The 57,671-nt window shown below is 46.7% G+C and carries 49 protein-coding genes (2 of these 49 only partly in view); 36 read left to right on the top strand and 13 right to left on the bottom strand.

All coding sequences use genetic code 11. The annotated features are described in order from the left end of the window. From N774_RS0109540 to N774_RS0109495, 10 genes are all read left to right on the top strand, one after another. Window positions 1-343 carry the final stretch of an energy-coupling factor transporter ATPase gene (locus N774_RS0109540; RefSeq protein ID WP_024861023.1) on the top strand. 509 nt of this gene lie to the left of the window's left edge, so only the last 343 of its 852 coding nucleotides appear in the window; the start codon falls outside the window, past its left edge; the stop codon is at window positions 341-343. 26 nt (window positions 344-369) lie between these two features. After that, the gene (locus N774_RS0109535) at window positions 370-1,233 is read left to right on the top strand and encodes an energy-coupling factor transporter ATPase (RefSeq protein WP_024861022.1); all 864 of its coding nucleotides are present in this window, start codon (window positions 370-372) and stop codon (window positions 1,231-1,233) included. Then, window positions 1,234-2,037: an energy-coupling factor transporter transmembrane component T family protein gene (locus N774_RS0109530; protein ID WP_024861021.1), complete on the top strand. Its 804-nt coding sequence runs from the start codon at window positions 1,234-1,236 to the stop codon at window positions 2,035-2,037. It begins immediately after the preceding gene. A gap of 23 nt (window positions 2,038-2,060) precedes the next feature. After that, on the top strand, window positions 2,061-4,967 hold the full coding sequence (locus N774_RS0109525; protein ID WP_024861020.1) for a YfhO family protein: 2,907 nt from the start codon (window positions 2,061-2,063) through the stop codon (window positions 4,965-4,967). After that, window positions 4,927-5,688, top strand: a complete 762-nt coding sequence (gene truA, locus N774_RS0109520; protein ID WP_024861019.1) for a tRNA pseudouridine(38-40) synthase TruA — start codon at window positions 4,927-4,929, stop codon at window positions 5,686-5,688. Before N774_RS0109525 ends, truA begins: the two co-directional genes overlap by 41 nt. Before the next feature lie 39 nt (window positions 5,689-5,727). After that, a complete protein-coding gene (locus N774_RS0109515) occupies window positions 5,728-6,891 on the top strand; it encodes a DUF5711 family protein (protein WP_242836669.1) in 1,164 nt (387 codons plus the stop codon). A gap of 66 nt (window positions 6,892-6,957) precedes the next feature. Beyond that, window positions 6,958-7,854: a hypothetical protein gene (locus N774_RS0109510; RefSeq protein WP_024861017.1), complete on the top strand. Its 897-nt coding sequence runs from the start codon at window positions 6,958-6,960 to the stop codon at window positions 7,852-7,854. Between the two features lie 64 nt (window positions 7,855-7,918). Next, complete coding sequence (locus N774_RS0109505; RefSeq protein WP_196231546.1) at window positions 7,919-10,288, top strand: ATP-dependent Clp protease ATP-binding subunit; 2,370 nt, start codon at window positions 7,919-7,921, stop codon at window positions 10,286-10,288. Next, window positions 10,278-10,985: a cohesin domain-containing protein gene (locus tag N774_RS0109500; RefSeq protein WP_024861015.1), complete on the top strand. Its 708-nt coding sequence runs from the start codon at window positions 10,278-10,280 to the stop codon at window positions 10,983-10,985. Before N774_RS0109505 ends, N774_RS0109500 begins: the two co-directional genes overlap by 11 nt. A 60-nt stretch (window positions 10,986-11,045) precedes the next feature. After that, window positions 11,046-12,173 (top strand): DUF4317 domain-containing protein, encoded by a 1,128-nt coding sequence (locus tag N774_RS0109495; RefSeq protein WP_024861014.1) that lies wholly within the window; start codon window positions 11,046-11,048, stop codon window positions 12,171-12,173. 168 nt (window positions 12,174-12,341) lie between these two features. Here N774_RS0109495 and N774_RS0109490 read toward each other — a convergent pair whose 3' ends face one another. Together N774_RS0109490 and N774_RS0109485 are read right to left on the bottom strand one after the other, a co-directional pair. After that, window positions 12,342-12,755: a bis(5'-nucleosyl)-tetraphosphatase gene (locus tag N774_RS0109490; RefSeq protein ID WP_024861013.1), complete on the bottom strand. Its 414-nt coding sequence runs from the start codon at window positions 12,753-12,755 to the stop codon at window positions 12,342-12,344. Between the two features lie 209 nt (window positions 12,756-12,964). Continuing rightward, window positions 12,965-13,531, bottom strand: coding sequence for a hypothetical protein (locus N774_RS0109485; RefSeq protein WP_024861012.1), 567 nt, complete (start codon window positions 13,529-13,531; stop codon window positions 12,965-12,967). A gap of 150 nt (window positions 13,532-13,681) precedes the next feature. On the opposite strand from N774_RS0109485, the gene N774_RS0109480 reads away from it, so the two are divergent. Together N774_RS0109480 and spoIVA are read left to right on the top strand one after the other, a co-directional pair. After that, window positions 13,682-15,226, top strand: a complete 1,545-nt coding sequence (locus N774_RS0109480) for a DUF3794 and LysM peptidoglycan-binding domain-containing protein (protein ID WP_024861011.1) — start codon at window positions 13,682-13,684, stop codon at window positions 15,224-15,226. Between the two features lie 103 nt (window positions 15,227-15,329). Then, window positions 15,330-16,805, top strand: a complete 1,476-nt coding sequence (gene spoIVA, locus N774_RS0109475; protein WP_024861010.1) for a stage IV sporulation protein A — start codon at window positions 15,330-15,332, stop codon at window positions 16,803-16,805. A 236-nt stretch (window positions 16,806-17,041) separates the two neighbouring features. On the opposite strand, the gene N774_RS0109470 is transcribed toward spoIVA, so the two are convergent. After that, on the bottom strand, window positions 17,042-17,293 hold the full coding sequence (locus N774_RS0109470) for a hypothetical protein (protein ID WP_024861009.1): 252 nt from the start codon (window positions 17,291-17,293) through the stop codon (window positions 17,042-17,044). Window positions 17,294-17,431: 138 nt separating this feature from the next. Between N774_RS0109470 and N774_RS0109465 the strand changes: the two genes are divergently transcribed. Further along, entirely contained in the window at window positions 17,432-17,659 is a 228-nt protein-coding gene (locus tag N774_RS0109465) for a helix-turn-helix domain-containing protein (RefSeq protein WP_024861008.1), read from the top strand. 263 nt (window positions 17,660-17,922) lie between these two features. Here N774_RS0109465 and N774_RS0109460 read toward each other — a convergent pair whose 3' ends face one another. Then, window positions 17,923-21,825, bottom strand: a complete 3,903-nt coding sequence (locus tag N774_RS0109460; protein ID WP_024861007.1) for an endo-1,4-beta-xylanase — start codon at window positions 21,823-21,825, stop codon at window positions 17,923-17,925. A 510-nt stretch (window positions 21,826-22,335) separates the two neighbouring features. On the opposite strand from N774_RS0109460, the gene yicI reads away from it, so the two are divergent. Then, the gene (yicI, locus tag N774_RS0109455; protein ID WP_024861006.1) at window positions 22,336-24,645 is read left to right on the top strand and encodes an alpha-xylosidase; all 2,310 of its coding nucleotides are present in this window, start codon (window positions 22,336-22,338) and stop codon (window positions 24,643-24,645) included. A 284-nt stretch (window positions 24,646-24,929) separates the two neighbouring features. Beyond that, window positions 24,930-25,916 (top strand): CPBP family intramembrane glutamic endopeptidase, encoded by a 987-nt coding sequence (locus N774_RS0109450; protein WP_024861005.1) that lies wholly within the window; start codon window positions 24,930-24,932, stop codon window positions 25,914-25,916. A gap of 60 nt (window positions 25,917-25,976) precedes the next feature. On the opposite strand, the gene N774_RS0109445 is transcribed toward N774_RS0109450, so the two are convergent. Then, the gene (locus tag N774_RS0109445; protein WP_024861004.1) at window positions 25,977-26,954 is read right to left on the bottom strand and encodes a CPBP family intramembrane glutamic endopeptidase; all 978 of its coding nucleotides are present in this window, start codon (window positions 26,952-26,954) and stop codon (window positions 25,977-25,979) included. Between the two features lie 187 nt (window positions 26,955-27,141). Between N774_RS0109445 and N774_RS0109440 the strand changes: the two genes are divergently transcribed. The 6 genes from N774_RS0109440 to N774_RS18270 all read left to right on the top strand — a co-directional run bounded on the left by N774_RS0109440 (window position 27,142) and on the right by N774_RS18270 (window position 37,329). After that, complete coding sequence (locus tag N774_RS0109440; protein WP_024861003.1) at window positions 27,142-28,869, top strand: ABC transporter ATP-binding protein; 1,728 nt, start codon at window positions 27,142-27,144, stop codon at window positions 28,867-28,869. Then, entirely contained in the window at window positions 28,869-30,761 is a 1,893-nt protein-coding gene (locus N774_RS0109435; RefSeq protein WP_024861002.1) for an ABC transporter ATP-binding protein, read from the top strand. Before N774_RS0109440 ends, N774_RS0109435 begins: the two co-directional genes overlap by 1 nt. Before the next feature lie 22 nt (window positions 30,762-30,783). After that, a complete protein-coding gene (locus tag N774_RS0109430; RefSeq protein WP_024861001.1) occupies window positions 30,784-31,524 on the top strand; it encodes a hypothetical protein in 741 nt (246 codons plus the stop codon). A gap of 409 nt (window positions 31,525-31,933) precedes the next feature. Beyond that, complete coding sequence (locus tag N774_RS0109425; protein WP_024861000.1) at window positions 31,934-32,389, top strand: YbjN domain-containing protein; 456 nt, start codon at window positions 31,934-31,936, stop codon at window positions 32,387-32,389. 194 nt (window positions 32,390-32,583) lie between these two features. Continuing rightward, the gene (locus N774_RS18275) at window positions 32,584-34,287 is read left to right on the top strand and encodes a CAP domain-containing protein (protein ID WP_024860999.1); all 1,704 of its coding nucleotides are present in this window, start codon (window positions 32,584-32,586) and stop codon (window positions 34,285-34,287) included. Window positions 34,288-34,908: 621 nt separating this feature from the next. Beyond that, the gene (locus N774_RS18270; protein ID WP_024860998.1) at window positions 34,909-37,329 is read left to right on the top strand and encodes a glycoside hydrolase family 11 protein; all 2,421 of its coding nucleotides are present in this window, start codon (window positions 34,909-34,911) and stop codon (window positions 37,327-37,329) included. A 50-nt stretch (window positions 37,330-37,379) separates the two neighbouring features. On the opposite strand, the gene N774_RS0109410 is transcribed toward N774_RS18270, so the two are convergent. Continuing rightward, window positions 37,380-38,579: a DUF4349 domain-containing protein gene (locus tag N774_RS0109410; RefSeq protein WP_024860997.1), complete on the bottom strand. Its 1,200-nt coding sequence runs from the start codon at window positions 38,577-38,579 to the stop codon at window positions 37,380-37,382. 384 nt (window positions 38,580-38,963) lie between these two features. Here N774_RS0109410 and N774_RS0109405 point away from each other — a divergent pair, with 384 nt between their 5' ends. Next, complete coding sequence (locus N774_RS0109405) at window positions 38,964-40,397, top strand: polysaccharide biosynthesis C-terminal domain-containing protein (protein WP_024860996.1); 1,434 nt, start codon at window positions 38,964-38,966, stop codon at window positions 40,395-40,397. A 36-nt stretch (window positions 40,398-40,433) separates the two neighbouring features. Here N774_RS0109405 and N774_RS0109400 read toward each other — a convergent pair whose 3' ends face one another. The 3 genes from N774_RS0109400 to N774_RS19970 all read right to left on the bottom strand — a co-directional run bounded on the left by N774_RS0109400 (window position 40,434) and on the right by N774_RS19970 (window position 41,980). Further along, the gene (locus tag N774_RS0109400) at window positions 40,434-40,835 is read right to left on the bottom strand and encodes a helix-turn-helix domain-containing protein (RefSeq protein ID WP_024860995.1); all 402 of its coding nucleotides are present in this window, start codon (window positions 40,833-40,835) and stop codon (window positions 40,434-40,436) included. Further along, window positions 40,822-41,757, bottom strand: a complete 936-nt coding sequence (locus tag N774_RS0109395; RefSeq protein ID WP_024860994.1) for a CPBP family intramembrane glutamic endopeptidase — start codon at window positions 41,755-41,757, stop codon at window positions 40,822-40,824. Before N774_RS0109395 ends, N774_RS0109400 begins: the two co-directional genes overlap by 14 nt. A 100-nt stretch (window positions 41,758-41,857) precedes the next feature. Continuing rightward, window positions 41,858-41,980, bottom strand: coding sequence for a hypothetical protein (locus N774_RS19970; protein WP_278245158.1), 123 nt, complete (start codon window positions 41,978-41,980; stop codon window positions 41,858-41,860). 465 nt (window positions 41,981-42,445) lie between these two features. On the opposite strand from N774_RS19970, the gene N774_RS19815 reads away from it, so the two are divergent. Then, window positions 42,446-45,010, top strand: a complete 2,565-nt coding sequence (locus tag N774_RS19815; RefSeq protein WP_024860993.1) for a dockerin type I repeat-containing protein — start codon at window positions 42,446-42,448, stop codon at window positions 45,008-45,010. Window positions 45,011-45,664: 654 nt separating this feature from the next. On the opposite strand, the gene N774_RS0109380 is transcribed toward N774_RS19815, so the two are convergent. Together N774_RS0109380 and N774_RS0109375 are read right to left on the bottom strand one after the other, a co-directional pair. Further along, on the bottom strand, window positions 45,665-46,474 hold the full coding sequence (locus N774_RS0109380) for an MBL fold metallo-hydrolase (RefSeq protein WP_024860992.1): 810 nt from the start codon (window positions 46,472-46,474) through the stop codon (window positions 45,665-45,667). Next, entirely contained in the window at window positions 46,474-47,190 is a 717-nt protein-coding gene (locus N774_RS0109375; RefSeq protein WP_024860991.1) for a DUF134 domain-containing protein, read from the bottom strand. The genes N774_RS0109380 and N774_RS0109375 overlap by 1 nt, the downstream gene beginning before the upstream one ends. Window positions 47,191-47,319: 129 nt before the next feature. On the opposite strand from N774_RS0109375, the gene N774_RS0109370 reads away from it, so the two are divergent. The 7 genes from N774_RS0109370 (at window position 47,320) to N774_RS0109340 (ending at window position 51,354) form a co-directional block, all read left to right on the top strand. Beyond that, entirely contained in the window at window positions 47,320-47,883 is a 564-nt protein-coding gene (locus N774_RS0109370; RefSeq protein WP_024860990.1) for a chromate transporter, read from the top strand. Beyond that, complete coding sequence (locus N774_RS0109365) at window positions 47,870-48,436, top strand: chromate transporter (RefSeq protein WP_024860989.1); 567 nt, start codon at window positions 47,870-47,872, stop codon at window positions 48,434-48,436. Before N774_RS0109370 ends, N774_RS0109365 begins: the two co-directional genes overlap by 14 nt. A 77-nt stretch (window positions 48,437-48,513) precedes the next feature. Further along, window positions 48,514-48,822: an ArsR/SmtB family transcription factor gene (locus N774_RS0109360; RefSeq protein ID WP_024860988.1), complete on the top strand. Its 309-nt coding sequence runs from the start codon at window positions 48,514-48,516 to the stop codon at window positions 48,820-48,822. A gap of 74 nt (window positions 48,823-48,896) precedes the next feature. After that, window positions 48,897-49,343 (top strand): C-GCAxxG-C-C family protein, encoded by a 447-nt coding sequence (locus N774_RS0109355; RefSeq protein WP_024860987.1) that lies wholly within the window; start codon window positions 48,897-48,899, stop codon window positions 49,341-49,343. A gap of 32 nt (window positions 49,344-49,375) precedes the next feature. Then, entirely contained in the window at window positions 49,376-50,338 is a 963-nt protein-coding gene (locus N774_RS0109350; protein ID WP_051463433.1) for a permease, read from the top strand. 12 nt (window positions 50,339-50,350) lie between these two features. Then, on the top strand, window positions 50,351-50,701 hold the full coding sequence (locus tag N774_RS0109345) for a thioredoxin family protein (protein WP_024860985.1): 351 nt from the start codon (window positions 50,351-50,353) through the stop codon (window positions 50,699-50,701). 425 nt (window positions 50,702-51,126) lie between these two features. Continuing rightward, a complete protein-coding gene (locus tag N774_RS0109340; protein ID WP_024860984.1) occupies window positions 51,127-51,354 on the top strand; it encodes a hypothetical protein in 228 nt (75 codons plus the stop codon). Between the two features lie 20 nt (window positions 51,355-51,374). On the opposite strand, the gene N774_RS0109335 is transcribed toward N774_RS0109340, so the two are convergent. Beyond that, entirely contained in the window at window positions 51,375-52,139 is a 765-nt protein-coding gene (locus tag N774_RS0109335; RefSeq protein ID WP_024860983.1) for a DUF1848 domain-containing protein, read from the bottom strand. Between the two features lie 334 nt (window positions 52,140-52,473). Here N774_RS0109335 and N774_RS0109330 point away from each other — a divergent pair, with 334 nt between their 5' ends. From N774_RS0109330 to N774_RS0109310, 5 genes are read left to right on the top strand one after another with little or no spacing between them, the layout of a single operon-like run. Continuing rightward, a complete protein-coding gene (locus tag N774_RS0109330) occupies window positions 52,474-52,758 on the top strand; it encodes a DUF960 domain-containing protein (RefSeq protein WP_024860982.1) in 285 nt (94 codons plus the stop codon). A 55-nt stretch (window positions 52,759-52,813) separates the two neighbouring features. After that, entirely contained in the window at window positions 52,814-53,923 is a 1,110-nt protein-coding gene (locus N774_RS0109325; RefSeq protein WP_024860981.1) for an amidoligase family protein, read from the top strand. Window position 53,924: 1 nt separating this feature from the next. Continuing rightward, entirely contained in the window at window positions 53,925-54,077 is a 153-nt protein-coding gene (locus N774_RS19185; protein ID WP_155250384.1) for a hypothetical protein, read from the top strand. 1 nt (window position 54,078) lies between these two features. Beyond that, window positions 54,079-55,056, top strand: coding sequence for a class II glutamine amidotransferase (locus tag N774_RS0109315; RefSeq protein WP_024860980.1), 978 nt, complete (start codon window positions 54,079-54,081; stop codon window positions 55,054-55,056). After that, window positions 55,056-55,622: a recombinase family protein gene (locus N774_RS0109310; protein ID WP_024860979.1), complete on the top strand. Its 567-nt coding sequence runs from the start codon at window positions 55,056-55,058 to the stop codon at window positions 55,620-55,622. Before N774_RS0109315 ends, N774_RS0109310 begins: the two co-directional genes overlap by 1 nt. Window positions 55,623-55,841: 219 nt before the next feature. Here the strand turns inward: N774_RS0109310 and N774_RS0109305 are convergent, their stop codons facing one another. Continuing rightward, entirely contained in the window at window positions 55,842-56,780 is a 939-nt protein-coding gene (locus N774_RS0109305) for a hypothetical protein (protein WP_207640552.1), read from the bottom strand. A gap of 237 nt (window positions 56,781-57,017) precedes the next feature. On the opposite strand from N774_RS0109305, the gene N774_RS0109300 reads away from it, so the two are divergent. After that, window positions 57,018-57,671, top strand: partial view of a hypothetical protein gene (locus N774_RS0109300; RefSeq protein ID WP_024860977.1) — the 5' end (the start) only. The gene runs 2,274 nt beyond the window's last position; 654 of the gene's 2,928 nt are visible here — the first part of the coding sequence; the start codon lies at window positions 57,018-57,020; the stop codon falls past the right edge of the window.

Below are 57,671 nucleotides of genomic sequence, written 5' to 3'. Positions count from 1 at the left end.
CGAGCCCACTGCCATGCTTGACCCGCAGGGACGAAAGGAAGTCCTTGCCACCATACACCGCATGAACCGTGAGCAGGGCATAACCATTGTCCTCATAACCCATTATATGGACGAGGCTGCGGACTGCGACCGAGTTGTGGTCATGGACAAGGGACAGGTAGTTCTCGACAACGTCCCCGAGAAGGTATTCTCACAGGTGGAGAAGCTGAAGTCTATCGGTCTTGACGTGCCACAGGTCACAGAGCTGGTATGGGAGCTCCGCAAGGCAGGCTGCGACATATCTCCAGAGATAATCTCGGAAAAGGACTGCGTTGCGGCAATAGAGAAGCTGTTCGCTAACTGAGGACAGCAAAGAAAAGGAGAATAGAATTGGCGATCCTTGAAACACAGGAGCTTACATACACCTACAGCGTGGGAACCCCCTTTGAAAAGACCGCTGTAGACCATGTGAGCCTTAAAATAGAAGAGGGCGAAATGGTAGGCGTAATGGGTCACACAGGCTCGGGAAAATCCACGCTCATACAGCATTTCAACGGACTTCTCAAGCCCACCTCGGGCAAGGTGCTCCTTGACGGCAGGGACATATGGGCTGACAAGGACAAGATACGTGACGTCCGCTTCAAGGTGGGACTTGTTTTCCAGTATCCCGAGTATCAGATATTCGAGGAGACCGTCTACAAGGACATTGCCTTCGGCCCTAAGAATATGGGACTTGACGAGGCGGAGATAAAGCGCCGCGTATATGAGACATCCCATGATATCGGGCTTAAAGAGGAGCTTCTGGAGCGTTCACCCTTTGAGCTTTCGGGCGGTCAGAAGCGCCGTGTGGCTATCGCAGGTGTAATGGCTATGGAGCCGAGAGTGCTCATTCTCGACGAGCCTACCGCAGGTCTTGACCCTGCGGGCAGAGATAAGATACTCGACCACATCAAGCGCTATCATGAGCGCACTAAAAATACCATACTCATCGTTTCCCACAGCATGGAGGACATCGCAACCTTTGCGGACAAGATACTTGTCATGAGCAAGGCAAAGCTCTTCTGCTACGACGAAACGGTGAATGTGTTCGCAAGAGCCGACGAGATATCAGATATCGGTCTCGACGTACCACAGATAACCAAGGTCTTCGGAGAGCTCAGACGCAGAGGTCTGGACTTCGGCAAAGAGGTCTACACCGTGGGCTATGCCCGCGACCTGCTTCTGAAACATCTGAAGGAAAGGGAGGTACGCTGAATGCTGAGAGATATCACGATCGGACAGTACTTCCCCGGGGAGAGCATTATCCACAGGCTTGACCCCAGATTCAAGATAGTTATAACCCTGCTCTACATCATCATGCTCTTTTCAGGCGGCAATTACCTCTGCCTTATAGCAGGAGCCGTGTATACCTTCGGAGCCATGCTCCTTTCACGTATACCCTTGAAGATGTTCTGGAAGAGCGTAAAGCCCCTGCTTCCGTTCCTTGTAATAACAGCGGTGCTGAATCTGCTGCTCATGAGTACGGGAGAGGTGCTGTGGCAGTGGAAATTCCTTAAAATAACCGACAGCGGACTGAATACCAGCGTATTCATGGTCATAAGGATAGTTCTCCTTATTATGGGAAGCTCCCTGCTGACCTATACAACGTCCCCTATAACGCTTACTGACGCTATCGAGCGGCTGCTCTCGCCGCTGAGAAAGATAAAATTCCCCGTACATGAGCTGGCTATGATGATGTCCATCGCGCTCAGATTCATACCCACCCTCATCGAGGAAACGGACAAGATAATGTCCGCTCAGAAAGCCCGAGGAGCTGAAATAGACACAGGAAGCTTCACAACGAGAGCAAAGAACCTCATCTCCATACTTGTGCCCCTGTTCATATCCGCATTCAGACGTGCGGACGAGCTGGCAACAGCAATGGAGTGCCGCTGTTATCACGGCGGAGAGGGAAGAACAAGACTGAGACAGCTTAGATCTGCTCCGAGAGACTATATCGCACTTGCCGTAACTATCCTGTTCCTTGCGGGAGTGATAGTGCTCGGCAAGGTATTTTGACGCGGAGCTGAAAGAGGATAGAGATGAACAAAGAAGAAAAGCGAGCCGCAGCCCGATTGCGATGGGAGCGGTTCAAGAAAGGAAAATTCTACGGGATATTATATGACAAGGGTCTGCTATATTTCTTTTTGTCTTTCCTGATACCATTCTGTATATTCTGGTATGCTCTGGGCAGCTACGGCGTACACCCTTTCGGGGACAGACAGATACTTGTTGTAGACCTTTGGCATCAGTATTATCCCTTTTTCCGTGTAGTGCGCGAAAAGCTGGTAAACGGCGGTTCGTTCCTGTATTCATGGGAAAACGGACTGGGTACCAATTTTCTTTCCCTTATATCCTATTACGCAGCAAGTCCGCTGAACTGGCTGTCGGTATTCTTTGACGACGACCATGTACGCGACGCACTGACGTTTATACTTTCCGCAAAGATAGGCTTTGCAGGAGCTTTTTTCAGCACATTCCTGAGATACACCTACAAGCGCAGGGATTTTTCCATATGCATGTTCTCGGTGATGTACGCCCTTTGCAGCTATACTCTGGGCTATTACTGGAACGTCATGTGGTTCGACACGGTAGCGCTGTTCCCGCTGGTAATGCTGGGCATAGTGGCACTGTGCCGCGAGGGAAAGTGGAAGCTCTACACCTTAGCCCTCATGCTTTCGCTGGTGGCTAATTACTATATAGGTTATTTCACCTGTATTTTCTCTGTATTTATGTTTGCTGCGGCGAGCATAATAGAGTGCAGGGGCATAAAGGACTGGTTCAGGAAGCTTTTCCTGATGGTACGCTCATCGGTTATAGGAGTAGGTCTCGGCGGCTTCATGCTGCTGCCTGCATATTTCGGACTAAAGCTTACCTACAGTGTCAACAACACCATGCCCCATGAAATATCCTTTTACGAGGACTGGAGAAAGATATTCGCACATCTGCTCTCCTATGACGCTCCCACAAAGGTGGACGGACTTCCAAACTTTGCCTGCGGAATGTTAGCGGTGCTCCTCTTCGGAGTATTCCTGTTCTCATTCGGCATAAAGATAAGGGAAAAGATAGCGTCGCTGCTCATGCTGGCGCTCATAGCCGTTAGCTGTAATATGAATATCCTGAACTTTATCTGGCACGGCTTCCACTTCACGAACCAGATACCCTACAGATTCGCCTTTATATTCAGCTTTGTACTGGCAGCAGCAGGCTTCAGGGCTTTCGATATTATCCTGTCAAGGGGAATAAAGATATATCAGCTTGTGCTGATGGTCATAGCTCCCGTGACGGTATTCGTGCTGAATTACTACGCGGCAGGGAAGAAATTCGAGTTCGAGGGCGCGCTGAAAAGCTCCATAATTATCACGGGAGCATTCTGGCTCATATTCATCGCGGCGAAGATATTCCCGTTCAAGACACAGAAAATGCGCAATGCGCTCATGACCCTTGCCCTTTCGGCAGCAGTGTTCAGCGAGTTCATAGCCAATGCGCAAATGGGCGTCAAGACTGTCGATACCACAGGCTACAGCGATTACCCCACCTGCTATGAAGAGATAGAGGAGCTTCTTGACTGTACGAGAAAGACCGACAAGACCCTGTTCTACCGCACCGAGGTGAGCCAGACCTACACGCTCAACGACAGTGCCCTTTACGGATACTACGGTCTGTCCCAGTTCTCATCGGCTGCAAATGTTTCCGTTACCACTATGTGCAAGCGTCTGGGACTTTATGCCTCAGAAGCAGGAAACAGGTACTACTACAGAACATCTACTCCCGTTGTGAATTCACTTCTGGGAATAAAATACCTCATCAAAAAGGACGGCATGCTCAACTCAGAGGAGTGGGTAATGGAGAATATCCAGACCTCCGACGGCTCAAATCTCTATGAGAACCGCTATCCGCTGGGGCTGGGATATATGGTGGACGAGAATATCCTCAGAATGGAGGATAACGGCGGTGCCAATCCCTTTGAGTATCAGAATGAACTTATCCGACGGGCTTCGGGCGTTGAGGATAAGCTGTTCGTGCCTCAGCCCGTTGCACTTGTTGAGTACGATGGACTTGAGATAACCAAAAACGGCTATGGAAATTATACCTTCCAGAACGATTCCGACCAGCCTACAGGCAGCGTCACATACACCTATGACTGTATCGACGGCGGCTACCTCTACGGCTATGCAAACGGCACAGGCGGCACCTGCGACTCTCTTGAGATAAAGTGCGGCGACGTGCCTATAGATTCGGGCAAGCTCATTGAGAGCTACCCCATAGTTTTCCCCATGGGAAACGGTCAGGCAGGAGAGAGCTCTACGGTCAGGCTTACTTCAAACGAGAAGCATAAGTCGGGCAACTTCAAGATAATGGTATACGCTCTGAACAAGGATACCTTTGAAAAAGCTTACTGTGCTCTTGCTGATGAGCAGCTGCAGATAAGGAGCTTTAAGGATACCGATATAATCGGTTCTGTTGACGCCAAAAAGGACGGGATAATGTTCCTGTCCATACCCCATGAAAAGGGATGGAGCGTATATATCGACGGCGAGAAGGCAGAGACCTTCAAGCTTTTGCAGGCTATGACGGGCGTAAGAGTGTCCGCAGGCAGGCACAATATCGAATTGAAGTATACTCCCGAGGGCTTCCCTTTGGGTGTTGCTATATCCTTTGCAAGCCTTGTGCTGTTCGTGCTATGTGTCATTTTTGAACGCAGACGCAGGATACGCCGTCAGGCGCTGGCAGCGGAAGCTGCGGCGGCTCAGGCAGCAGCACAGCAGGAGGAAAATCCCTACAGACAGGGAGCTGCCATATATGACCAGCTTGGAGTCCCGAGACCCGAGGACCATATCGGACGGGTGGAGGATTCCGAGGTAGTGCTGTATGACGGCATCAAATCTGCTGAAAAGGAGGCGGATAATGCGCAATCTGAAAGTGATGATAGCCTACAGAGGCACTAAGTACCACGGTTTTCAGCGGCAGAGCAATGCCATGACCGTGCAGGAGATGCTTGAAAGCAAGGTCTCAAAGGTGCTAAACGAGCCTGTGACCATTACAGGCTGCTCACGGACGGATACGGGAGTCCACGCCAATATGTTCTGCTTTAATGTAAAGACCGAAAGCAAAATAAACTGCCTCGGCTTTTGCAGGGGCGTAAACGGCGAGCTTCCCGATGATATATCTATACTCAGCTGTGAGGACGCACCTCTTGATTTCCATGCACGTTTCGACTGTAAGGGAAAGGAGTATGTCTATAAAATACACTGCAGCGAGTCGAAGAATCCCTTTGCGGCAGATCTTATGCTGCATTACAGGAGAAAATTCGATATTGAGGCTGCAAGACGGGCTTCCCGGTATTTCGTTGGGACCCATGATTTTTCATCGTTTTGTGCCGACTGCACAAATGTTTCCACTACTGTAAGAACGATTTATTCTTTCAGAATAGAAAATAGTGGAGATTCTGTGATAATGCTTGTAAAAGGCAACGGTTTTTTGTATAATATGATTAGGATAATGGCGGGGACTCTTCTGGACGTCAGCGAAAAGCGCATAGCTCCCGATGATATACCTGCTATCCTTGCAGCAAAAGACCGCCTTCAGGCAGGAAGAACGGCAATGGCTCACGGACTGTACCTGAACCGTGTGTTCTACAGTGAGGAGGAGCTGCTGAAAGATATATAAAATACGGAACAAGGATAAGGAGGTGCCAGCGTGCCTAAAATGTACGACGCCGACGACATCGTCGATCAGAAAAATCGAAAGAGGCGGCGGAAAAGGCTTAGACGTTTATTGACAATACTGCTGGTAGCAGCTCTTGGAACGGGTCTTTATTTTACCCGCGATAAGTGGTATAATAAGTTAAGGGGAATAGGTGAACAGTACAGGACTATCGTAAACACAGGTCAGCTGGCTGAGGGAAATTTTCCCATTGAGGTCAGCGGCGGTGCCGATTACCAGCTTGTCTCATCAGGCAAGAAGATGATCGTGCTCAGCGATACTTACACTTACTTTTATGATACTGACGGAAATCTTCTGAAGCGCCGTCAGCATACATACACCAATACGGTACTTCGTGCAGCAGGCGGAAAAGCTCTGCTCTACGAAAACGGCGGAAATGAATTCAGCGTAGAGAATGAGGAACAGATCCTCTATGAGAAGAATTTCGCCGATAAGCAGATCCTTTTTGCGAGGATCAGCGAGGAAGGCTTTACAGCGGTAGTCACTACATCCGAAAACTACAGCTGTGAGCTGGAGGTATATGATAAAAGGGGAAATGGCATATACAAAAGACAGTGTATCGAAAAGGTCAGCGACGTGAGCTTCATCAACGGAAGCAAGGGTTGCGTGCTGAGCTATATCTCAGCTGAAAACGGTCAGCTCGTTACAAATGTTCAGGAAATAAACCTCAGTGAAAAAGGTGAGAAATGGACGTCTCCCGGACTCAATACTCTCGGACTTGAGGTGTGCGGTTTCGGAAACGGAGCTTTCGTGCTCGGTACAGACGCCTGCGGATACGTTGACAGCAGCGGTCAGATAAGCTCGTATTACTCATACGACGGCGAGCTTGTTGCAGGTGCCAGCGAGAACGGCAACTCGGCTGTCATCGTAAATAACGACGACAGAAGAAAATATATTATGGCAATATTCACAGGCTGCGATTCTGAGCCTCTCATCGTTGAGCTCAGCGAGCCGTCGGTAGACGTTGCCATATATGAGGACCTTGCCTATGTAATGTGTCAGGGCAATATCAAAGCCTTTGACTTTAACGGCGGGCTCCGTTCCATTGCTGAGGTAAGCGATTCCTACACAGGCTTTGTACGAAATCAGGAGCATATTTTCCTGAAGGGCTATAATAAAATAGACCGTATAGACTATGAAAGCTGACCTTGCACTTTGAATTTTTAAATCTCGAAGGGAGGCAGCGCCATCCTCTTGACAGGCGCAATTAGTATGGGTGTACAATTCTGGTGGTTTTACGATGTTATCGCAGCAGCTGTGATACTCGTGTGTGTGTTCCTTGCAGTTCGTAAAAGGCTTATGAAAGCTGCAATTACATTGACAGGATTAGTTCTGGCGGCGATAATCGCCTTTTCGGCAAGCGGTCCTGTTGCAAACCTTTTTTACGGACAATCGGTAAGGAGCAGTAATATCAAAAAATTCGATCTTTCCCTTGAATCGGCGGATTTTATAGAAGATCTTGCAAACTATATCGATACTCTCGGCTATAATGTCAGAATACAGAACGATTCGCTGAAAGCTGCTTTTAAAGATGAAAAAGATCCCGAGGGCAGCATATATAAGTATCTGAATAATATCAACAACAGAGAAGTAGATGAAGAAAACATTTTCATAAATAAGCTCCATGAGGGATATGCAACTGTTATCAGTAATTATATTGCCAAGAAAACAAATGAATACGTTGCGGAGAGCGCAGCGGAGGTCATAAGAAAGCATCCCGAAAAGGCATATGAGTTTGCCGAGCTGCTTGCTGATGAAGATACCAAGCGCCCCGCATCTCAGTATATAACCGAAAACTTCACTAAAAAGCCGTACGTTACACAGATCAGGCTCATAGTATTCCTGATCGTGTTCGTGGTATGTGCTCTGATCGCTATTGCTATAGGCGTTTCGTCCGAGAAAAATTCTACCCCGATCGAGGGCTTTGTAGCAAATTCTATAAGCGGTATACTTGGTATCGCTATGGGCGTTATTTTTATAATTGCAATTGCAGCAATGATACGCCTGTATGTAATAATGGGAAGCAACAAGATGTTGTTCTTCAACCACGAAGCCATAGAAAGCACTTATGTATTCAAGTATTTCTATGACCTTGTGTCAGGGTTCTGATAAGCCCTGAGCTGCCTGCCATGGGGCAGGCGATCACTGAATAACTTACAGGAGGAACTGCCTGATGATAATGTGCAGTAAATGCAAAAAAAGACCTGCGGTGGTTTTCATAACCTCTGTGCAGGGAAACGAGAAGAAAAACGAGGGTCTGTGCCTTTCATGTGCGAGAGCGCAGAATATCCCTCAGATAAAGGAATACATGGATAAGCTGGGTATAACCGACGAGGAGCTGGATCAGCTCTCCGACCAGATGATGGGAATGCTGGACGGCGACAGCTTTGAAATGGGAGGCTCGGGCGTACTTCCTGATTTCATCACAAATATGTTCGGGGGAAATGAGGGCGAAGGAGAAAGCTCCGATGCTGATGACAGCAAGGGCGGATTTGATCCGAGAAGCCTGTTCGGAGGTATTCGCGGAAGCTCCGACGATGATAAGCCATCGGAAAACAAGGAGAAAAAAAGCGGCGGCTTCGGCAGCAGGAATAAGGAAAAAAGGCAGAAGGAGCCTAAGTTCCTCGGAAGCTACTGCACCAATCTATCACAGAAAGCTGCTGAGGGAAAGCTTGACGCTATCATCGGCAGAGATGACGAGATAGCAAGAGTTATACAGATACTTTCAAGACGTACCAAAAACAACCCCTGTCTCATCGGTGAACCCGGTGTCGGTAAGACAGCTATCGCAGAGGGTATAGCTCTGCGCATAAACGAGGGCGATGTGCCCTTCAACCTTGCGGATAAGAAGATATACCTCCTCGATCTTACAGCTCTCGTTGCGGGAACTCAGTTCCGCGGACAGTTTGAGAGCCGTGTAAAGGGACTTGTTGACGAGGTAAAGAAAGAGGGCAATATCATACTCTTTATCGACGAGGTGCATAACCTTGTAGGCGCAGGAGACTCAGAGGGCTCCATGAACGCCGCAAATATCCTGAAGCCTGCCCTTTCAAGAGGCGAGGTGCAGGTAATAGGTGCTACAACCTTCGGTGAATACCGCAAGTACATCGAAAAGGACTCCGCTCTGGAGCGCCGTTTCCAGCCTGTTACCGTAAACGAGCCTACTATCGAGGACACAGTTAACGTTCTTGTGGGCATCAAGAAGTACTATGAAGAATTCCACAGAGTACACATCTCAGACTATCTGGTAAGAGTCTGTGCTGTTCTTTCAGAGAGATATATCACTGACAGATTCCTGCCCGATAAGGCTATCGACCTGCTGGACGAGAGCTGCGCATACGCTTCCATACGCTCTGCCGAGATAGCCGAGTATGAGAAACTCAAAAAGGAGATAAAGATACTGGAGGATATGGAAAGCTCCATATCCGAGGAGGAAGAGATAGACTACAAGGCACTTGCAGAGGTCAAGGGCAAGCTCATACACACCCGTGAGAGCGCGGCTGCGGCAAAGGAAAAGGCTGAGAACGTAAACGTTGTGGAGTCTGACGTTACCAAGGTCATCGAGCGCTGGACGGGTATCCCCGCAAGCAAGATCGCAGAGAACGAGTTCATGAAGATAGCAAGGCTGGAGGACTCCCTCAAGAAGCGCATTATCGGTCAGGACGAGGCTGTAGGCGTGCTCACAAGAGCTATCAAGCGCACAAGAGTACAGCTGAGCAAGCGCCGCAGACCTGCTTCGTTCATATTCGTGGGTCCTACAGGCGTGGGCAAGACAGAGCTTGTAAAGGTTCTTGCCGAGGAGCTCTTTGATTCTCCCGACCCGCTTATCAGACTTGATATGACAGAGTATATGGAGAAGCACTCCGTTGCCCGTATGATAGGCTCTCCTCCCGGCTATGTAGGCTATGAGGAGGCAGGACAGCTCACCGAAAAGGTGCGCCGCAAGCCTTACTCTGTAATACTCTTCGACGAGATCGAAAAGGCTCACCCCGACGTTATGAATATACTCATGCAGATACTGGACGAGGGCAAGGTGGACGACGCCCACGGCAGAACTGTAAACTTTGCAAATACCATAATCTGTATGACCTCAAATGCAGGCTCTACAGACAAGAGCATTGGTGTGGGCTTCAACCGCACAGCCAATGAGGTCACAAGGGATAAGGCTATGAAGGGACTGAGAGATTTCCTGCGTCCCGAATTCATAAGCCGTATCGACGAGATAGTAGTGTTCAAGGATCTCACCAAGGAGGACTACGCTAAGATAGCTGCCCTCAACCTTGACGAGATGAATGAGCCCCTTGCCGAAAAGAATATCACCCTCGGCTATACAGACGATGCGCTGAAGCTCATTGCGGAGAAATCTTTCGGAAAGCCCTACGGCGCAAGAGATATCCGCCGTGTTATCCGTCAGGAAATTGAGGATAAGGTGGCTGACATCATTATAGAAAAGGCTTCTGAGATAGGAAAGATAGAAATATCTGCCAAGGACGGCGAGCTGGTCGTTAAGGGCAGAAAGGAGAAAGCAAAAGATGAAGCATAAGTTTACTGCGGCTTTTATGGCTGCTGCTATGACTGCCGCAGGTCTTACGGGCTGTATGGAAAAAAAGCAGCCCACTTCTTCAAATAAGAGCACAGAGACTGCCGTGACAACTTCGGCTTCTTCTGAGAGCAGTGACCTTCCTAACGGAGAGTTCTTATCCGAGAGCATGGAGCTCATAAAGCTGAAATATGCGGACGTTCCCGACCTTGAAAGCGGTCCTGAGCTGAAAATAAGCGATACAAGCGCTAAGCCTGGCGAGACAGCAAAGGTCACGGTTTCCGTAAAGGGAGCTAAGGGTAAGTGGAGCATGTGCGGGATCCATGTTACCTATCCTGATGTGCTTGAATGTCAGCTGGAAAACGAAGAAAACTATACTGCCAAGTATGAGCCTGGAAATGCTGTTGCAGGCAATTCGGGCTTTGTGGCTATGGACTGGCGCGAGAATCTTGACGAGGAGCTTGTGAGGGAGCATCAGCTGTCATTCTTCTTCACCACCATGTTCATGGACAAGCAGGGCGGCGACGGAGATATAGCAACATTCTTCCTGAAGGTTCCCGACGACGCTCAGGTCGGCACGGTATACAATTTAGGCTTCTATTATAAGGAGTCCGATATGTTCCGCGACCTTGAGGGCGACCTTGCTTTCGAGAAATACGCATTTACACATATGACAAGCGGAACTATCACAGTCAGATAATAATAAAAAGCTGCGGCATTTATGCGGCAGCTTTATTTTACACGGGAAAGGAAATACACAATGAATAAAAAAGAAACGGCAGAAATAAAGAAGAATTTTTCCGATAAGAGCGGCTTTTTCATTATGGAGCGCGTACTCACGGCGTTTATAGACGCGGAGAAGAACCTCCGCTACCACAATGTGAGCTCATGTCTCACCATGCCCGTTGAGGAGCACGACGTATACGATGAGACCCTGAAAAAGGTCCTCAATACCAACGTGGGCAAGGCTTTTGTGGAGTACGAGTTCCCCAATGAGGCTTACGACGAGGGGCAGCCTCAGAATATCCTCTATACACTGCTCACCTCGGAGCTGAAAGACGATGTGGCTTGCGAGGACTTCCTCAACCATATCGCAAACAATATAGCCTACACAGGTCCTTTCGCTGTTATAACAGCCTACTGTACATACACTATCCGCAAAAAGGACAAGAACGACGAGTTCGCAGAGGGCGAGGACGAGATGTACCGCTATATCCTCACGGCTATCTGTCCGGTGAATACAAGCAAGGACGGCTTTATTTTCGACAGCGTGGGCAATGAGATAACCAAAAAGGTCAACACCGAGCTCATTATCAGCAAGGCTCCCTCGGACGGCTTCCTTTACCCTGTTTTCAGCAACAGGAGCTCCGATATCAATCATGTTATGTACTACACCAAGAACGTGAAATCGCCTAATGTATCCGTTGTTGAGAACGTTCTCGGCTGTACCTTTGTAATGTCTGCCGAGAGCGAGAAGAACAGCTTCCAGAGCATACTCAAAAACGTTGTTGGCGACGACCTTGACTATATGCTCATCAAGACCGTAAACGAGAAGATTCAGGAGGTCGTTGAGGACAACAAGGAGGATACCGACAGAGTTGTCATTGACAATGCAAAGCTCAAGGATATCCTCGTTGATGTGGGACTTCCGGAGGAGCGCGTGAATATGGTTGAGCCCGTATACGAAAAGGTCTGCGGAAATGCTCCCCTCACAGCGGCTAATCTTGTGGAGACCAAGACAGTGCTGACTTCGCCCGGTATAACCGTGAATATCAAGCCCTCTGCGGCTGATAAGGTCCGCACAAGCGTGGTGGAGGGCAGAAGATGCCTCCTTATAGATATTGACGACCCCACTATCGAGATAAACGGACTGCCCGTTACATTATAATGCGTAATTAAGGAACGCCTTTTGGCGTTCCTTTTTAGTTGAGAGTTGAGAGTGTGTAGGGGCGCCGTTTCGGCGCCCGCAAGTCTCAATGAACTCATGTAGGGAACGGCGTCCTCGACGTCCCATGCCTGACAGCTAAAAACTCCCCCACAATAGTGGGGGAGTTTTTCAGTGATTCTCCTTGATAGCGGTCTTTGCCTTGGCTACGATAGTCCTGTCGTTCTCATATGAGAGGATATTCCCTGCGTAGGAGATGTCCACCCAGCGTATCTCGGCTATCTCGCCTGCCTGCGGGGTAAAATCAACATTCTTCGCCTTTGCAAGGAAATAAACGACCACCTTTATGGTGTCCTTTTTCGGTGAATAGGTCACAGTTTCTCTGAATGTGGGATCAATTATCACGTCTATGGACGTTTCTTCCATTATCTCACGACGAGCAGTCTCCACCTCGGTCTCGCCCTTTTCCACATGTCCCTTGGGAAAGGACCAGTGACCGCTGTTGACGTGCTTTATCAGCAGAATTTCCGTATTGCCGTGGTATTTCCTGTAGACAATCGCGCCGCATGATTTCTCGTGAAGCATATATTATCCTTTCTTGCCCCGTATTTCGGGCAGAATAAAAGCAAGCAAAGCATTGCTTTTGTATTGTTGATACTATTATATCATATTTTTTATAATAAAGCAACTCCATAGATGTATCTTTTGAGATTTTTATTGATTTTGCACAAAACGGGCGATAACTGATTTTTGCGGTAAAAAAAGCAGTCCCGAAGGACTGCATCTGTGATATTTCAGTGCCCCAAAGGGTACTCTTTCTGCATTGCACGGTAAAACGGGATTATATTTTCGGGCTGTGAGAGCAGCTCCGCTGTCTGTTCCTTTGTCAGAGTATACGACCATATGGGAGCGGAATCAAATTGACTTTGGGCATGAGGGTCCGACGCAAGCCAGTATTGCTCGTATGCCTTCCGGTGACATTTGAAGATGATATACCGGGGCGTTTTGGCAAGAAGCTGAGGATCACCGCCGTAGTTGGGCAGCTTATGCTCCTTTTCGATGATCGGCTGATCCACATATCGGCTCAGTGACGGGTCATTGTTTATGCGCTCCCTGAGCCATTCAACTACCTTGTTGGGATTATCCAGCAGGTATTTTGCTTCATTTTCGTTTTCTGTCAATATCTCGGGACAGCTGGTCTCATGGAGACCGACCTTGACGGGGAATTCGCATCTGACATAATATCTGATATCCTCGGGATAACTGAAATGAGCAATACAGCAGATGTCGGCGTCATACAGTATCTCGCCGTTATTTTTCAGGATATAGCCCTTGTATCCAAAGTATCCGGGGCCATTCACGGGAAACAGCTCCTTTCGTATCAGCTATAGGATAATTGTATCATAAAATGCACCAAATAGCAATGGTCAATGTCAGAAAACGGGACAGGAATATATGGGATATTTTCTGAATAGAATTACACAAAGCAAAACTTCAAGGAGGTCGACCTTATGGAATTAAAACTCAACAGAGAGACCGTTCCTGCTGCGGAAACTATATACGACGGCGTACAGGAGCAGGCTCTCGAAATGGATTACATTCTGCCTGATTACTGTCCCGACATATTCAGGCTTATCCGCTGTGATACACTGCCTGTTATCACGGACTGGTCCGTCAGCGGCAACAGGCTCACCTACGAGCTCATGTGCGATATACATATACTCTACTGCGGCGAGGACAGCTCGGCAGTACAGTCCGTTGACCAGCGCAGGAGCTTCACAAGGACGGTTGAGCTGGGCAGAGCGGCGGATTCTGCCGAGGTAAGGCTCATTCCCAAGACCGACCATGTGAACTACCGCGCTGTAAACAAGCGCAGGCTCGATCTGCGGGGAGCTGTTTCCGTGAAGATAAGCGTTGCGGGACAGCAGGAGCAGGAGGTCATATCCGACGCATTCGGCATGAATATACAGCTGAAAAAGGCTCCCGTAAAGTTTGCGGCGCAGAAGATAAACGCCGTGAAAAACGTCCGTATCGAAGAGGATATGGAGCTCACTCCCGCCCAGCCCGACGTGTCAAGTGTTCTGAGCTGCCGCTGCCGTGCTGCGGACTGTGATACAAAGCTTATCTCGGGAAAGCTTCTTGCCAAGGGCGAGGTGCAGGTGGAGCTGCTTTACTCGGGGAATGACGGCGCTGTGGAGCACATGAGCTTCTCTCCGGTCTACAGCCAGATAATCGACGTTGAGGGTATTGACGACAGCTTTGAATGTGCAGTCGCACCCGAGGTGGTGAGCTGTACCGTGACAGCGGCCGCGGACAGCGACGGGAATAACCGCATACTGCGCTGTGAGGCGGAGATACGTCTGGGCTGCCGAGCTGTGAAAACTGCCACAGCAATGATAGCCGAGGACGCCTTTTCAACAGTTTACCCCTGCCATGTTGAAATGTCCGAGATAAAAGCCGAGCAGATACCTGCGGCATACGACGAAAGCTTCCGCCATACCGCAAAGCTTGGTGAGGGAGACACCGTGCCACAGACCATTTACGCCATGTGGAGCGAGCCAAAGAACATCAACACCCGTATCGGTGAGGACGGGCGCTCCGTAGTTATCAGCGGTATGCTGTCCTATTCCATGGCGGCTAAGGACAGCGCAGGCATGATAGTCATGCCCGACCGTGACGAAGCCTTTGAGGAGACCATAGGGCTGCCCGAGGATATAAGCGGAGCATATGTATCGGCTGAGGTAAGCGTTAAGGAGACTGCCTATGACATATCCGCGGAGGGAGTTCTTACAGCAAGGTCTGATATTGCCGTGAAGCTTTCGGTATACAGCTCCGACTCCATAAAGGCGGTCACAAACATAGTTATCGACGACTCCGCCAAAAAGGAGCGCGACGGTGACTATGCAATAAAGCTGTATTTCAGCATCGAAAACGAGAATGTCTGGGACATTGCCAAGCGCTACAGCACCAGCGTGGAAGCTATCATGGAAGAAAACGAGCTCAGCGGCGAGCGCCTTGAAAACGGCGGCATGCTGCTTATCCCTATAGTATCGTGAAGCAACTCTGTAGGGGGCGATGCCAACATCGCCCCGTTAAATATAAAAAACTGTGGGCTGATGTAGGCATCAGCCCCTACAAATACAGATTAAGGAGCAAAACATGACTAAAGATATATACAGCAATATCGCCGAGCGCACAGGCGGCGATATTTACATAGGTGTGGTGGGACCTGTGCGCACGGGCAAGTCCACCTTTATCAAACGGTTCATGGAATCCCTTGTGATACCCAATATCTCCAGCGAGTTCAAGCGGGAGAGGGCTCTCGACGAGCTGCCCCAGTCCGCCGCAGGCAAGACCATTATGACCACAGAGCCCAAGTTTATCCCCGAGGAGGCTGTCCGCATAGACCTTGGGGACGGCGCAGCCTTCAATGTTCGGCTCATCGACTGTGTGGGGTACATCGTTCCCAGCTCTCTGGGCTATATCGAAAACGAGCAGCCCCGAATGGTCATGACCTCATGGTTCGACGAGGAGATACCCTTCAATATGGCGGCGGAGATAGGCACACAAAAGGTCATCACGGAGCACTCCACCATAGGGCTGGTAATCACTACGGACGGCTCTGTGACGGATATCCCGCGTGAGGAGTACGAGGAGTGCGAGGAGCGCGTTATCCGCGAGCTTCGGGAGCTGGGCAAGCCCTTTGTGGTCATACTCAACACCGTTGACCCCAGTTCTCCCGAAGCAAGGGCACTGGCGGAGCAGCTCACGGAGCGCTACGACGCAAAGGTCATACCCGTGAACTGCCTTGAACTGACGGAAGAGGATATCCGCGGCATTATGCGGGAGATACTCTTCTCGTTCCCGATCAAGGAGATAAATATCCGCACGGCGCGGTGGATAAACACCCTCGATAAAGGACACTGGCTGAAATCCGAGATACTGGACTGCATACGCAGCGCCGCAAAGGACATACGCCTTGTCCGCGAGGCTGAGGAAGCCGCCGCCGCAATGGGGGAGTGCCCCAACGTGGTCAAGGCGGAGGTATCGGGCATTGACCTTGGCAAGGGCTCGGTGACAATCACTGCGGAGCTGGACAACAGCCTGTTCTACAAGATACTGGGGGAGACCACGGGTATCGAGATAGAGAGCGAAAGCGACCTCATGCCCCTGCTGTCGGAGCTCAACGACATTCGCCGTAAGTACAAGCGCATAGAGCCTGCCCTTGCGGAGGTGGAAGCCACGGGCTACGGTATCGTCATGCCCGAGCTTGAGGAGATGTCCCTCGAGGAGCCGAAAATTATTCGTCAGGGCGGCAAATACGGCGTGAAGCTCAAAGCCTCCGCCCCGTCAATACACCTTATGAAAGCCAATATCAATACCACTATCAGTCCAATCGTGGGAACTGAGCGGCAGTCCGAGGAGCTTGTCATGTATCTGCTGGACGGCTTTGACGACGACCCAAAGAAGATATGGGAGAGCAATATCTTCGGGAAGTCTCTCCACGAGCTGGTGAACGAGGGGCTTCACAGCAAGCTGTTCAAAATGCCTGTGGACGCACGAATGAAATTGCAGGAGACCCTGGAGCGCGTCATCAACGAGGGCTGCTCGGGACTTATCTGCTTCATATTGTGAAGAAAGGAGACCATTGGTCTCCTTTTTTCAGTGAGTAGATATTAGTGAGTAGTGAGTAGTAGGGGCGGCGTTTCGCCGCCCGCCTGTAACCATGAAATCTGTAGGGGGTGGCGTCCTCGACAGCCCGTCGTGCTGTGTAGGGGCGGATATTATCCGCCCGCTGTAAGTAGTCACTCGACGTCACGTTTTATAAATAAGGAAAGCGGCTGAACCGTTTGGTTCAGCCGCTTCTACCTTTAGGAATTTTCAATTTTAATCATGACTTCATCTTCAATTTTTGCGGGCATTAAAGCATAGATAAGATTACCTATCCCGCAGGTCCACCATACAGTTAAAAGAGCGACTTTAACATGATCTTTTTTCTTTTCTTTTACGACTAATGCATTGTTCTCGCCTTGAGACTGTATCTTATACCCCTGTGTTACATAGTCGTCGATTAACTGCTCGAATTCTTTTTTGGTTGAGCATCTTCTTATTCTGTTAGCCATATTCATATCCTCCTTAATGGTGGTTTTATCTGTTTTGCACCTATTTAGGTGCAATTTTATTATAACATATGGATATAATAAAAGCAATAGGTTTGCACTTATTTTAGTGCAGAAATTTAACTGGAGGATTTGTGCACTATGAATAAAGAGGTGGAAAAGGCGGTAGGGAACAACATCAGGCGGCTGCGTGAAAAAGCCGATATTACGCAGGAACAGCTCTCGGCGCGGTTGCAGGTCAACGGCTGCGACATCACGCGGAGCGCCCTTGCCAAGATAGAAGTGGGACAGCGCCACCTTTACCCCGACGAGATAATACTGCTGAAAAAGCTGCTGAACGTCAGCTACGATGATATATTTGAGATATAAAAAAGGAGTACCGAGAGGTACTCCTTTTCTTGTAGTGGCGGATATTATCCGCCCGCTGTAAACAAAACCTATGCCCGTTGTTGCCCTCCATTTTATTTCGGGCAACAAGAAAGCCGTGCTGCCTAAGCACGGCTTTCCTGTTCTGATTTGTCCCTTACAATTAAGTTTTGGAATTATTATAAATCTGCTGCCGCTTGTAGTGCAGTTAGCGGCAGCAGTTATAACCTGAGGGTTTAGGAGCTGTGCCCCTTATTTGTTTGCGATCAAGCGAACTTCCAGTAATCGAATTCGCAGTCGCCGCTGAATACCATGTAGATATCCTTAACGCCGTTTACGTCATTCTCTACTGCTGCGAGTTCGTTCTCGCTGCCGTTGAGCTCGCCGTAACCGATGCAAGTACCTGTTGTAGAACCTACACAGAACTTAACGTATGCGTTGCCGCTTCCCTTTACTGTGATAGAAGATACGCCATTGCTGAGGTCAACGCCGCTGACCTTGATCCAGTCGCCCTTCTTTACCTTTACAGTTGTGTTGCCAACACCGCTGATGCTTATGTTCTTGGACTGGTTAGACATTGTTTCAGCCTGTACAGTCTCATATGGGTTGAGGTTCTCAATCTGGCTTACACCTGTCTGTGAACCGTTACATGTGATCTTGCCGTTGTTTAAAGTTGCCTTATCGATACAGGGTGATCTGTAGTTAAGACCCTTGCCGCCGTTAACGCCCATACGCATCTCAAGCTGACGTGAGTGATAAAGTACATAGTAGCCGCCCTTGAATTCGATAATTGAGTGGTGGTTGTTACCGCCGTTATCAAGTCTCTGTGTACCTGTGTTCTTGAATACAACACCCTGATACTGGTAGCCGCTGAGCGGATTTGTTGATGTCATGTAACCGATATCAGCATTGCTGAATGACTGACCGTTTACGCTTGTACCACCGGGAACATTCCAGTTGTGGCAGAATGAATAATACCATGTGTTGCCGATCTTGATCATGCTTGAATCCTCGAAGAGGTAAGGTGTACCCGGATCGATAGGTGTACCTGAGATTGAGATCATGTCGTCGCCGAGCTTAGCGATACGTCCCTGCTTTGTCTGAGCAGCCTGTCCGCTTGGAACACCGCCGCCGTATGCGATGATACCTGTCTTTGTATCAGGATCATAGTAAACGCCCGGGTCGAAGAGCCATGTTACGTTACTGTTAGGTGTGCTTCTTGAAATGAGTTCGTGACCGAGAGGATCCTTTACATTCTTTGTGAATGTCGGGTCGTCAGCAGTGATAACGCCGATACCTGAACCGTTGTTTGCAAAGTAGAGGAAGAACTTATCCTGTCCGTTGATATTCTTCCATGCAGCGTCAGGAGCCCATGCGTTGTTAGCCCATTTTGCAATAGGTGTGCCGTTTACTCTTGTCTTTGCAACAGGGATCTGACCGTGGTCAGTCCAGTTTACGAGGTCTGCTGTTGATAAGCAGTTGATATAACCTGAAGAATAGTCGTTTTCGATCATCTGATTATTCTTGTATGCGAATTCATCAGCTGTTGTGTAAACGTAAAGTCTTCCGTCGTATACCATCCAGCCCGGGTCAGCACCGAAACGCTGAGTATAAAGCGGGTTGTTCTCGTTCTGCTTCTTGAAGCTCTCTGCAAGTGAGAGACCGCTGAACTTAGCCTCGTACTTTGAAGGATCTTCAAGTGTTGTAACTACGGGCTTCTCTACTGGGAATTCGCTGATCTTGCCGAGAACGAACTCCTGAAGGAGGAGAAGGTCTGCAACATTGAATTCTCTGTTCTGGTTTACGTCAGCTGCCTTCTGAGCGTTTGAATCTGAGAAGCCGCCTGCGATGAGGCCCTTTCTTGCTTCAACGAGGTCGAAGGAGTTGATAGAACCGTCGTAGTTGATATCACCGTAGTGAAGTGTAGTAGATACAGGAGTTGTGTTTGAACCGTTATTCGGAACTTCAGGCTGTCCTGCGCCGGGGATCTTAGTTCCTGCAACAGCACCGACTGCATTGTCGATGAAGAAGTCTACAGTATTGTTCTCATCTGTAGTTTCAACATAGATCTGCATATCGGAAGCGCCTGCGGGGATCTTGTAATTTGTGTTTGCAAGCTGTACCCACTCACCCTTAGGTGCGGAAGCTGTAGCGATCTCAGCGTACTGAGTCTCAGAACCGTCATTGTACTGGAGAGTGAACTTGAACTCTGTAACAGCGTCGCCTGAATTTGTCATAGCGTTTACAGAGAAGCTGTACTCCTGACCAGGCTCGAATGCCTGTGTGTTAAGAGTAAGTGCTGCGCCGTTCCATGAAGCTTCACGTCCGCTTACATAGAGCGACTTGCTGCCTGCGTACTTAGCGGAGCTGCTTGTATCAACTGAAGCAGAGCCTCTGCCTGTCCAGTTGTCTGTGCCGTTCTCGAATGTGCTTTCAAACCAGTAGCCTCTCTCGTCAGCCTTAGGCGGCTCGGGTGGAACATAAGTACCGCCGCCGTTAGCTCTCGGACCTGTGTACGGGATACCTGTTCCCCAGTCGCTGTCGGGAACGAGGCTTGTTATAGCGCTGTAAGCTTCCTTAGGCTGGTTGCTTCCGTTGTACAGGAGAGGAGCGTTGCTTCTGCCGCTTGACTTATCTGTACCGACCCATGAGTTGTTGTCGTTTGGTCCCCAGACCTGAACGAGTGATACGAAAGGTCCGTTTGGATGGTTTTTATTCCAGTCCATAGCGTGTTTGAAGATAGCCTTGTACTTGTTAGCCTGGTCTGCCATTGAGTACTTGCCGCCCTCAGTTGAGAGGTCGAGCTCTGTTACCTGAACATCGAGACCGAGGTTGAGGTACTTATCCATAGCAGCGAGGTAAGAGTTTGTATCGCCCCATGCGTTGCTTGCAGCGCAGTTGAGGTGAGACTGCATACCCATACCGTCGATGAGTCCCTTAGCCTTGAGAGGTTTGAGGATAGTATTGATGATACAGTTCTGCTTGTCGTTAGCGAACTCGTTATAGTCGTTGTAGAAGAGCTGACAGCCCTCGGGAGCGTACTTTCTTGCATAGGTGAAAGCCTTTTCAACGAAGCCGTTGCCGCCGTAAACCTGAGCCCACTTGGAGCTTCCGTTACCGTTTGAAGGTCTTACACCGCCCTGTGAAGCTGTACCGTCGTTGATAACCTCGTTACATACGTCGTATGAGTAAAGGTTGAGCTGTGGATACTGAGTAGCGAAAGCATTGAACATATTCTTTATGTAGCTTTCCATACGCTGATCCATTACAGTTGTGTTTACCCATGAGCCGTTATTGCTGAAGTCTGTCTTGAAGAACCAGTCAGGAGTCTGGCTGTGCCATACGAGGGTATGTCCTCTGAAAGCGATATTGTTCTTCTGTGCGAAGTCGCAGATAGCTGCGCAGCGGCTGAGTGAAACCTTGACGTTTGTATTTGTTGAGCCGTTCTGAACGATAGTAGCATCAGGCTTTGTCTCGTTCTCGCACTCGATAGCGTTGTGATCCTTCAGGATAATACCTGTGATACCGCTGTTTGTTACAGTACCGCCGTTGAGGATATTACCTACGCGGAAGTACTTTGCGAATTCGTCCTTGAGTCCCTTGCCTGCGGGAGCAGCATGTGCCTCATTAGCTGCCTTGTCACCCATGATAAGGAAATCATCGAACGAGAAGTCATCGGTTGAATCTGTATAGATCCTGAGCTTGTACTCGTAGCTCGCCTTAGAAGCTCTGTCAGTACCCTTAAGCTCTGTCCACTCGCCGGCCTTTACGTTCTTGGAATCGAGCTCAACAGTTCTTTCCTCGCCTGTTTCATCGTCGATAGTAAGAAGAGTGAAGTGGAACTTCTGAGTGGTCTCGCTGTATACCTTAACACTGTAGGTGTACTTGTCGCCGCCGAAAAGGTAAAGACCCTTTGAAGAAGCTACGCCTTCCTCCTTGCTGAGACGTCCTGTGATCTTCATGCCTCGTGAAGATCCTGCGCCGCCTCCGGGCTGAGCTGTGAGCTCAGTGTAATCGCCTTCATTATACCAGCCTTCGTAACTGCACTCGAAATCATTTGAAACGATCTCTGCAGCATATGTGCGCAGTACGACGTCGGGCATTGTGGCTACAACCCCTGAAAGGCAGCTTGCTGCCGTAAGACCGGCAATAAACTTTTTTGCTTTCATTTACATTCTCCTCCTCATTATAATGTATATTTTTCGTTCAACGTCATGATATATTTTATATCATTTTATGCTGTTACTCCCATTTTACCCTAATGTATTAAAGATTGCAACCTAAAAAATAAAGATTAGGTGTACAAAACGCAGGAAATGCCCAAAATTTGCGCACTGATTTAAAATTGCGGTAAACAAGTTACTATTTTTAGCATAAAAATAAAATCGTAAGAAATCAGTGATATTTTGCATGATGTATCATGTTATCTGCATACGGCGTAATATCGCGTTATCCTGACAGAATCGGCAAAAAGCCTGCATCAGTCCATTTTTCGGCAAAGAGATTTTTATGCTCCGCAAGGCACAAATAGTGATATACATGTGGAAAACCGCATGAATAAGATTACCATTTGTAAAAAAACGGACAGGTGGATTTTTTGAATATAAAAAAGGATTTCCATTGAAATTGAACGAAAAAAATGTTATGATTAGTACAACATCAACAAAGGAGCTGATACAATGAAGATCTCCGACGGATACTGGCTCAGCAGGACGGGCTATAATGTCCGCTGGGCTGTGCAGATATATGACACGGAAGCCGATGAAAACTCAATCACGGTCTATGCCGCTTCCAGCTTCATCTCCAACAGGGGCATGACTCTGGGCGGCCCCATGTTCACGGTGAGGTTCACCTCTACCCTTGAAAACAGCATCAAGGTCCGCATCGAGCATTTCAGCGGCGAGAGAAAGACCGCTCCTGCTTTTGCACTGAACGAGGACAAGGACTTCAAGCCGGTGATAAAAAAACACCGCAGCGGCTGGGAGCTCATCTCTGGAAAGACCTCCGTTAGAATAGGCAAGAGCAAAAAGGACTGGGATATCTCCTACTGGTACGGGGACAGGCTCCTTACAAAGTCGGGCTGGCGCACCACCTCCATAATCGAGGAGGAGCCGTGGCACAGAAGCGCCCGTGAGTCCGCAGAGGCTGACAAGCGATTCTTCGACAAATGGGACAACGGCGGGAATACCCATATCCGCGAGATGCTGAACCTTGCCGTGGGGGAGTACATCTACGGCTTTGGCGAGAAGTTCACCTCATTCGTGAAGAACGGGCAGTCCGTTGAGGTATGGAACAACGACGGCGGCACCTGTACGGAGCAGAGCTACAAGTCTGTGCCTTTCTTTGTGTCGTCCCGAAATTACGGCGTTTTCGTCAATCACCCCGAGCGTGTCAGCTTCGAGGTAGGCAGCGAGACCGTGTCGAAAACAGCCTTTTCGGTACAGGGGGAGCACCTTGAATACTTCCTCTTCGGCGGCGAGTCCATAGCTGAAGTCATCAAGCGGTATACAGCACTTACGGGCAGACCTGCCCTGCCGCCTCCATGGTCATTCGGACTGTGGCTGTCCACGTCATTTACTACGGAGTACGACGAAAAGACGGTCAGCTTCTTTATCGATGAGATGAAGCAGAGAAACATACCCCTTGACGTTTTCCACTTCGACTGCTTCTGGATGAAGGAATTCGAGTGGTGCGGCTTTGAGTGGGATGACAGGAAATTCAGCGACCCGAAGGCGATGATAGAGCGGCTCAAAGCCAAAGGCATAAGGATATGCGTTTGGATAAATCCCTATATCGGTCAGAGGTCTGCTGCCTTCAGGGAGTGCCTTGACAGGGGATATCTGCTGAAAAACAGGGACGGCTCGGTGTTCCAGTGCGATATGTGGCAGCCCGGCATGAGCATAATCGACTTCACCAATCCAAAGGCGCGGAGCTGGTTTGCCGATAAGATACGTCAGCTTGCGGATATGGGCGTGGACGCCATAAAGACCGACTTCGGCGAGCGTATCCCCACCGATGTGAAGTATTTCGACGGCTCCGACCCCTATAAAATGCATAACTACTACGCTTATATCTACAACAAGACCGTTTTTGAAGCTCTTGAAGCCGCCAACGGCAGCGCCTGTCTCTTTGCCCGTGCGGCGACGGCAGGCTGTCAGCAGTTCCCCGTACACTGGGGCGGAGACTGCTTCTCCTCATACGAATCAATGGGGGAGACCCTCAGAGGGGGACTTTCCCTGTGCATGTCGGGCTTCGGCTTCTTCTCCCACGATATCAGCGGCTTTGAGGCAACGGGCACGCCCGACCTTTACAAGCGCTGGACAGCTTTCGGGCTCATGTCCACTCATTCCCGATATCACGGCAACAGCTCCTATCGTGTGCCGTGGCATTTCGACGAGGAGAGCTGCGATGTATCACGGCATTTTGTGGAGCTTAAAGGCAGGCTCATGCCTTATATATGGGCGAATGCAGTCAAAGCCCACCTGACGGGAGTCCCCGTTATGCGTGCTATGGCTGTGGACTTCGGCTATGACCGCAGCGCCCTCACCGTGGACACTCAGTATATGCTGGGAGATTCACTGCTTGTGGCGCCTGTTTTCAGCGAGGACGGAGAGTGCAGCTTCTATCTGCCTGTGGGCGGCGTCTGGACGGATATACAGACAGGGGAGGCTCTCATGGGCGGCAGCTGGTACACGAAGAAGTACGATTACTTCGGTCTGCCGTTATATGCAAAGCCAAATTCCATAATAGTTTACGGCAGCTTCAAGGATACTGCGGACTACGATTACGCAGACGGCATGAGGATAGTCATTTACGGCATGGAGGAGGGCTGTACCGCGGAGGCCGTCATATATGACCGCAGCGGCGCTGTTGAAGCGGAGATAAAGGCTGTCCGCAGCGGAAAGCGGATATCCCTTACGGTCAAGGGTACGGACAAGCCCTATACTGCCGAAAGTGCTCAGGGACTGAGTATCTCTGCCGCAAAATGAAAATTATGTGTATCCCTTTACTTTTTGACGGCTTTGTGGTAGAATATAAAGCAGATATATATTCGGAAAGGCAGGGATAACATACGGAAATAAACGAAACACAGGGCTACAGTGCGGAATATGCCGCGCTCAACCATGAAATATATAATCTCACCAAGCAGCTCGAAGCCAAGGAAAAGGAGTACAGAGAGTCCACAAAGACCGACAGCTACGACCCCTTTGACAATCCTACCGAATTCCGCTGGTACAGGGACGACTATTCGGAGATTCTTCCGTGGATAACCATGCCCGAGTTTTCGGTGCCCTTTGAGCCTGCAAAGGTGGAAAAGAACACTATCAGGAAATTTTACAATATAGGCGGATTTACGGCGCTGTTCCAGTTTGCGGGCTCCAATATATTTGCAATGCTTCTGATGATCGGTATCACAGCCATTCTCCGCGCTGTGAATCCTGACGCTTCAACGGGAGCGGTCAGCCATTACATGACCAAGGGAGCTATATTCGTTGCTATTAATATGCTGACATTCCTGACGGCAAACGTATTATTTGCATTTATCGGACTTAAATGGGCAAAAATAAAGCCCTCGTCACTTATAAAGACCCGCGATTATCACTTCTCGGACGCAGTTACCCACTGCCTTGCGGGACTTTTCATATGGGTGACTGCGGCTTATATATCCTCGGGTATCGAGGACATAGTTTCCCAGTACGGTTTCACCACCGATGTCATGGACGACGACTACGGCAAGACAGGGCTCGGATTGGCCATAATGACCATATACACCTGTTTTATCGCCCCTGTCACGGAGGAGCTCTTCTTCCGCGGAGCGCTGATGAAGATATTCTCCAAATCCAATCAGCGGTTCGGCATCGTAGCTTCGGCAGTCTTCTTCGGACTTGCCCACGGAAATCTTCCCCAGTTCATGCTGGCGTTCCTTATCGGCGTATTCATGGGACATATCGACATGAAGCACAATTCCATCATACCGTCGGTGGTAGTTCATATCTTCATAAACACAATGGTCACTGTGATGAGCGAGTTCAACGACAACGAAGTTGTAATGGGACTTATATCTCTGGGACTCATAATTATGGGAATAATCGGCTTTGTATTGCTTCTGGTGTTCAGAAAGGGCTGTAGGTTACCTGTTTCCACACCTGCACAGTCCCGCCGCGGCATAGCCATTGCAAAGACCTCAATTGGTATCATACTTGCGTTCTCGGTACAGCTCATCTACCTTGTACTTCTGATACTGACGACAAAAAAATAATATAAATGCAAAACAGCCATAAAGAAGCAATTACTTCTTTATGGCTGTTTATTTTATGCGTCACGCTGCTTCCGCAGGCTGTGCTGCGGCTTTCTTGGATATGCCGTACAGTACCAGTGCTGTTGCTGCAAGAAGCACAATAGTGGTGAAGATACTGCCCTCGATGCCGAAATCTCCGCCTGTGAGGAAAGCATGGGAGCTCTTTGCCGTGGTGCGGAATATGGACGGAGTATTACCTGTACCGCTGACACTTATTCCGTAGATATTGCCCTGTGTGAAGTTCCAGAGTGAGTGTATCGCGCATACACCCCAGATATTGTCGAATAATATCATGTAGAGAGCTGCGAATACGCCGAAAAGTATGAGATTGAAGAAGGGCAGCGGACCGAAGCCCGAGTTTCCGCAATGTGCGATTGCAAATGCCAGCGAGCTGAGACCGACTGCCACCAGCGTGTGCTTGCCGCTTCCGCCAATGGTGTTCATAAAGTATCCGCGGAAGATGAATTCCTCGCTCATGCCCTGAATGATGAAGCCGAAGAAGAAAAGCATTATCCAGCCAAAGTCAATATCATCGCTGAGCTTTATGCTGTTTACGCCGAATAATAAGCCGAGAAGTGATATCACCGTCATAAATGCGATACCTATCACGAAGCCCAAAAGGTAATTCTGTAAGAACTTTGACTTTCGTGCGCCCATTGATGAGACCTTTCTCACCTCGATGCAGCGGCAGTATATCAGTGTGCATATGGTGCCGAATATGGTGGAGAACAGCCCAACGAGCATTACATCGGGTTTTGAAGCGACTCTTATGGAAATGTCCATGACTGCCCCCGGATCTGAAAGCGCCGCGGTGCCCATAAGGTCGTTTTCCGCCAATTCTTCAAGGAGCGGCTTCATGGTCATTATACTCGGGACAATGGATTCGAGTATGGCTATAACTATAAAAACTGCTATAAAAATAAGTGAGATTATGAAAATGTTTTTTGAAGCGTGTGACTTTGAAGCCTCATCAAACATTTTTGGTCTGTAATTCAGCATTTAGAATACCTCCGTTAATATGGCAGACATCAGTCTGCTTATGTACTGATATAATAATTTTACTATAGTCTGCCAAGGTTGTCAAGGGCAGTTTCACATTTGACATCAAAGTGAGGAAATGTTATAATAAAAGTTGGACTATGCTTACAAGAAGAAAGGAGTCATGCCTATGAAAAAAACAGACGGTATGTATAAAACCGTATTGTCAAATGTGGGAGAATACAAGAAACAGGCGATACTGTCTCCTGTGTCGATCATCGGAGAGGTCGCCATGGAGGTGCTCATACCTGCGGTAATGGCACTGATAATCGACAACGGTATCAAAAAGGGAGATATTGGCTATGTGGCAAAAATGGGCGCACTTATGGCGCTTATGGCTGTATTCTCACTCTGCTTCGGAGCTCTTGCGGCACGCTTCAGTGCTGTTGCGGCAATGGGCTTTGCAAAGAACCTGAGAAGCAGGCTTTTCCGCAAGGTACAGAGCTTTTCCTTTGCAAATGTGGATAAGTTCTCCACAGCTTCACTGACAACGAGACTGACAACAGATGTCACAAATATACAGAACGCATTCATGATGTTCATACGAATGGCGTTCCGTTCGCCTATAATGCTGATATGTGCAACTGTTATGGCGATCAGGCAGAATGCAAAGCTGTCGGTGGTATTTCTTTTTGCAATACCCCTGCTGGGCTGCTCGGTGCTGCTTATCATCAAAAAGGCGCATCCCCGCTTTGAGAAGATGCTGAAGCAGTATGACGTAATGAACGGCAAGATACAGGAAAACCTCATCGGTATCCGAGTTGTAAAGGCTTTTGCCCGTGAGGAATACGAGAAAAAACAGTTCGAGGAGAACACCTCTACAGTGCGCAAGGCTCAGTTTGCTGCTGAAAAGCTGGTAATACTGGGTATGCCCATAATGCAGCTGGTAATGTATTTCAGTATAGCGGCTATCCTCTATTTCGGCGGACATATGGCTGTTGACGGCGATATCGAAACAGGTGCGCTTTCAAGCTTCATCATGTATGTGGGACAGATACTTCTCTCACTTATGATGCTTTCGATGCTCTTCATCATGTTCGTTGTATCAAGAGCTTCCATACAGCGTGTCTATGAGGTACTTACAGAGGAGCCCTCCATAAAGGACTCCGCAGCCGAGGGCGTTTCCGCAGAGGACGGCTCTGTAGTGTTCGACAAGGTGAGCTTCAGCTACTACGACGATATGAACAATCTTGCCCTTGAAAATATCAGCTTGGATATTGCTTCGGGCGAAACTATCGGTATCATCGGCGGTACGGGCTCCTCAAAGTCCTCGCTGGTACAGCTCATACCCCGTCTTTATGACGCAACTGCGGGCACTGTAAAGGTAGGCGGTCACGATGTAAAGGAATACTCCCTTGAGACCCTGAGAGATCAGGTGGCTATGGTGCTCCAGAAGAACGTGCTCTTCTCGGGTACTATCAGGGACAATCTCCGCTGGGGCGACGAGAACGCCACAGACGAGGAGATAATGGAAGCCTGCAAGGCTGCCTGCGCACATGACTTTATTATGAGCTTCCCCGACGGCTACGACACCGATCTCGGACAGGGCGGCGTAAACGTTTCGGGCGGTCAGAAGCAGAGACTTTGTATCGCAAGAGCTCTTCTGAAAAAGCCAAAGATAATCATTCTCGATGACTCGACAAGCGCTGTTGATACAGCTACCGACAGCAGTATCCGCAAGGCTTTCAGGGAAAAGCTTGCCGATACCACTACTATCATCATCGCTCAGCGTATATCCTCCGTCATGGACGCTGACCGCATAATCGTCATGGACGGCGGTAAGATAACCGACATCGGCACCCATGACGAGCTCATGCAGAAAAGTGAGATATACCGCGAGGTATATGACTCACAGCAGAAAGGAGCTGATGAATAATGCCGCCTAAACCGCAGCAAAGACCAATGGCAAAGCCCGAGAATACATTTGGTACGCTGAAACGCATATTCAGCTATATGCACGGCTTCCGCATACAGTTCGTATTCGTGGTCATAGCGATTTTTATCAGCTCGGGAGCAGGCATAGCAGGCAACTACCTGTTAAAACCCATAATCGACAACATTGAGGACGCCCTTAAAACAGGTGACTGGAAGTACGGAAAATTCATCGGCATACTCATGGTGATGATAGTTATATACGTCTGCGGTGCACTGTCATCGTTACTGTATATGCGCATCATGCTGAGAATATCCACCACCACCCTTATGCGTATAAGAAACGACCTTTTCTGCAAAATGGAAATGCTTCCCATACGCTTCTTCGACAAGCACACTCACGGTGAGCTCATGAGCCTCTACACCAACGATACGGACGCTATCCGCGAAATGCTCAGCAACAGTATCGCCCAGTTCATAAGCTCAGCCATAACCATAATCGGTGTATTCGCCGCAATGCTCATCTACAGCTGGAGACTTACCATACTTGTGGTCATTATGCTGTTCATCATTATCAGAGTCATCGGCTTTGTGGGCTCACGGAGCGGAAAGGGCTTCATTGCTCAGCAGAAGGCTCTGGGAAGCGTCAACGGCTACATCGAGGAAATGATAGACGGACAAAAGGTAGTCAAGGTGTTCAACCACGAGGACAAGGCAAACGAAGAGTTCACCGTTCTCAACGAGGAGCTCTGCAAGGCGGCTACTCACGCCAATACCTTTGCAAGTATCCTCATGCCTATCATGAACAACCTGTCCTATGTACACTACGCTGTTACAGCCATTGCAGGCGGTATCATGGCAGTAAAGGGCATAGGCGGCATGACTGTGGGCACTGTGGTTTCCTATTTGCAGTTCACACGTTCATTCTCTCACCCCATAACCACTGTATCACAGCAGTTCAACTCCGTGCTCACTGCCCTTGCAGGTGCTGAGCGTATATTCCGCGTTATCGACGAGGAGCCCGAGACTGACGAGGGCTATGTAACGCTGGTCAATGCGGAGATAGCTCCCGACGGCTCTGTAAAGGAGACCGACAAGCGCACGGGTCACTGGGCTTGGAGACACCCCCACAAGGCCGACGGCACCGTTACCTACAAGGAAGTCCGCGGCAATGTGGAGTTCGACGATGTGGTATTCGGCTATGAGCCCAACAAGACTGTTCTCAACGGTATCTCGCTCTACGCGAAGCCGGGACAGAAGATAGCCTTTGTAGGCTCCACAGGTGCGGGAAAGACCACCATAATCAACCTTATCAACCGATTCTACGATGTGCCAGAGGGCAAGATACGCTACGACGGCATAAACATCAACAAGATAAAGAAGGACGACCTGCGCCGTTCACAGTCCATAGTTTTGCAGGATACCCATCTTTTCACGGGTACTGTCATGGAGAATATCCGCTACGGAAAGCTTGACGCCACCGACGAGGAGGTCTACGCAGCTGCAAGGCTTGCAAATGCGGACAGCTTCATAAGACACCTTGAAAACGGCTACGACACCATGCTCACCGCAGACGGTGCCAACCTCTCACAGGGACAGCGACAGCTCCTTGCCATTGCAAGAGCAGCCGTTGCGGACCCGCCCGTGCTTATCCTCGACGAGGCTACAAGCTCTATCGATACCCGTACAGAGGCTCTTATCGAAAAGGGTATGGACTCCCTTATGGAGGGCAGAACGGTATTCGTTATCGCACACAGACTGTCCACGGTACGCAATTCTCACGCTATCATGGTTCTGGAGCACGGCAAGATAATCGAGCGCGGCAACCACAATGAGCTCATAGCTCAGCACGGAAAGTACTATCAGCTCTATACGGGAATGTTCGAGCTGACATGATGATATACGAAGGGGTAAAAACATGGATATCAGAAAAATAACGGCTGCTGCTGCGGCTCTCGCAATGCTTTTTGGAGCAGCCTCGTGCAGCTCCAAGGACAAAAAAAGCAGCAGTACAACTAAAGCTCCCGAGCCTGCCACAGAAGCCGCATCGGAAACTATCGAGGGCGTTGACGCCAACGACGCGGTAGACGCTGTATCGGGGGACGCTTATCTTGCCATAGCGGACGAGAGCTTCAGCGTCCAGTACCTTGGCGACAAGGACGACCACAAGAACAATCAGCTCTCCTATGATGCGGGTATAGCCCATATCGAGGGCAACGGCGATTATACCGTGAGCGTTACTGCGGATACCAACGGTTTCAGGTACGATACCACGGGAGATATCAACGGCGAATTTGTCGTAAAGGGACTTGGCTTTGCGGCAGTTATAATCGACGATGCGGAAAAGACAATGCCCGATGCTGTTATAACTATCAAGGGAATAAAGGTGGACGGCAGGGACATAGAGCTTGCGAAAAAGAGCTATACCAATACGGAAAGCGGCTCTGTACGCGCCAATATCTACAACGAATGGGTCAGCGATGACGGTCTGCCCGCTGATGCAAGGTCTGCTGAGGGAGCTCTCTTCAACAACGGCGATACCAATTCGCCTACCGAGGTAAACGACGGCAGCTTCTCAGCACAGATAGTCAGCAGAGATGACTTTGCCCAGTGGAAAAATGTGGAGGTCAGCTTTACTGTATCAGGTATGGATAAGTAACAAGAGCGCGCACATTGTGCGCGCTTTTTATTGAGAATTGAGAATTTAGAATTGAGAATGAATGTGTCCGCTATGCGGACTGATTTGAATAATATCGCGTAAGCGATACCATAATTCTCCATTCTACATTTTCAATTCTCAATTTTTCAATAGGTTTTTTTCTTTAATTCAGCTTTCTATCACAAAATACACATATCCGTGCTCTATAATACAGTCAAGACAGGAGAAAGAGAAAGAAAACAATAGTGTTCAAGACATCTTCATTTTTCATATAAACCACCCTAAAGGTCAAAGCGCTCGATTTCGGGCGCTTTTTCCCTTTTATAGATCATTATTGACAAATAATGCGCAGTATGATATAATGAGTTATAGCATTTTAAACGAAAATGCACGACTGGAGGAAATAATAATGGAAAACAATAATATCAAAACAAACAGAGTGATCTCAGAATTCCGCGACCTTCTTGACAAGAGAGGAATAACATACGAGCTCAACAAGGAGGACGAGAACCTTATAAGATTCCGTACAAAGCTCCCGAATTACGAAGAGATAATGCCCTTTGTCCTCATTCACTTCAATGATGAGAACGGCGCTCTCAGCCTTGCTCTCAGCAAGATAGCTGTATTCACAAAAGCAGGTCCCGACCTTTATGCGCTGGTCAACCACTTCAACGCAGACCCGGGCTGCTTTGGCTGCAAGATGTTCATAGATGAAAACGGAGAGGTCGTTGTGCTCACAAACGCTATCGTAAAAAGCGGCGATGTCATCGATCTCATCGAGGAGTATATCAAGATAAATATCCTTTCTATAGACCGTTATTTCGGACAGATTTCTGAAATAATTAATAACAGTGATAAAGATTAACGCTATATAGCCAAATATTTGAATTATTTTTAGGATAAGAAAAGACAAAAACTACGTGCAGTATAATTTTTGTTGTACAAAACGTAGAATTTAATTGTGAAATTTGCTAATTTGCCCTAAACCCTCTTTAAAATTATATTTACTTGTGCTAAAATATAAACAGAGAGAAATTTTCTCTAAAAGGGGGTGCAGGTATGAGTAATGTTAAGAGATTATGGCGTGATGCGACAGCCGTTTTGCTGACTGTCATCATGGTATGCTGTTCTGTTATGAATGGTCCTTGCAGAACTCATGCCGTTGATGAAAAACCATCAGATGTTGATCTGAAGAAGAGATCCGAGGAGATCGTCCGACTCGTAAACGAGGCGCGTGAAGAAGAAAATAAGAGGATCGATGCCGAGAATGTTGAAAGAGCCAAGAACGGCGAAGAGCTTCTTCCTCGTCTTCAGCCTCTGAAAGAGCATTATTACCTCGACGATAAGGCACGCGAGCGTGCAAGAGAGATAATCTTTGATTTCGCTCACTATCGTCCCGGCAAGAGGACCTTCAAGCTTCATAATCCATTCAATAAGCAGGTCGAAAACATCGAAAACATGCTCAAGGAGAGAAATATCAATGTCCAGTGGAATGAGGACAAGACTGAATTTACCTCATGGATCGTGGACGATATTATCATTGACGAGATAAGGTCCATCCTCGACAACTATAATTGCCCTGATTATGAGTTCGTAACAGGCAGATTCGTTTTCGATGAGGAGCTCGATGCTGCTCTTATCGAAAAGCTCGATCAAAGCTTCGCAGAAAATGAGATAGCTGTTGTCTGGGGCGATGATCTGGACTACGTTGAAGCCTGCGAAAACAATGACGAAACTATAGGCAGGATAAATGAGATCCTCGAAGAATGCGGATGCCCCGAGCATACATATGTTGACGGTATATTTGAATTCAATGAGGACGTGACCGAGTATCAGTTTGCAAAGCTCAACAGACAGTTCCAGGTCAAGAACCTGAGCGTTGTGTGGAGCGACGACGACAGAGTCATAACTCCCGTTGATGCTGATGAAGATGCTGTCAATACGATCAATGCAGTTATCAGGAATGTTAACAAGATAGACTTTGTAAACCTTCAGAATACTGCAAAGTTCATATTTAATGATGAGCTTACTGCGGAACAGCTCGAAAAGACCAAGAATATGCTCAGTGAAAAAAATATCACCGTAAAATGGGCTGCTAATAATAAGAGCTTCACTTCTTCCAAGAAGGACGCGCTTACATTGAGCTTTATCAGACAGATACTGAAAGATGAGATCAATTATGAAATGGGCGATTCTTTCGCTACTATCATAGATACAAATCTTATCCCTTTGACCTGCGCAGGTGAGAATCTGGCAGCAGGCTTCGGAACTGCCGAGCAGACCTTCGAGCAGTGGAAAAATTCACCGAATCACTGGAGAGCTATCCTTAGTCCCGAGTACACACATATAGGCGTCGGCTGCGCATATGAGCAGAACAGCACATATGGTTATTACTGGACTCAGCTCTTTGTTGCAATGGACGATAATGGTCAGGACACAAATAATAATACAAACATCGGCGATGACAAAAACGATCCTGATGATAAAACAAATCCTCCTGACGATAAAAAGCAGGTAAGTGATGTTGTTCCAAAGGGTTCGGGCGACATAAACGGCGACGGCGAGATAAATTCCTTCGATCTTATCACTCTCAGAAAGTATGTTACAGGTCAGATAGAGCTTAACGATCTTCAGAGAGAAAGTGCGGATCTGCTTAAAGACGGCTCGATTACAGCTGCTGATATCACTGTACTGCAAAGGTATATCAATGGCGTGTACAGGTCTCTTCCCGTAAAGATGGATCAGCTGCCGCCTCTGAATTAAAGGTTATAATTGAAAAGGAAATATAAGAAAGTGTGTTCATGGTGAAAACGGCTGATAATTCAGCCGTTTTTGCTGTTTATGGCATTATTCTGCCGCGGAGCTTAGCATAGTAAGCTGCCGACCTATTATGCTGCTGCAAGCAGGAGTCCTTATTTTCGTATAGTCATCGGAACGTCAGTGCAGATACTTGTCAACTTTCACAAATGAAAATGCTGTTTATTGTTCAAGGCTACAAAATTCAGATTAAACAGTGCAATGTTAATAAAAAATACATCATTTATGTTGATAAGTATGGTATTATATAACTGTAAAGAAGAGAGGTTAATATAAAAGATATCCTGTGAGATGTAAGAGCGATATGCTTGCAGGAGAAAATAAGTGTAAAGCCTTGTGACCGCTTCCGATTCAGGAAGCGGTCACCTTTTTAACGGTATTTTTTTCTGATCTTTTAGGCTTTTTTTCTGTGTAACCTTTACAAATCTGCGCGAATGGTGTATAGTATAATTGTAAGCATTAGGTGCGTGACATAGTATCGGTAAGGTCTCCTGCACTGTTGAGACCGAACCGAACAAAATCAAAAAACATAGGCAAAAAACGGATATTAAGACAAGGAGTGATATTATGGGCTTAAAAGGCTTAAAACGTGTGATCAGTGCCTCCGTATCGGCAATGCTTATCGCAGCAGGCGTCCCCTCGGTTCCTGCTGTAAATGCTGAAGATGCTCAGGACAGAGGCAACATAGGCGGTTTTGACTATGAGATGTGGAACCAGAACGGTCAGGGACAGGTATCCATGAATCCGTCGGCAGGTTCGTTTACCTGCTCGTGGAGCAACATCGAGAACTTCCTGGCTCGTATGGGCAAGAACTACGACACTCAGAAAAAGACTTACAAGCAGATAGGCAGCGACATAACTCTTACCTACGACGTCGAGTACTCGCCAAAGGGCAATTCCTATATGTGCGTGTACGGCTGGACAAGGAATCCTCTTATGGAGTACTATATCGTTGAGGGCTGGGGCGACTGGCGTCCGCCCGGAGATAACGGTGTTGAGAGAAAGGGCACGGTCACTCTCAACAACAACACCTACGATATTTATAAGAGTATGCGCTACAATCAGCCGTCACTGGACGGTACACAGACATTCCCGCAGTACTGGAGCGTCCGTCAGGTAAGCGGCTCCAAGAACAATACCACCAACTACATGAATGGCGTTGTCAGCGTCGGAAAGCACTTCGACGCATGGTCGAAGGCAGGTCTTGACATGACAGGTACTCTCTATGAGGTATCACTGAATATCGAGGGCTACAGGTCGAACGGCTCTGCTAATGTAAAGAGCGTAAACGTTTACCCCGACGGTCTCGATACCGAACCGACGCCCACACCAGAACAGACAGTAAGTGCAGGTGAAGACGGTGTTTATTTTACAAGTACATTCGAGAGCGGCTCTGATGACTGGACAGCCAGAGGCGATGCGACCGTTAAAACAGATACATCAAACTACTATGACGGAAAACAGTCTCTCTCTGTAACAGGAAGAGCAAGTGAGTGGAACGGCTGCGGTATAACGCTTGATCCAAACACTTTCGTACCCGGAAATACATACAGCTTCAGTACGGCTGTTCTTCAAAGAACCGGAGAAAACGTCAAAATGCAGATGTCACTCCAGCAGGGCAGCGGCAACAGTGCGACCTATACCAAGATAGCTGACTGCGATACCAAGAGCGCGGAGTGGACAAAGCTTGAGAATACAGAGTTCACTATCCCCGATAACGGTACGGATATGATACTGTATATCGAGACTGTGGAGAACTCGGGCGACCTCTGCGACTTTTACATCGACTCTGTTCAGGCAGCTGAAAAAGGCAAGGCTTCTTCTGTTGTTACAGGACAGGGAACAGTTGATGTTCCAAGTGTAAGCTTCGATAATCCAGGCACAGGCACAAGTAATATCGACAAGAACCAGACCATTAAGATCATGCCTATCGGTGACTCTATCACCTTTGGTATGGGCGAAAATGGCGGCTACAGAAAGTACCTCTATGACGAGCTGAAGAAAATGGGCTATACCAAGATAGACATGGTAGGTCCCGAGGGACAGAACAGTGCGTCTGCCAACGGCATCACATATGATGACAACAACGCAGGCTACAGCGGCTATACTATCAAGCAGCAGTATCCTATCCCAAGCTGGGGCGAGAACGGTCTCCTTGAAAAGCTCAAGAGCAAGAATGCAGTAAAGCAGGCTCAGCCCGATATAGTTCTCCTTATCATCGGTACTAATGACATGACGGCTAACCGCTCCATGAGCGACTGCGAGAGCGATCTCCACGATCTTATGGACTATATCCTCGGTGATCTTCCCTCGGGCAGCGTGGTATTCATGGGCTCTATCCCTGAGTTTACAGCCTACGGCGGTAATGCTCAGAGAGTAGCAAACTACAACAGCACCGTCAAGAAAGTTGCTGAGGACTATGCAGCAAAGGGCAAGAATGTCAAGTTTGCAGATGTTCACGGCTGTCTTAACGGCATGAACGATATCGGCACGGACCAGCTCCATCCCAACGGCGGCGGCTACAAGAAAATGGGCTCATTCTGGGCAGATACCATAGACAAGTATGTTGCTGCTTCTGCACCTGTAGTTACAACAACTACCACAACTACGACTACTACAACCACAACTTCTACAACAACAAGCACAACGACTACTGCGGCACCGACAACAACCTCAACCACATCGACTGTCACATCTACAGTGACTAAAGCTCCCGAGACTACCACTGCAACAGCACCTAATGCAGTGGTTACAAAGGCGGGCGACGCCAATAACGACGGCGAAGTTGATATGTCAGACGTAGTTCTTATCATGCAGGCTCTGGCTAATCCAAATAAGTACGGCTTGAACGGCAGCGACAAGAACGCTATCACGGAGCAGGGCTGGCTCAACGGCGACGTTGACAAGTCCACAGAGGGCATCACCTCAAACGACGCTCTCAGGATACAGGAATTCCTCCTTGGAAAGGTACTGTCTCTTCTGAGCTGAAACATCAAATGATAAAAGTCCCCACAAACTGAATTTGTGGGGACTTGTTTTTATTTCTTGTTATCTTTATTGTTATCGGGAGCCTTGTTCGGGGCCGGGGTATTGTTTGCAGCTCCTGTATTATTATTGGCAGGAGGTGCAGGGGGATTGGGAGCAGGTGCACCGTTCTGCACTGGCATTGGAGCATTGTTCTGCATAGGCGGAGGAGGCATTACCATGTTATTGCCGTTGGGGAACAGCGGACCATTGTTTATTTTGCCTTCTCTTACCATTTTATCGTAGCGCTTTTTTCTGGACTTTTCGCTGGCGCGTATGATGAGCTTTATTATCTTGACGATAATGAATGTAAAGATACCGAGGAGCAGCAGATATGGGAGTACTCTGATAATAAAGAAGAGTGCGCCCTCAAGGAAGTCAAGGAAGGTGTGCCATGTGCTTGAAAGGGTGTTGCCCAGTCTCTGACCGAAAGTATCGGTCTTTTTCACAACAGGCTTCTCTGTGTATTCACGGACTTCGTTGACGTTGAGATTTATATAGGAGTAAGCAACATCATTTTCGATGTTGTTCATTCGGGTCTTTATCCTTGCGATCTCTATCTGGATATTGGTGAGCTCCTGCTCAATGGAGACAGCCTTGTTCTGATCCTTTATTTCCTTCAGCATATCGAGGTAGCGATCCTCTTTGGCTTCATAAATGCCGAGGGTGGTCTTGAGGTCGGAGTATTCGGTGGTCAGATTCTGTACCGAGGCGTTTTTGCTTCGCATATCGCCTACGGATTCGATAGACTTGCAGAAATCTTCGTACTGTGCACTTGGAATTCTTATAACGGCGTAGAAGTTCTTCCACTTCTCCTCATCTGCGTAACGCCACTGGCTCGAAGAGCCGCCGTCGGAGTATCTCTCATTTTCGATAAAGCCATTATTTTTGTTGATGAGATCGTGTATCTGGTCAACGGCCTTATCGAATTCGAGGACATCGATACTCATATCACATGAGTAGACCAGCATCTGAGTGTTTATAGCCCTTATCTCGGACTGGGTGTACTCTGTGTTGAAAAGCTCGGTAGCTTCAAGATCTGAGGGAGCATTGGTCTCAGGCTCGATATTGTCCTCTTTCTTGTAGTAATCGCCTGCAACGGCGTCGTTCATTCGGTAATCCGCTGCTGATGAGGTTGCCATTTTTTCGCTGGCACCGCAGCCCGAAAGCAGGACGGTACCTATTAAAGCAGTTGCCAATAAAGTCTTTTTCATGGAAGATTCCTCCTTTTCAAGTGTTTTTTTTTATGATAACACCTTTTTTGTACCAAGTCAATGAATATATCATAACAATAAAATGTAAATTCGGTTACTTAGTACGAATAGCTCCCTTAAAGCGTTTGTACCTGATATGTGTCAGAAAATGTCGGGATTGCTGCATGACAGGGAAAATTTTGGCATATCATATAAATCACGGGAGCGCTTTTAGTGCATAGTGACAGGGATCCCCCTTTATGTCAGACGAAGCATCATTATTTTTGCCCATTTTTGTGGTGGTGTGGATTGATTTTTATCAATAATTGTGAATATTTTGTAAAGTGATGACAAACAGAAAAAAATGTGATATAATATCTCTTAGACTGTTTCGGAGGAAACTATATGAATAAATACAAACTTCTTGTGCTGAATACGGCTATATTCGCCGTAGGAAGCTTCGGAGCAAAAATCTTTTCGCTGCTCCTAAATAATTTATATACAAAGTATATCAATCCTGCTGACCTGTATGCCAAGTCTATCCTTGAGACTCTCGTGCTGTTTCTTCTGCCTGTATTCACGTTTTCGCTGACAGAAGCCATAGTGCGTTACGGACTTGACAAGAACTATGACAAAAAGCAGGTCTTCACCACCATAGCTGTATTCATGCTTGCGGGAATGCTGCTTATGATACCTGCGGTGCCGATGCTGCAGCTGATACCTGTTTTCAGTCCTATAAACGGATATTCTCTGCTTCTGTACCTGCTGGTATTCACATCGTCGGCGCGAACACTGTGTTCACAGTTCGTGCGTGCAAGGGAACAGGTAAAGCTGTTCGCCATAGAGGGAATACTGTTCACAATGGCGCTGTTCGTATTCAACCTCATATTCATAGCATTTCTTGGCCTTGGAGTAAACGGATTCCTTATAGCCGTTATAATCTCGGATATTATTTCTGTGATCTTCCTTTTCATTGCTGGCAAACAGTGGCAGTTCGTTGGAATAAACGGATTCAGCATATCTCTCGGAAAGGAAATGCTGAAATTCTCCCTGCCCCTTATCCCTACCACGGTAATGTGGGCGTTCACGGGCTTTTCAGACCAGTTGTTCATAGGAAATATGCACAGCGACCGTGTATTTCTCGGTGAGGACGCTGCGGGAGTATACGCTGCGGCAACAAAAATACCTAATCTGCTTGCAGTTGTGTCCTCTATTTTCTTTCAGGCGTGGAATATGTCCGCTATAACCGAAAATGATTCCGCAGACCGCAACATCTTCTATGAAAAGGTCTACAGCGCTTATGAGGCGATGCTGTTTCTGGGCTCGGCAGTACTGATACTGTTCATCAAGCCTGTATCCGCAGTACTTATCAACACCGGTACCTTTGAGGAATACCGCACTGCATTCAAGTATGCACCGCTGCTTATTGCGGCTTCCGTATTTACCTGCCTGAACCTGTTCCTTGCAGGAATATACACAGCTACCAAGCATACAAAGAATGCATTCTATACAATGCTTGCAGTAGTTATTTCCAACATAGTACTTAATCTTACAATGATACCCAAATTTGGCATTCAGGGTGCGGCACTGGCAACATTCCTGAGCTACCTGTTCAGCTACCTTATCCGTATGGTAGATACAAGGCGTTTTGTGCCGTTTAATTTCTCGGTAATAAGAACTGCGGCAAACACGATTATCATTCTGCTGATGTGCCTGCCTGTTATATTCGGCTTCCAAAGCTGGCTCATATGGGAGGTCGCATTTACAGCGGCGATCCTTGTCCTGAATTACAAGGCACTGCTGAACACAGCAATAAAGCTTGTTAAAAAAGAAGCATAAGAAAAAGGTATCGGCCTTCGGTCGATACCTTTTTTACTATTTAGGAAAGCCGTTAAGAGCTACATAAACGACAAAGGATACTGCATCTATTGCAAGGATAACACCTAAGATTATAAGAGCTATCTTTACGCCTTTTTTGGCTTTTTTCCTGTTTTTATCAGTCAGGACGTGTTCCTTGATGTCCGTATAAAGATCAGCCTTTGCAGGCGACTCCTGAGCAGGTGCAGGCTCGGGCTCAGGGGCTTTGTTCAGCACCAGTTCGTCAAGCGAGACTCCGAACAGGTCACTGATAGCGACGAGCTTCTCCATATCGGGTGTAGAATCGCCCACCTCCCATTTTGAAACGGTCTGCCTTGAAACGTTCAGACGGTTCGCAAGCTCCTCCTGAGAAAATCCTTTCTGCTTGCGAAGCTCGTAAAGCTTGTTATTGAACTCCATTTTCAGCTCTCCTTTTTCTCGTTTTGATGACCATGTATCCTGTCACAGCTGCAAGTACAGCTATGATAATGTCGGAAATAATGCTTGCTTCAATGCCGTATTTGCCGCCGTTGAGAAGATTTTCCCCAACACTTCTCATATCGATCAGTGCAGTTGAAGCTCCCTCGCTGCCGCTGAGATCAAGTCCCAGAACGCAGCTGAGGCAGAAATTCCATACGGAATGAAGTCCGCAGGCAGCCCATATGCTCTTTGTGCGGAGCGTAATGAATGAGAATACGCACGAAATAACGATTAGGCCAAGCACGCCTGAGAAGATGTACTGCGGCTTGAATCCGCGGAGTGTACTCCAGTGAGGGTAAATGAATGCCAGTGTGCTTGCGCCAACAGCTATCGGAAGCGGCACTCTGTCCTTGAGGGAGCAGAGAACGAGCCCTCTGCAAAGGAATTCCTCGGCAGCTCCCTGAATGACGAATCCTCCAAGCATAAGCAATATCATGGTGAGATCAGGCTCCTTTGATATGCCTTTAAATCTGATACTGCCCGTTAACATGATCGCAGCAACACAGACAAACAGCAATACGGTGCCTATGAGAGCGCCTACAAACAAGCCTCCGATGCGCCCGGTCACACCCATTTCGGAGAGATTTCTTTTTTCTATGATCTTCCAGTAAAGAACACTTGCGGCTATCATTCCTGCCATAGCATACAGACCAAGCAGTTCCATAGTGCTTTCGGTGAAAGTCTCGCCCTGTAAAAACTTTTTTCCGCCGACGATCATCGCGCCTATGACAACGGCATTGCCTAAAAGTGTGCCTGCCGCAAAGCATAGTATGAACGCAAGAAGCTTTTTAATAACTAACATAGCGGCCGGCATATCTGTTCTGTTGTTGAACGGGCTTATGTTTCTGATGAGTTTTATCATAGATGAATTCCTCCTTCTATCGCTCGGCGATAGTTTTTCCTGATGAATCCATCGTATCATTTCTACCCGTGAAAGTCTACCAACTGCACCTGGAAATCCGTCAACAGGCGTTAACAATCACGTTAATCTCCGTTGCATTGGCTATAAACAGCCAAATTCCCGATACCACTTGCACCGCCTGTTGCTGCTCCTTTATGATATCATCTATTTCAATTTTTTCCATTTTTAACTCCTTTTTGGGGCTTCTTATCACCTATTATAGCATATCGCCAATACAATGTAAATATACAAAACAGAACTGCCATATGGCAGTCCTTCAGAAAATACAGTTCGATCGGTATCGTTCTTCATTTGGCAGATATTGCTTTATGGCAATATAATACAGGATAAGCCGTAAGGCTTTGGGAGCAATGCTGTTTGCATTACAAAAGGGAGTTGTACTGCGTGGTCAAATTCAGCAATCAAATATTTAGTGCAGACAGCTGATATGGTATTTTTTGTCAGGCTCATAAGTTCATAAAAAGTTTACGATTTCAGCCGCACATCACGACTTGCTTGTCCGTTAATGTATATAAGGAAATCTGTTCCGATAAAATGGATTTATCTCTCTTGCTTTTATGATAACAGCATTATATAATGAAAGCAGCAGTTAAATTCCGCAAAATTCAAGAATGGCAGGTGACGTTATATGTTAAAGAAAATCTTAGCTGCTGTGATAGCAGCTTCAACAGCGATCATTTCTTTTTCCGCAGAGAGCATGAGTGTGTCCGTGCTCACGAATGTTTACGCAGAGGAGACAGGCGCTGCTGCAAAGCTTCCCGACTGGATACCGACTGATTTTGAGTCGGCTGTAGAGTTCCGCAATACCTATGGAGCGACCCGTATCGGCAATGGGCTTATCTGCATCGTTTATCCCAATCGCGCGGGAAAAGGAAAAAGCAGCGACACTTACGGCTATGAACTGCGTACTGATGCAAACAGCAGACAGATATTAAAGCATGACATTTACCTGAGCGATATGACCGAGACCTGTTTTGAAGTATTCGTATACCAGCCGCAGGCAGAAGGAGACCTCGAACTGAAGCTTGTTGATCCTCATGTACAAGTCAAGCCCTCGGAAAAGGATACAGGTGATGACTGGGAACCGCCCACTGTCGCCGAATATACCTTTAACGTCGATAAGGAACTCAACATCACCGAGACCGATATATACAGCTGGCTTCCCGACAGTGTAAAGGAATTCGGCGAATATACAAAGCTGAACGGCGAAGTTTCAGTAAAAGATAATTATGTTGTATTCTGTACGGTGACCATTGACCAGTTCGGTGACAATTGGGCACCTGACAGTATGAACAAAAATGAGATAATTAAGCCAATACTGACATCTGACTGTACGATGCAGGTCCGTGATATGTACTGTGACGGCTCCATTGATGAGATATATGTCTATCAGGCTGTGAAAGACGGTAACGAAAAGGTTTCATGGACACGCACGTCCACTGCCAGACCTGATCCCGAAGAGCCGAAAATCTATACTCTGACTGCCGACTGCGCTGTGTTTGACAATGCACGATCGGTGCTTCTCGCCAATACTGCCCGTTTCAGCATCGTTGACGGCGAGACGGGAAAGCTTGCTGATATCGACGAAAATGATAAGATATTCCTTGACCCTGACATACGTTATTCTTCCGACGATGAGGGCGTGTACGCAAGCGTTGATATTGCAGCGCCGCAGATGACGTCGAATCCGTACTACTGGGATATTTCTCAGTTTAAGGACGCCGATATCTTTGAAATAGACCTGCTTTATAATAATATCCCCGAAGGCTATTTCCTTGATACCGCAGGCACAGTTGTAAGGAAGTTCGATAACGGCGCTGTTGATTATACCTTCAAGCTGAAAAAGTCCGTAAGCGGCGATGTGAACAATGACGGGAATTTCAATATTTCAGATATAGTTCTGTTCCAGAAGTGGCTCTTAGGTGCTCCTGATACACAGCTTGCCAACTGGAAAGCTGCGGACTTCTGCCGCGACGACAAGCTCGATATATTCGACCTTGTTCTTATGAGAAAAGCGCTTCTTGGATCAAAGGAGCTGCCTGTAGAGGTCAGCGCTCAAGAGGGCGGCGGATTCGCAGGAACAATGATCTTATACAAAGTCTACTGCGAAGACGGAAAATATTTGCTGTCTTATCAGGAGCGGACATTTGATCAGAAGCATCAGTCTATGGTCTTCAATATCTCAGAACAGGAGTATCGTGAGATAATGGCTCAGGACTATGACAGCATGATCGAGAGCATGAATGATCCAAACGTACCCGGGTGGGGCGAGTCCGAGTTCAGGCTCGAAGTCAGCTATCCCGACGGTTCTCGGAAAAAGGCAGTTTCAAACAGAATGCCGGGTGTTCTGACAAAGCTGAGAGCTCTGACGAAAAATCATACCGCTTATGTTGAGCCTGATCACCGCAGAGATTACGGACCGTGGTTCACTGTTATAGAAAACGATCTTAGTCTGTATCTTGGTCCCGATGAAAGCTATCCGACGGCAGCTATAGTCCAAAGTGGCGATAGCCTTGAAGAGCTGGGGTATAATGAAAACAATGACACATGGGTGTTTACAGAATACTGCGGAAACTATGGCTGGCTCAGAACAGTCAGAGATGATAATGAAACTCCGACTATCCGTTTTGACATGCTTGCTGACAAGCCTGTGATCTACCTGTATCCCGAGCAGGAGACCGATGTTCATGTGGAGCTGGAGCTCACAGAAGCTGAACTCTCCACAACATATCCGAGGTATAATAACGGCTGGGACGTAACAGCCTCTCCTGACGGCTTGCTTCTGAACAAGGCTGACGGCACGCATCATAAATATCTCTTCTGGGACGCTGTGAACTGCCGCATGAGATATGACTTCTCCCAGGGCTTTTGTGTTGCAGGCAGTGACACAGAAAGCTTCCTCAAAGAGAAACTCACATATATGGGACTGAAGGAAGAGGAAATGAATGAGTTCATCGTATACTGGCTGCCGAGAATGGAGCATAATGCGTATAACCTCATTTCATTCCAAGGCGATGCCTATACGAATTCCGCAAAGCTGAACATCGCCCCGACACCTGACAGCGTGCTCCGCGTATTCATGGCTTATGTTCCCCTTGAAGAATCCGCGGACATTGAGCCGCAGCAGCTCGAGACCTTTGAGAGAAAAGGCTTTACCGTCGTTGAATGGGGCGGCAGCGAGATCAAGCCGTAAACATATCCCTGCAAATATCAGTGCCTAAAAATATGCTCAATATTTATATTTGTGCCTCCCATAAACGGGAGGCACTTTTTATTCATAACATTGACGGTGATACCATTATCACAAGCTGTTTCATCAATATGTTCGGCAGTTCAAAACATCTGTATTAGAAAAATCTTAGAAAAAAACGAAAATAGTCACTTTCTCATTTGAGAAAGTGACTATTTCATGAGGGTGGGAGATGGGATTCGAACCCACGGTCTTCGGGACCACAAGCCGACGCTGACGGATTTTCGGCAGTTTTTCATGTTTTAATAGAATCCTGTTTTGCATCTATTTTTCGAGGAGAAAAGCTGAATTTACTAGTATTACCTTTGCAGAAAAATTCTTAAAACTGTAGGAAAAGTGTAGGAAATATCAGCTCGCACTTTTAGATATGCATTATATTTTTCATCAATTGCTGCTCAGGCTGCAATAAGCGAAAAGAAGTAATTCGGAAATATACTCAGATTGGCTATTTTACGCTGAATCTGGACGATGCTAAGAAGTACATCTATGCAAAGTCTACTAAACGCAGAATACTAAGCTGGCATGATATTCACGTTAACGTGTTTATCTGAATAAACAAATAGAGCTCTCACAGTTTCGGCTGTGAGAGCTTTTTTGTTATAGTATTTCTTCTCCGCTGTGCAAAGCAATGAGCTTATCTCCCATTATATCTTTCATCATCTCGAATGCAGGAATGCCCGTGCAATGTCCGCTGTAAAAGAAAGTGTTCATCTTTGCGAGTTCCTGCGCCGTCTGAATGATAACAGCTTTTTCTTCCTCGGTATGCTCTCCTTCACGTTTCATCATGTGGAATCCTGTGATAACATAGTCGGGATAGCTGTCAAACAGTTCCTTGTATCTGTCGAGGATATTGAGTATACCGTTATGAGCGCAGCCCGACAGAAGCCAGCGCTTACCGTTTTGTGTGATAACAAGACATTGCTCGTGACAGAAATCGTCACAGACCTTTTCGCCGTTTTTTATGCAGGACAGTTTTTTGTTCCCCTGCGGATAGCATCTCCTGCCTGTGATGCCGCTGAACAGAAACAGCTCGTCATCAAGTTTCACATCGCCGTCTATGAGCTGAATATTCGGCAGTTTAAGGATATCTGTATCAATTCCGATGTAGCGTTCTCCGTTGTAGTGGGGCTCTGCTGCGGATTTCTGCATAATTATCCTTGCTTCCGGATTCCCCCCGGCAAACGGCAGTATCCCTCCCGAATGGTCATAGTGACCGTGACTTAGTATCACAGTATCGACAGCAGACAGGTCTATTCCGAGAACTTCCGCATTCTTCACAACTGCATCGGTCTGTCCGGTGTCAAGCAGGAGCTTATGCTTCTCTGTCTCGATGTAAAGGGATAGGCCGTGTTCTGCGATACAGTCTTCATGTCCGCAGGTATTCTCTACAAGGGTTACAATTCTCATCAGTGATTACCGCAGCCATGATCTCCGCAGGAATGACCTTCGCCGTGTTCGTGATCGTGATGATCACAGGTAGGGTTCTCGTTCTGAACAAGTGTCTGTGCAAGAAAAGCAGCAACAGCATCATCTGCACTTCCCATATTACCGCCGTAAAGAGCGATGCCTGCCTCCTTCATAGCCATCTGCGCACCGCCGCCGATACCTCCGCAGATCAGAACGTCAGCCTGAGCGTTTTTCAGGAATCCCGCAAGCGCACCATGCCCTGCACCCATTGTTCCAACTACCTGCTCGTTGATGATCTTTCCGTCAGCAACGTCATAGAGCTTGAACTGTTCTGTTCTGCCGAAATGCTGAAAGATCTGTCCGTTTTCATAGGTTACTGCGATTCTCATAATAGTGCTTCCTTTCCGTGCGATCTTCTCCGAGATCGTGTTATCAAGAGTATAATTTCCGCCTGAAATGATGATGCGTCTGCCCTCAACCAAAGCCTGAGCAAGTTTTTTTCTTGCCGTGTCATAAATCGCCGTGACAGTTGTTCTCGCCACGTTCATCTCCTGAGCACACTGTTCCTGCGTCTTTGACTGATAATCTATCAGACGTATCGTTTCAAACTCATCAAGCGACATAACGACCGTATCGTTTGCTGTATCCTGATCGGGTGCAAAGCTCCAGTAATCGGGATAACAACAGATACGGCGTGATTTCTGAGGTCTTGGCATAATAGCATCTCCTTTCTGACTTATGTCGATTATAACATATTTTTCGACTTATGTCAAGTATATTCTTGGCATTTTCGGATATTGACTAATATTACTTCATTTGGTATAATTTTTTGTAGGAGTGATATTGTGAATAAGAATCTTGAATTGTTCCTGACCTTTATGAAGATCGGGGCTTTTACCTTCGGCGGCGGTTATGCAATGATCCCGCTGATCCAGAAGGAAGTATGCGAAAACAAAAAATGGCTGAATGAAAAGGAAATATCTGATATTGTTGCAATTTCCGAGTCAACGCCCGGACCTATCGCTATCAATGCAGCAACATTTGTAGGGTATAAAACATCGGGTTTTCTCGGAGCGTGCATGGCTACGCTGGGAGTTGTCCTGCCATCGTTTCTTATCATTTCGCTTATCTCCATGATATTGACGCATTTTCAGAGCATTAGACCGGTAAGGTATGCTTTTATGGGTATCAGAGCAGCCGTGCTTGCACTGATACTGAAAGCCCTGTGGATGATGTTTCATCAGGTGAAGAAGAAAAAGCAACCGTTTTCCTATGCGATCATGGGGCTTTCACTTGTACTGACTGCTTTTCTGAAAATTGATGCTGTCTTTGTCATTATCGGCTGCGGCTTGTTTGGTTTGATTTGGTCGCTTTTGAACAGAAAGGAGCAAAGCAATGGTACTGATTAAACTGTTTCTTGCCTTTCTGAAAATAGGTGCGTTCACATTCGGCGGCGGATATGCAATGATCGCAATGATACAGGCGGAAGCAGAACGTCAGGGCTGGCTGACACAAGAGGAACTTGTCGATTTTGTGGCTTTGAGTGAAAGCACACCCGGACCGCTTGCAGTGAATATGGCTACATTTGTAGGGATGAGAACTTGTGGTGTGCTCGGAGCAATCATCGCAACACTTGGTATTGTTCTGCCGTCATTTATCATTATACTCATCATTGCAAAGTGTTTTGAGAAGTATGAGAAAAGCAAAGCTGTAGGCGGTATCATGTCTGGATTGAAGCCTGCCGTAGTCGGAATGATAGGTGCAGCCTTTATATCTGTTACGAGGACAGTGTTCTTTCCGTCTGGTATCAGTATATCTGTTTTTTCTTCAGCGGGCTTTTGGATATTCCTCGGATTATTCGCCGTTACCACCGTGCTTGCGTTCAAAAAGGTACACCCGATCAAGATCATTATTCTGTCTGCGGTGATAGGGATAGGCGCAGGATACGGACTGGGATTGTAATAGAATTTAGAAAAACATATTGACATTTTTCTATGCGTATGATATAATATAGAAAATCTTCAATATGAGGTGAGAACGTGGAGTTATCAAACAAGCAAATCACGGTAATATTCAAAGCCCTGTGTGATGAAAACAGAGTTCAGATATTCAGAATCCTGCAAAACGGCGAACTATGCGCCTGTCATCTCCTTGAGGAGCTTCACCTGAGTCAACCAACACTCTCTCACCATATGAAGGTGCTCTGCGACAGCGGACTTGTGGTCGGCAGAAAAGATGGCAAGTGGATGCACTACTCTATTTCGCAGGAAGGTGCTAAGATCGCTATGGACTGCCTGAAAGAGATCACGGCAGTAAATGAAAACGATTGTAATTGCTGCAATAAATAAGCCGTATGGTCATACGGCTTTAAACAGCGGGAACAAATCGATACATCTAAATATAACAATCGGAGGATAAGAAAATGGATAATGTTTCAAAAGCAGTTCAGTATTATGAGAAAGGCTATATGTGCTCGCAGGCAGTATTTGCGGCGTTTGCAGAGCAGTTCGGTATAACAGAAAAACAGGCTTTTCAGATAGGCGCCTGCTTCGGCGGAGGAATGTGCAAGGGCGAGGTCTGCGGTGCGTGTACGGGTGCGCTGATGGTGCTCGGAATGAAATACGGACAGTTCGACCTCAATGATACAGCTAGCCGTGCCAAAGGCCGTGATATGGCAGTTAAGTTCCTTGACGAGTTTGAGAAGCGCAAGGGTTCATATATCTGCCGTGACATTCTTGGCTGTGACCTCAGAACAGACGAAGGCAGGGATTTCGCAAGGTCAAACGGACTATTCAGAACGCTCTGTCCGGAAATGGTCAGGACAGCAGCAGGGATACTGACCGAAATCCTCGGAGGCGATGAAGAATAGTGTGGGACTTTATCCAGGATGAGATATTCGGCATGAAATGGCTGAACAGGCTTATCGGCTCTTTGCTGAACGCCTGTGGTCTTGATACTGAGAGCAAGCTGGGCGGCAGTCTGCAATTCTTCATCTATGACATGATAAAAATAATGGTTCTGCTAGGCGTGCTGATATTTGTGATAACCTATATACAGAGCTATTTTCCACCAGAAAGAACGAAAAAGATACTTGGCAGGTTCCACGGTATCGGCGCAAACTGTATCGCAGCTTTGCTCGGAACAATCACACCATTCTGCTCCTGTTCCTCAATACCGCTGTTCATGGGCTTTACAAGTGCAGGACTTCCGCTGGGCGTGACGTTCTCATTTCTTATATCGTCACCAATGGTAGATCTCGGTTCACTTATCCTGCTGATGAGCATTTTCGGCTGGAAGGTCGCTGTAGTATATGTGGTTGTCGGACTTGTTATTGCAGTTGCAGGCGGTACGCTTATCGAAAAGCTGCACCTTGAAGATCAGGTGGAGGAGTTTATACGAAACGGCAAGAGCATTGACACTCCGCAGAATGAACTTACAAAGCGTGATAGAATGAAATACGCCTGGAAGCAAGTAGCTGAAACGGCAAAGAAAGTTTTGCCCTATATCATAGTCGGAGTTGGAATCGGAGCCATTATTCACAACTGGATACCGGAGGAATGGGTAGTCATAGTTCTCGGAACCGGCAACCCGTTCGGAGTTATCATAGCCACTATCTGCGGTATACCGATGTATGCTGACATTTTCGGCTGTATCCCCATTGCAGAAGCACTGGTCGCAAAGGGTGCAAAGATCGGCGTAGTTCTCGCATTTATGATGGGCGTTATTACGCTGTCACTACCGTCAATGATAATGCTGAAAAGGGCAATAAAGCCTAAGCTGCTTTGCATTTTCATCGCTATCTGTACGGTCGGAATTATCCTTGTCGGATATTTCTTTAATCTCATTCAGAATTACATCATTTAGGAGGAATATATCATGGCATTATTTGGTAAGAAAAAGGAAGAGAAGAAAGAGGAAACTTCATGCTGCTGTTGCGGCGGAGAGCAGACTGCAACTGAGACAGCTTCGACTTGCTGCGGTGAACCTGTTGACGGTATCTGCTGTATCAAGGTGCTCGGTTCGGGCTGTAAAGCCTGCCATCAGCTCTACGACAACACTGTCAAGGCAGTTGAGGGAATTGGCATCGAGGTCGAGTATGTCACAGACTTGCAGAAGATAATGGAGTACGGTGCAATGTCAATGCCTGCACTTGTAGTCAATGATAAGCTCGTTTCCTCTGGTAAAACTCTGAAGCCTGCGGAGATATTGAAGCTAATTGGTGAATGACAAAATAAAGGCAGCCGTAATGGCTGCCTCTCATATCAAATCCTGTTTTTGTAACATACGATTATAACTGCTGACAATGGAGAGTATTTGCTCTATCAAATTTTCAGCGAAATATAGCTTTTAATGAATTGAAGTTTGATTGCCACACTATCCACAGTACAGGCTGCTATCGCTTCTAAGTAGTAGTTCTAAAGTCACGATTTCATGGGAGTTTCCGATAACCTTTGAAATGGCGAAAGCCTATAAAAAGGCTCATGGAAGCTATTTACGGAAAAATCAGTGGCGAGATATCAAAATGGTGTTCTGTCTTGAAGTAGGATAAACACTGAAAAATAATTAAAGCCTCGTATCTGCGGTGTTCAATACACTGCTGTTATGGGGCTTTTTTGTTGTTATGATAAAAAATGAAAGGAAGGTAACATGTTATGATCACCACAGTAAGATGCAGAAGTTCCCCCATATCACAAAATTCAGGAGTTGTCAATACTTTTCCTGAAATTTCTTTGGAGGGCTACAATGCACAAAACAAAGAGTTTGTCAAGAGGTTTTTTGAAAAAAATTTTTGTCTCCCCCAAGCACAAAATGAATCGGTTGTCAATAGTATTTTGAAAATTTCTTATGATTTTTCAAAAAAAGAAGCTGGTGGCAGCTGATGGCGTACTGTAAAGTTGAGCTAAAAGGCGGTTTCACTGTAAGCTCCAATATCTGTACCAAGAACGCAGCTGCACTCCGCACGCTGCGACTTCTTTTTTGGAATATCAAGGTAACTTCCTATAGCTGCCTCAAATGTTTCTTTGGTCATGCAGCCGTTACAGTCTACACCATACTGCTCGAGGTCATTTCCCTCAGCACAGGCTTTTATCGTTATTCCGTAAAGCTGTCCGATCTCTGCGAAAGCCTTACCAATGGCGATACGCTCCTGTGGAGTTACTGTTCTTGCCTGCGGAAAATTCCGCTTGACCTTTTCATACAGGTCAATAAAGCTAATAACACAAACTTGTGTATATCCTGAAAGCGTATTACACATTTTCTTGAAGTCTGATATATGCCGTTCAACGGTATATGTGCTGTCAATGAATATCGGATCATACCTCCATCCGATACAGTTGACTCCGACAGCTTCTGAGAGCGATATGAAGTCCTGCATGACCTGCTCCTTCGCCAGAACATTAGGTTCAATGTCTTTTCCGTAGGGAGTAATAGTCACGAACCAATATTGATGAAACCGTTTCAGCTCGTCAATATACTTCAGCATCGGAGCAGGATTCTTAGTGCAGAAGGCTATACAGTCAACAATCTCAGGATCAAGCTCATATCGTGTTATCCAGTCCTGACGATATGGATTACGCACAAGAACGTAGCCTTCACGTATCCTGTTCATGAACCATTCTGAGTAAAATGCGGGGATATCTGTCCGCATCCCTGTGTTTATTATCATTTTTCTTCCTTTTCCCTCACAGCAGTGATATCAAAACATCACTGCTGTTATGTATATATGCCGCTTAGCCGCCCGTAATGGGCGGTATAGGCAGATCAGATGTATTCTTTTCAGTCTTTCTTTTATTATAATGAGAAACAGAAAGCAAAGTCAAGAGAAAATTCCGATTATTTTGATTTTTCATATGTATATCATTATCATGTAATGATAATTGTTATTACATTTTTTTCCGATTTACGGCCATATTCCTATTATTTCTTTTTTTCGTATGTATATTGTTAATGTGACAGAAGCTTTTGTCGCCAACAAAAATGCGAAAGGAGGAAATGATACCGTGTTTGATAACAACCGATACCTGACCTGTGGCGTTGATAGTACGATTCCGTTGGAGTTACAGCTGTTTCTTTGGGAGTGTGTAGAGCGTATGCCTGCTCCAAAAGACTATTTGCAGGTCTTTGAACTGAGTGCAGCTGGTCCTATGCAGGCTATTACTCATAGCTCGGAAGAGCCTGAATACCGTATGACGTATCTTATACCGTCTGAGAAGCCTATAACGGAAAAGCTGTACATAATAGATGACGGTGATCACTGCACAATGCTTTTAGCAGAAGAATATTAACAGTAATGCCAGCCCCTTCGGGGGCTGGTTCATTTTGTTTACGGAGGTTTTTACAATGGATGAAAAGAACGAAAATGTCTTGTATTGCTCTCACTGCGGAGCAGTCATAGGCGATGACGAGGACTACGAAACTATTGATGGAGAGGTAGTATGTACCGATTGCGTTGAACAGCATACCACAACCTGCGATAGGTGTGGAGCTATAATCTGGACCAGTGAAAGCTACGGAGACGACTACACAACGCTTTGTAGTCATTGCTATCACAATCACTACACCCGATGCAGCTGCTGTGATGCGCTATTACACGAAGATGATGCTTATCATCTTGACGGTTACGATTATTGCTCGGAATGCTATCACGATGAAGTCGATAAGAACCGCTCTATCCATGATTACGGTTACAAGCCTGAGCCTATCTTTTACGGTGATTCCAAGCGGTATTTCGGCGTAGAACTGGAGATTGACGGAGCAGGCAAGGACAGTGACAATGCCGACGAATTGCTTGTTATTGCCAACAGAGATCAAGAACACATATACATCAAAGGTGACGGCTCATTGGACGATGGTATGGAGCTTGTAACTCACCCCATGAGCCTTGATTTTCATAAGCAGTTTCAGTGGGAAGATATCATGAAAAAGGCTATATACTTGGGATATCGCTCACATCAGACAAGCACCTGTGGACTTCACGTTCATGTCAATCGCTCCTGTCTAGGCGATAGTCGTGAAGCGCAGGATGAGGTTATAGCACGTATCTTATACTTCATCGAACATCATTGGAACGAGATGCTTAAGTTCAGTCGCCGCAGTGAGTACAGTATGAACCGCTGGGCTGCGCGATATGGCTTTGAAAAGACAGGTCGTGAAATTCTCGATAAGGCTAAAAAGGGTAATAATGGCAGATATGCAGCTGTGAACTTAATGAATTACACCACAATCGAGTTCAGACTTTTCAGAGGCACGCTCAAGTATAACACTCTTATTGCAGCGCTTGAGCTTGTAAACGCTATCTGCGATCTCGCTATCAGCTTAACTGATGAAGGTATAGCACAAATGTCATGGTCAGAGTTCGTTGATACAGTGAAAGAACCTGAGCTGATACAGTATCTGAAAGAGCGCAGACTCTATATCAATGAAGAAATCGAAACACAGGAGGATATGTAAAATGGGCTTATTATCAGATTTATTCGGTATGGACGAAGATACCGAGAAAGATATAAAGGACGTGCTAAAGACGGTCGGTGTTATCGCTACAATACTTTTCGCAGGCGGTGCTATTGACGGTATCGGTTGTGATGATGATAAGGAGGATAATTGATATGTGCGCATTATTTGGATGGCTCGATTATAAAGGAATCGTTCCGTATAGGGTACTCAAGAAGCTTACCCAGGCTCTGGCAAATGCTGCGGAAGAGAGAGGAACAGATGCAGCAGGTATCAGTTATATTCATGACGGTAAGGTCACTATATTCAAGCGACCTAAGCCAGCTCATAAACTGCACTTCAACGCTCCTGCCGAAACGAAAGCTGTTATGGGACATACGCGGTTAGCTACCCAGGGCGATAAGAAGCAAAATTACAATAACCATCCCTTCGCAGGTCATGCTGATACAGAGTTTGCCTTTGCACATAATGGCGTACTCTGGAACGACAGAGATCTGCGCAAGGACGGAGTAATTCCCAATACATATATAAATACGGACAGCTATATCGGCGTACAGTTGATAGAGAAACAAGGCAAACTCGACTTCGACAGCCTCAAGTACATGGCTGAAACGGTGGAGGGTAACTTCACTTTTACTGTCCTTGACCAGTACAATAGCCTATACATTATAAAAGGAAGCAACCCGATGTACCTGCTCCATTTTGAGACAATAGGTCTGTATGTATACGCAAGTACTGAAAGCATCATGAAGAAGGCTCTGAAGCAGTTGGGACTTCATAAGTTTGAGTCAAAGCGTATTGATACCGAAGAAGGCGATATTCTGTGTATTGACAGAAACGGTAAAATCACACGCTCACGATACGAGCCTAAAATATATAGATCCAAGTATATGAGCTGGTACGATTATGATGACTCTTCATACTTTAATATGCATGAGGAAATCCTTTTGGCATATTGTGGCTGCTATGGCGTTGACAGCGAAGACGTTGAGCTCCTTTTGGAGTACGGCTACACCTGTGATGAGGTGGAGGATATGCTCATGGAGCCAAGCCTGCTCCGAGAAGCACTCAGAGATGTAAAATATATGTGTGGCGAAGATTTGTATGAAAGCTGCTATGGTGGTGTGTTCTGATGGGCAGAATAGGATATATCCGTGTATCAACGGAACATCAGGAGACCGCACGACAAGAAGCGTTGATGGAGCAGTACCAAGTAGAACGTGTCTTTGCTGAGAAGATATCAGGCAAGAATGCTGACCGTCCCGAACTGAAAGCTATGCTGGAGTATGTTCGCGAGGGAGATACTCTATACATTGAGAGTATCAGCAGGCTCGGAAGATCGACCAGAGACCTGCTAAACATTATAGATGTATTGCAGCGCAAAGGCGTAACTCTTGTCAGTGCCAAAGAGAATATCGACACAGACACTCCGCAAGGGCGATTCGTACTGTCTATATTTGCAGCACTTTCAGAGCTTGAACGTGAGCAGACTTTACAGCGCCAACGCGAGGGTATTGCTATTGCTAAGGCACAGGGAAAGTATAAAGGTCGGCAGCCTCAACCTATAGACTGGATAAAGTTCAGTCAACTTTACGAGCAGTGGAAGGCGGGCGCTATTACAGCAGTATGGTTTCAGAAAGAGATGGGCCTGCGTGCCAACACCTTTTACCGCAGGCTCAAAGAGTACGAAAGAAAATAAATATAAATGAGACAGAGCCGGGACAGGTCCCGGCTCCAATCATATTTCAATAGGGTGTCGTTTTTATTTGCAATATTGCAAAAGCGCAAAAACCATTTCTGGGAAACAGATTTTGCGTATGTCATTAGACCTTGGTCATGTGAAACATTAATGAGCCTCCGAACGGAGGCTCGCTAAGCTTATACTATTTCAGTCTGAATGAAGAGAAATTCTTGCTAATTATAATTCATCTATGCACTCAAGTAAAAGATTGAGATTATCTTGAAATTTCTTCATCATAGTATTGAATTCTTCAAGCTTAAAATCTTTTTGCGAAGCAATATATTTGTTATCGACTATATCGTTAGCAATATCATATAATGCTTTTATGCAAGTCTTAATTCGAACTTTAGTTTTTAGCAAACTAACAAGAGCTGAGCATTCCTGAATACAAATATCGTATTCGTTGTTATACAATTTTATTTGTTCAATTAAACATTCCCGAAGACCAAGTCGCCATTTAAGCTCGTTGTCATAATTATTCTTGGTTGAACGTATACCATTTATAGCTACTCCTATTTTATGAAGCTTTTTAATACTTTCGTCAATTAAATTGCAAATATTCTTTACTTCTTTCTTTTCAGATTCGGAAATTGTATAAGAATAAGTAACTTGAGCGGGATCGGTTTTGTCTTTGTTCTTAATATTGACATGTTCTTGATTTTTATCCATTCCAAGTATATCATGAAACCATTCAGCCAAGATATTAGACATATTATCAAATGTAACGTCAGGAAATTCTACTTTGACTTTTTCATGTAATGCTTCTTTATAACTCTTACCGTTATATCTGTCTCGATAAGTCTTTGTGTCCTTATGCTTTGTTTCATATAGTCTTTCAATGTATTTTACTAATAGCTCCTTATTATATTCAGCATCATAGAGTGCTTTAACAACTGAGCCAAATGGGTCACCGCCGATATATCCATTTATAGTTTGCATTGAAAATATAATGCTATTAGGCTCTTTAACGCTTCCTTTTAATAAGTTTAAAACAAAAAACGGCTTAGCTGTGAATTTCTCCATATTAAAGTCCCCACCATAAAAATATCCTTCTATATAGATTAAGTTAATAAACTTGCCAAAAGGCTTATCCATAACCATCTCACTTCCTTTCAAAAAATATAAAATATAATATAATCCATTTTGAATTGTATAATATTTGCCCTGAAGTATAATACAAGTAAGGACCAAAAGTCCAAAAAAATCTCAGATGCTGTTAGAAGCAGGTGAAAAAAATATTGAACGTCACAAAAGCCCCAAATCGGCTCCAAACCAGCTGGTATTTGTGACCATTGAAAAAATTCACCTACTTCTGCGGTTACTGAAATAAAAATACGAAAGGGGCAATGCAATATGCCTGTCGAAAGAATGCTGCCTCAGCAGCAACAACATCCGCCTGAGGTAATCCAAGCAGATACTCCCAAAGGCGCAAAAGTTTTCGGGATAACAAGATTTGGCTTCAAAAGTTTTGATGAGTTGATTCATAAATCGGCTCAGGAGTACGGAGTGGAGTTTGATCTGTTTTTCTCAAACTCGCTCGGAACTCAACACGGTTGGATGAAAGTGTTCAACGGAAAAGTTACGAAAACTATTCCACTTCTAGAAATCAGCGTATCTTATTCACAACAAGTTATTCAAGCTGGGACGAAAATAGGATACATTATAAAGTATTATCATACCACAATGTCCGACACTACCGAGGATTTCATTTCATATGTACTATTCGACAAGCACAAGGTAAGTGAAAGGCTCAACGTTCCGCCTCAAGGCAGCAAGAGTAAGGATGAACTTTGCGAGAAGTTGGTCGAGACTCTGATTATTGAGAAAGCAGAGGAAGCAGAACCAATTGAGGTAGGAGCTAAGCAAGGATGGTGTCTGGTCTCTGAAATCAGTGTATTTTGGGAATCTCGCATGAAATACCCAACGGTGCTACAAAAGATGATCCCAGAGAGCATCGCTGGACGTGAAACACCGAAAATCAGAAAAGCTCTATTTAAAAAGGAACAT

This window comes from Ruminococcus flavefaciens AE3010, assembly GCF_000526795.1.
In the GTDB taxonomy this organism is placed as follows: domain Bacteria; phylum Bacillota; class Clostridia; order Oscillospirales; family Ruminococcaceae; genus Ruminococcus; species Ruminococcus flavefaciens_D.
This window is presented reverse-complemented; position numbering and strand designations above follow the sequence as displayed.

Excerpts from the sequence above, each read along its gene's own strand:
- N774_RS0109530 (WP_024861021.1), top strand. The coding sequence starts at position 1,234 with ATGCTGAGAGATATCACGATCGGACAGTACTTCCCCGGGGAGAGCATT.
- N774_RS0109525 (WP_024861020.1), top strand. The coding sequence starts at position 2,061 with ATGAACAAAGAAGAAAAGCGAGCCGCAGCCCGATTGCGATGGGAGCGG.
- truA (WP_024861019.1), top strand. The coding sequence starts at position 4,927 with ATGCGCAATCTGAAAGTGATGATAGCCTACAGAGGCACTAAGTACCAC.
- N774_RS0109515 (WP_242836669.1), top strand. The coding sequence starts at position 5,728 with ATGTACGACGCCGACGACATCGTCGATCAGAAAAATCGAAAGAGGCGG.
- N774_RS0109510 (WP_024861017.1), top strand. The coding sequence starts at position 6,958 with ATGGGTGTACAATTCTGGTGGTTTTACGATGTTATCGCAGCAGCTGTG.
- N774_RS0109505 (WP_196231546.1), top strand. The coding sequence starts at position 7,919 with ATGATAATGTGCAGTAAATGCAAAAAAAGACCTGCGGTGGTTTTCATA.
- N774_RS0109500 (WP_024861015.1), top strand. The coding sequence starts at position 10,278 with ATGAAGCATAAGTTTACTGCGGCTTTTATGGCTGCTGCTATGACTGCC.
- N774_RS0109495 (WP_024861014.1), top strand. The coding sequence starts at position 11,046 with ATGAATAAAAAAGAAACGGCAGAAATAAAGAAGAATTTTTCCGATAAG.
- N774_RS0109490 (WP_024861013.1), bottom strand. The coding sequence starts at position 12,755 with ATGCTTCACGAGAAATCATGCGGCGCGATTGTCTACAGGAAATACCAC.
- N774_RS0109480 (WP_024861011.1), top strand. The coding sequence starts at position 13,682 with ATGGAATTAAAACTCAACAGAGAGACCGTTCCTGCTGCGGAAACTATA.
- spoIVA (WP_024861010.1), top strand. The coding sequence starts at position 15,330 with ATGACTAAAGATATATACAGCAATATCGCCGAGCGCACAGGCGGCGAT.
- N774_RS0109470 (WP_024861009.1), bottom strand. The coding sequence starts at position 17,293 with ATGGCTAACAGAATAAGAAGATGCTCAACCAAAAAAGAATTCGAGCAG.
- N774_RS0109465 (WP_024861008.1), top strand. The coding sequence starts at position 17,432 with ATGAATAAAGAGGTGGAAAAGGCGGTAGGGAACAACATCAGGCGGCTG.
- N774_RS0109460 (WP_024861007.1), bottom strand. The coding sequence starts at position 21,825 with ATGAAAGCAAAAAAGTTTATTGCCGGTCTTACGGCAGCAAGCTGCCTT.
- yicI (WP_024861006.1), top strand. The coding sequence starts at position 22,336 with ATGAAGATCTCCGACGGATACTGGCTCAGCAGGACGGGCTATAATGTC.
- N774_RS0109450 (WP_024861005.1), top strand. The coding sequence starts at position 24,930 with ATGCCCGAGTTTTCGGTGCCCTTTGAGCCTGCAAAGGTGGAAAAGAAC.
- N774_RS0109445 (WP_024861004.1), bottom strand. The coding sequence starts at position 26,954 with ATGCTGAATTACAGACCAAAAATGTTTGATGAGGCTTCAAAGTCACAC.
- N774_RS0109440 (WP_024861003.1), top strand. The coding sequence starts at position 27,142 with ATGTATAAAACCGTATTGTCAAATGTGGGAGAATACAAGAAACAGGCG.
- N774_RS0109435 (WP_024861002.1), top strand. The coding sequence starts at position 28,869 with ATGCCGCCTAAACCGCAGCAAAGACCAATGGCAAAGCCCGAGAATACA.
- N774_RS0109430 (WP_024861001.1), top strand. The coding sequence starts at position 30,784 with ATGGATATCAGAAAAATAACGGCTGCTGCTGCGGCTCTCGCAATGCTT.
- N774_RS0109425 (WP_024861000.1), top strand. The coding sequence starts at position 31,934 with ATGGAAAACAATAATATCAAAACAAACAGAGTGATCTCAGAATTCCGC.
- N774_RS18275 (WP_024860999.1), top strand. The coding sequence starts at position 32,584 with ATGAGTAATGTTAAGAGATTATGGCGTGATGCGACAGCCGTTTTGCTG.
- N774_RS18270 (WP_024860998.1), top strand. The coding sequence starts at position 34,909 with ATGGGCTTAAAAGGCTTAAAACGTGTGATCAGTGCCTCCGTATCGGCA.
- N774_RS0109410 (WP_024860997.1), bottom strand. The coding sequence starts at position 38,579 with ATGAAAAAGACTTTATTGGCAACTGCTTTAATAGGTACCGTCCTGCTT.
- N774_RS0109405 (WP_024860996.1), top strand. The coding sequence starts at position 38,964 with ATGAATAAATACAAACTTCTTGTGCTGAATACGGCTATATTCGCCGTA.
- N774_RS0109400 (WP_024860995.1), bottom strand. The coding sequence starts at position 40,835 with ATGGAGTTCAATAACAAGCTTTACGAGCTTCGCAAGCAGAAAGGATTT.
- N774_RS0109395 (WP_024860994.1), bottom strand. The coding sequence starts at position 41,757 with ATGATAAAACTCATCAGAAACATAAGCCCGTTCAACAACAGAACAGAT.
- N774_RS19970 (WP_278245158.1), bottom strand. The coding sequence starts at position 41,980 with ATGGAAAAAATTGAAATAGATGATATCATAAAGGAGCAGCAACAGGCG.
- N774_RS19815 (WP_024860993.1), top strand. The coding sequence starts at position 42,446 with ATGTTAAAGAAAATCTTAGCTGCTGTGATAGCAGCTTCAACAGCGATC.
- N774_RS0109380 (WP_024860992.1), bottom strand. The coding sequence starts at position 46,474 with ATGAGAATTGTAACCCTTGTAGAGAATACCTGCGGACATGAAGACTGT.
- N774_RS0109375 (WP_024860991.1), bottom strand. The coding sequence starts at position 47,190 with ATGCCAAGACCTCAGAAATCACGCCGTATCTGTTGTTATCCCGATTAC.
- N774_RS0109365 (WP_024860989.1), top strand. The coding sequence starts at position 47,870 with ATGGTACTGATTAAACTGTTTCTTGCCTTTCTGAAAATAGGTGCGTTC.
- N774_RS0109355 (WP_024860987.1), top strand. The coding sequence starts at position 48,897 with ATGGATAATGTTTCAAAAGCAGTTCAGTATTATGAGAAAGGCTATATG.
- N774_RS0109350 (WP_051463433.1), top strand. The coding sequence starts at position 49,376 with ATGAAATGGCTGAACAGGCTTATCGGCTCTTTGCTGAACGCCTGTGGT.
- N774_RS0109345 (WP_024860985.1), top strand. The coding sequence starts at position 50,351 with ATGGCATTATTTGGTAAGAAAAAGGAAGAGAAGAAAGAGGAAACTTCA.
- N774_RS0109340 (WP_024860984.1), top strand. The coding sequence starts at position 51,127 with ATGATCACCACAGTAAGATGCAGAAGTTCCCCCATATCACAAAATTCA.
- N774_RS0109335 (WP_024860983.1), bottom strand. The coding sequence starts at position 52,139 with ATGATAATAAACACAGGGATGCGGACAGATATCCCCGCATTTTACTCA.
- N774_RS0109325 (WP_024860981.1), top strand. The coding sequence starts at position 52,814 with ATGGATGAAAAGAACGAAAATGTCTTGTATTGCTCTCACTGCGGAGCA.
- N774_RS19185 (WP_155250384.1), top strand. The coding sequence starts at position 53,925 with ATGGGCTTATTATCAGATTTATTCGGTATGGACGAAGATACCGAGAAA.
- N774_RS0109315 (WP_024860980.1), top strand. The coding sequence starts at position 54,079 with ATGTGCGCATTATTTGGATGGCTCGATTATAAAGGAATCGTTCCGTAT.
- N774_RS0109310 (WP_024860979.1), top strand. The coding sequence starts at position 55,056 with ATGGGCAGAATAGGATATATCCGTGTATCAACGGAACATCAGGAGACC.